Below are 45,736 nucleotides of genomic sequence, written 5' to 3' on the forward strand. Positions count from 1 at the left end.
CACCAAGATCTACACCTATTAAGTCGTCGACAGCGTCAGATGTGTACAAGAGACAGCCCCCGCCCCCTGAACTCCTGGAGTCAGCGCACCATGCTCGTCTTCATAGCGCGGCGGCTCTTCGTCTCGATCTGGGTGTTCCTCGCGTCCTCGGTCATCGTCTTCTTCCTCTCCACACAGGTCAGGGACCCGCTGGCGGAGGCCAGGGCGCTGCCCGACAGTGCCCGCGAGAACGCGATCGCCGAGATCACCGAGCGCATGAACCTGGACGACCCGATCCTCGTCCGCTACCTCAGCTGGTTGGGCGACGCCCTGACCGGCGACCTCGGCACCAACCGGCAGGGCCAGAGCGTCAACAGCATGCTGGAGACGGCCTTCTCGGCCACCCTGCAGCTGATCATCGGCGCCACCGTGCTCTCCATCGTGGTCGGCATCTCCATCGGCGTCATCTCGGCGCTCCGCCAGTACACGGCGCTCGACCAGACCGTCACCTTCGTCGCGTTCATCTGCTTCTCGTTGCCGCTCTTCTGGGTGGGCACGCTGCTCAAGCAGTTCCTCGCCATCGACTTCAACGACTGGCTGGCCGACCCCGAGATCTCCCCGCTCTTCATGGGCGGCATCTCCCTGCTCACCGGCTTGTTCTGCGGGTCCGTCGTGATCGGCGACCGCCGCACCCGACTCGTCGCCTTCGCCTCGAGCACCGCCGCCATGGCCGTGCTGCTCGCCGTGCTCTCGGCCACCGAGTGGTTCGCCGACCCGGGACTCGGGCCCGTCGTCGTGGCCATCACCGCCGTCGCCGGCGCCATCGGCTTCACCACCCTGGTGAGCGGCCTGGAGTGGCAACCGCCGCTGCGCGCGGCCCTGGTCGCGGCCGCCATCGGCATCGTCGCCTACTTCGCCCTCGACCCGGTGCTGGACGATCCACAGCTGGCGACGATCATCGGCCTCGCGCTGCTGACGGCCGCCGTCTGCTTCGGCATCGGCTGGTACCTGGGCGGCGACCTCTACCGCCGCAACGCCATCCCCGCGACCGTCCTCACCGGCCTCTTCACCGGCGCCGTCATCTTCACCGACCGGATGCTCCAGTCGTTCGCCGACTACAGCGAGTCGGTCGGCGGCCGCCCCGTCTCCACGGTGGGCTCCGAGACCCCCAACTACGAGGGCACCTTCTGGGAGAGCGGCCTCGACTCGTTCGGCCACCTGGCACTGCCCACCCTGGCGCTGGTGCTCATCTCCCTCGCCACCTACACCCGTTACACCCGGGCCAGCATGCTCGAGGTGATGAACCAGGACTACGTGCGCACCGGCCGCGCCAAGGGCCTGAGCGAGCGGGCCGTGGTCACCCGGCACGTGCTGCGCAACGGCCTGATCCCGATCACGACGCTGATCGCCTACGACATCGGCACCATCGTCGGCGGCGCCGTGGTCACCGAGCAGGTCTTCGGCTGGTCGGCGATGGGCAGCCTGCTGTTCACCGGCATCGAACAGGGCGACCCCATGCCGATCATGGCCTTCTTCGTGGTGTCAGGCGGCGCGATCGTGGTCTTCAACATGGTCGCGGACATCGCCTACGCCTTCCTCGACCCCCGCATCCGCCTGTCCTGAAGCCCTAAGGAGGGAAAGGCCATGACGCAGAACGCGCAGCCGGCCGGGGCGGCGAAGACCCCGGCGGCCCCCGCCGCGGCCAAGGACGCCGCGGCCCAGGGAATGTCCATCGTCGCCCGCTCCCAGGGCCAGTTGGTCAGGCGCCGGTTCTTCCGGCACCGCGGCGCCCTGGCGGGCATGATCCTGTTCTTCATCGTGGTGGCGATCGCCGTCACCTCGATCGGCGCCGGGCCGATCCCCGGCTGGTGGGACAAGGACCCCACGGCCACCGGCCAGGTGGTCGACGCGGGCCGGCCCACCCTGTCCGTGGTCCCCGAGTTCCTCGGCGGCGGCGGGCTCCGCCTGGGCGAACACCCCTTCGGCCAGGACAACATCGGCCGCGACTACTTCGCGCTCACCATGCGCGGCACCCAGATCTCGCTGGTGATCGCGCTGATCACCGGCCTGGTGGCCACCCTCGTCGGCACCCTGATCGGCGCCGTGGCCGGCTACTTCCGCGGCTGGGCCGAGTCGGTGCTGATGCGGATCACCGACGTGGTGATCGCCATCCCGACCTTGCTGATCGCGGGGCTGATCGGCGTCATCGTCGCCGGCCGGGGCATCGTCATCTTCGCGGTCTTCCTCGGCCTGTGCCTGTGGACGCAGATCGCCCGACTGGTGCGCGGCGAGGTGCTGTCGCTGCGTGAGAAGGAGTACGTGGAGGCGGCGCGCTCGGTCGGCACCCGCTCCCGGCGGATCATCTTCAAGCACATCCTGCCCAACACCATGGGCGTGATCATCGTCTCGGCGACGCTGATGATCGCCAGCGCGGTGCTCACCGAGACCGCGCTTTCCTTCCTGGGGCTCGGCGTGCAGGCGCCCGACACCTCGCTCGGCCGGCTGATCAGCGACTACCGCACGGCGCTGACCGTGCGCCCCTGGCTCTTCTACTGGCCGGGCGCCTTCATCATCGCCATCGCCCTGTCGATCAACTTCATCGGCGACGGCCTGCGCGACGCCTTCGACCCCCGACAGACCCGGGTGCGTGACTGATGTCTTCCCTTACCCCACCTGTGACCCCGTCCGAGCCCGCCGGACCACCGACCGAGGCCGCCGTGACCGAGGCGGCCGAGGAGGTCCACGCGGCCAGGACGCTGGCCGACTCGCGGCCGCCTTCGGACGAGGAGATCCTCACCGTCGAGAACCTGACGGTCGAGTTCCCGACCGACGACGGCGTGGTCCGGGCCGTGCGCGGCGTCAGCTACACCCTGCACGCCCGCGAGGTGCTGGGCATCGTGGGCGAGTCGGGCTCCGGCAAGTCGGTCTCGTCGATGGCCGTGATGGGCCTGCTGCCGAAGAACGCGCGGATCCGCGGCAGCATCCGCTACCGCGGCCAGGATCTGCTGACGCTGCGCCCCCAGGAGCAGCGCTCGCTGCGGGGCCGGAAGATCGCGATGATCTTCCAGGACCCGATGACCTCCCTCAACCCGGTCCGCACGGTCGGCGACCAGCTCGCCGAGGCCGTGCTCGCACACCACCTGGTGCCGCGCAAGCGGGCGCTCGCCCGGGCGAGGGAGATGCTCGACCTGGTCGGCATCCCGCAGGCCGACAAGCGGCTGCGGTCCTACCCGCACGAGTTCTCCGGCGGCATGCGGCAGCGCGTGATGATCGCGATGGCGATCATCAACGACCCGGACGTGATCATCGCGGACGAGCCCACCACGGCCCTCGACGTCACCGTTCAGGCGCAGATCCTGGAGAAGCTGCTCGAGGTCAAGGACGAGGTCAACGCGGCGATCCTGATGATCACCCACGACCTGGGCGTGATCGCGGGCATGGCGCACCGCACCCTGGTGATGTACGCCGGCAAGCCGGTGGAGATCGGCGAGACCGACCAGGTCTTCTACGAGCCCCGGATGCCGTACACCGCGGGCCTGCTCGGCTCCATCCCCTCCCTGGAGGGCGAGCGGGACTCCCGGCTGCGGCCGATCGGCGGCACCCCGCCCTCGCTGATCCACCTGCCGCCCGGCTGCCCGTTCTCGCCGCGCTGCCCGCTGGCGACGGACGAGTGCCTGGCGAGCGAGCCTGAGCTCGCCGCGGTGAGCGAGGGTCACTCGGCCGCCTGCCACCACAGCGACACCCTGGCCGAGGCCGAGGACGCCACCGCGTTCTTCCGCACGACCGGCCCCGAGGAGGCCTGATGTCCACGCTGACTCCCACCACGACGTCTCAGGAGCTGCTGAGGGTCACCGACCTGGTGGTCAACTTCCCGGTGCGCGGCGGCGGTCTTTTCCGCCGGGTCGTGGGCCAGGTGCAGGCGGTCAGCGGGGTGTCGTTCTCCGTCGCCGAGGGGGAGACCCTCGGCGTGGTGGGCGAGTCCGGCTGCGGCAAGTCCACCACGGGCCGGGCCGTGCTCCAGCTGATCAAGCCGACCTCCGGCTCGGTGACGTTCGACGGCCAGGAGATCACGGGCCTGTCGGGGGCCCAGCTTCGGGCGGTGCAGAAGAAGGCCGGCATGGTCTTCCAGGACCCGTACGCCTCGCTCAACCCCAGGCTGCCGGTGAACGACATCGTCGCCGAACCGCTGAAGGTGCAGGGCGTCTGGCGCGAGGGCGGCAAGGCCAGGGTGGCCGAGCTGCTGGAGCTCGTGGGCCTGAGCCCGGAGCACGGCAACCGCTACCCGCACGAGTTCTCCGGCGGCCAGCGGCAGCGCATCGGCATCGCCAGGGCGCTGGCGCTCGACCCCAAGCTGCTGGTGCTCGACGAGCCGGTCTCGGCGCTCGACGTGTCGGTGCAGGCGGGCGTGGTCAACCTGCTCGAGGACCTCCAGGACCGGCTCGGCGTGGCCTATGTCTTCATCGCCCACGACCTGTCGGTGGTCCGCCACATCTCGGACCGGGTCGCGGTGATGTACCTGGGCAAGGTCGTGGAGACCGGCACCAGGAAGGACGTCTACGAGCGGCCCAGCCACCCGTACACCCAGGCGCTGATGTCGGCCGCGCCGCTGGCCGACCCGCGGCGGGAGCGGGCCCGCCGGCGGACGGTGCTCACCGGGGACGTGCCCAGCCCGCTCTCCCCGCCGAGCGGATGCCGCTTCCGTACCCGCTGCTGGAAGGCCCAGGACATCTGCGCCACCGAGGAGCCCGCCCTCAAGGACCGTGGCACGGCCCATCCGGTGGCCTGCCACTTCCCCGAGGACGCGGCCAAGGCGGCCCCGGCGCCGGCGGCCTGACGGCGGGGTTCTCAGCCCACCCACCGGCCCTCCGGGGGCGGTGGGTGGGCGGAGCCCGTCAGGCGTCGTCGGCCAGCAGCTCGTCGATCCGCCGCACCTTCGACGTCAGGCCGTCGGTGACGCCGTCCCGCACGTCCGCCTTGAGGACCAGGCTGACGCGGCTCACGCCCCGCGCCCGCACCGCCTCGACGGCGGCCTTCACCACCGCCATCACCTCGTCCCACTCGCCCTCGATCGAGGTGAACATCGCGTCGGTCCGGTGCGGCAGCCCGCTCTCCCTGACCACCCGCACCGCCGCCGCGACGTCCTCCCCGACGTCCTCAGCCGAGCCGATCGGCGTCACCGAGAACGCGACGATCACGCGCCATCGCCTCCGGCGCCGCCCTCGTCCCCGTCGCCCTTGTCGTCGTCGCCGTCGTTCGACTCGGCGTCCTTCTCCAGGCCGAGCCGCTCGACCAGCCACCGGTCGAACTCGACCGAGGCCCGCACCCAGCTGACCAGGCTCGCCACGAAGTGGTCGAAGCCCACCCCGGCGCCGATCAGCATCTGCACCTCACCGATCAGCCGGACCGAGCCGTCGTCGTTGGTGTGCGTGTACACCTTGGGCCACAGCGTGGTGTGGTTCCACTCGTCGACGCTCTCCAGCAGCCGCGGCTTGTCGTCGATGGTGTGCGGCCGGTCGTAGAAGGTCCGCACCGACAGGATCCGCTGCTGCTTCTCGCCCCGGAAGAGGAAGTAGGTGCGGAAGTCCTTCCAGGGCGCCACCAGGTCGCCCTGCTTGTCCTCCACGTACTTCAGCTTCATCCGGTCGAGCAGTTGCTTGATCAGGTCCTGGTTCGGCATGATCGGCCCCGCCGGCTTGCGCGCCTGCTGCGGCTGGCCGCCGGACTGGTCGCCGGACTGGCGGCCGGGCTGGCCCCCGAAGTTCGGGATTGCGGACGGGTCGACAGACACGGGATAAGTCCCTTCATACGGTTTCGAGGGCCTTCCCATCCTCTCCCATCACTCCCGGGACATGGCAACCAGTCGTAGCCCACCGTCGAGATCAGCGTCCACCCGAACGGTGTCGCCGTCCCGCGCCTCGCCGGAGAGGATCTGCCGGGCCAGCGGATCCCCGATGGCCGTCTGGACCAGGCGCCGCAGCGGCCTGGCACCGTAGGCCGGGTCGTTGCCCTCGGTGGCCAGCCAACGCAGCGCCAGCTCGGTGACGTCCAGCGTGAGCCGCCGGTCGACGAGGCGCCGCTGCAGGGCGTCGACCTGCAGCTGGGCGATCCGCCCCAGCTCCTCGCCCGTCAGCGCGCTGAACACCACCAGGTCGTCGAGACGGTTCAGGAACTCGGGACGGAAGGCCGCCCGCACCGCCGCCAGGACCTCCTCCCGCTGCTCGGCCGGCTTGGCCAGGGGATCGATCAGGTGCTGGCTGCCGAGGTTGGAGGTGAGGATGAGGATGGTGTTGCGGAAGTCGACCGTGCGGCCCTGGCCGTCGGTCAGCCGCCCGTCGTCGAGCACCTGGAGCAGGATGTCGAATACCTCGTGGTGGGCCTTCTCCACCTCGTCGAGCAGCACCACCGTGTAGGGGCGGCGCCGCACCGCCTCCGTGAGCTGGCCGCCCTCCTCGTACCCCACGTAGCCGGGGGGCGCCCCGACCAGCCGGGCCACGGAGTGCTTCTCGCTGTACTCGCTCATGTCGATGCGGACCATGGCCCGCTTGTCGTCGAAGAGGAAGTCGGCCAGCGCCTTGGCCAGCTCCGTCTTGCCGACGCCCGTGGGACCGAGGAAGAGGAAGGAGCCGGTGGGCCGGTCCGGGTCGGCGATCCCGGCGCGACTGCGCCGCACCGCGTCCGACACGGCACGCACCGCCTCGGTCTGGCCGATCAGCCGGCGGCCGAGTTCCTCCTCCATCCGCAGCAGCTTCTCGGTCTCGCCCTCGAGCAGCCGGCCCGCAGGGATGCCGGTCCAGGCGGAGACGACGTCGGCGATGTCATCCGGCCCGACCTCCTCCTTGACCATGGTGGACCCGGCCGCCTCGGCCTCCGCCTCCGATGCGTCGGCCAGCTCCCGCTCGAGCGCCGGGATCTCGGCGTAGAGCAGCTTGGACGCGGTCTCGAAGTCCCCGTCCCGCTGGGCGCGCTCGGCCAGGCCACGCGTCTCGTCCAGCCGTTCCTTGAGCTCACCCACCCGGTTGAGGCTCTGCTTCTCCTTCTCCCAGCGGGCGGTCAGCCCACGCAGCTCCTCCTCGCGGTCCGCCAGCTCGCGCCTGATGCGCTCCAGGCGCTCCCTGGACGACACGTCGGACTCGCCGGCGAGCGCCATCTCCTCCATCTTCAGCCGGTCGACCGAGCGCTGGAGCTCGTCGATCTGGACCGGCGAGGAGTCGATCTCCATCCGCAGCCGCGACGCCGCCTCATCCACCAGGTCGATCGCCTTGTCCGGCAGGAAGCGCGAGGTGATGTACCGGTCGGAGAGGGCGGCCGCGGCGACCAGCGCGCCGTCGGCGATCTGCACCTTGTGGTGGGCCTCGTAGCGGCCCTTCAGCCCGCGCAGGATGGCGATGGTGTCCTCCACGCTGGGCTCGGCCACCAGCACCTGCTGGAAGCGCCGCTCGAGCGCCGCGTCCTTCTCGATGCGCTCGCGGTACTCGTCGAGCGTGGTGGCGCCGACCATCCGGAGCTCGCCGCGGGCCAGCATGGGCTTCAGCATGTTGCCCGCGTCCATCGCCGAGTCCGCGCCGGCGCCCGCGCCGACGACGGTGTGCAGCTCGTCGATGAAGGTGATGATCCGGCCGTCGCTCTCCCTGATCTCGCTGAGCACGGACTTCAGCCGCTCCTCGAACTCGCCCCGGTACTTGGCGCCGGCCACCATCGCGCCCAGGTCGAGCGAGACCAGCCGCTTGTTCTTCAGCGACTCGGGCACGTCCCCCTTGACGATGCGCTGGGCGAGGCCCTCGACCACGGCGGTCTTACCGACGCCCGGCTCGCCGATCAGGACCGGGTTGTTCTTGGTGCGGCGGGAGAGCACCTGCACCACGCGGCGGATCTCGTGGTCCCGGCCGATCACCGGGTCGAGCCGCCCCTCGCGGGCGGCCGCCGTGAAGTCGGTGCCGAACTTCTCCAGCGCCTTGTAGGTGCCCTCGGGGTCGGGGCTGGTGACCCGCTGCCCGCCGCGACCGCGCTGGAAGGCGGCGAGCAGCTTCTTGTCGGTGGCGCCCTGGCGGGTCAGCAGCTCGCCGGTCGCACCGCCGCGGGCCGCGAGGCCGATCAGCAGGTGCTCGGTGGAGATGAACTGGTCGCCCAGCTCCTTGGCCCGCTGGGCGGCGTCCGAGAGGACGGACAGCATCTCGCGGTTCGGCTGGGGCTTGGCGACGGACGAGCCCTGCACGCTCGGCAGCGCGCCGAGCAGCCGCTCGGCGCCGGAGCGAAGGGCCGCCTGGTCAGCGTCGACGGCGGCGAGCAGGTCCTGGATGTTCTCGTTGTCCTGCCCGGAGAGCAGGGCGAGCAGCAGATGAGCCGGCGTGATGTCCGGGTGCCCGTCGGCCAGCGCCCGATCGTTCGCGGCACTGATCGCGTCCCGGCTCCGATTGGTCAGCTCGGCGTTCACTTCCCGGCGCTCCTCCCTGTAGCTGCTATCAGCTGCGTGCGATAAGTTGAGTCTAGCTCACTCAAGTAGCGATACGCACACCCCTTCGCCTGTCCCCTTACGGGTGAAAAGGACCACCGTGGCTCCCGGCCCCGGCGGTCGCGCGAAACGCTGGCAGCCGGCAAGGAGAGGAGGCACCATGACGGTCATGGCCGCCCATGAGCAAGCGTCCGCGAAGCGGGCGGAGCGCGACGATCTCCTCCAGGCATTCCTGACCCTGCACACCCCGGACGGATACAGGGCCGAGCTCATCGAGGGGGAGATCGTCGTGAGCCCGCCGCCGTACGGCCACCACGAACACGTGATCGCTCGGATCATCCGTCAGATCCACAAGCACTCACGACAGGAAATGTTGTGCTCGGGGCACAAAGGGCTCGTCCTGCCCGGAATCGGCGGCCTCTTTCCTCCGAACCACGTCATTCCCGACCTCACGGTCGTCCCGGAGGAGCCGGGGGTGTTCAAGGGCGCACCGCCCTGGATGGAGGCCGAGGGCGTCGCCCTGGTCGTCGAGGTGACCAGCAGCAAGCCCGACCGAGACCGGATCGACAAACGTCGGGCGTACGCCCAGGCTGGTATCCCGCTCTATCTTCTGGTGGACCGCGACCAGGAGACCGTCACACTGTTCGGCAGGCCGGAGCGGGACGACTACGCGAAGGTCGTCCCCGCGGCCTTCGGCAGGAGCGTCCCCCTGCCCGACCCCTTCGGTTTCGAGCTCGACACCGGCGACTTCCTCTGACCGCCCGGCCCAGCCCTCTCCCTCGGTCTCAGTCGCCGGCGGCGGCGAACAGGCCCCGCGCCTCCTCGGGGAAGGGCCGGCCCACCACGCGCCCGTCGTCGCTGCCCACCGACATCACGGCGACCACCGTCCCCGACTGGCCGTCCGCCGCGAAGTCCTGGATCCACGGCCCGCCGCTCGAACCGGCGGTCAGGTCGCAGCCGTCGAGCACCAGACCGCCCACGTTGGGCTCCTGGGCCTCGTCGATCCCCAGCACGTCCGTGTCGCCCTCGCAGTACCGCAGCGACTCCCCGTCGTACGGCTCCGCCGCCGGATAGCCGAGCACCGCGACCCACCGCCCCTCGGTCACCGGCTCGAACACCAGCCGGTTGGCGCCGTGCGCCTCCTGCACCGTCCGGCCGTCCTTCTCCTCCAGGGTGAGGAACGCGTAGTCGTGCGGCAGCACCTCTACCGTCTCCCGGGTGACGTCCCAGCCGTCCGGCGTGTGCCAGGAGGCGATCCGCCAGCCGTCCTCCCGGTAGCTGTCCCGCCCGTGGTCGTACCCGGGCACGAACCAGGCGTCGCGCGGCGGCTCCGGACTCTCCCTGCTGCGTACGCAGTGCGCCGCGGTGGCGACCACGCTGCCGTTGGGCGCGTCCACGACGGCGCCCGAGCAGAGACCGAGCCGGCCGCCGCCCGCGTCCCAGATGATCTTTCCCACGGTGCCCACCGCGCCGCCGTCCCACGGCTCCGAGGCGACGGCGGGCGGCGCGAGGAGCCCGGCGATGGAGACCGCGGCGAGCGTCGGCAGCAGCGGAGATGTCATAGGCACACCCTGGGATCACGCACCGGGCATGTCCAGCCGCCGTCAGCCGATCGAGTGGTGGAACGGAGCCCGCGCCCACGGCAAAGATCGGGCAAAGCCACCACTCCGCCAGCGGTGTGGACCACTGCCGCGCCGCAGGCGGCACACCCGCCGCCCGGAAACCGCGTCCGGCCCATCCTCGCAGGCAACTTCCCTGTTTCTCGGGCGCATTGACGGCGCTTTCCGGTACCACGAGCATGCCCGTGCCCACTACCACCGGAGGCCGCCGTGCGAGGAAGAGCACCCCGAGCCCGCGCGATCGCCGTCGCCGCCACCGCGGCCACGGCCGTCGCCCTGCCGCTGCTGTTGACCGGCCCACCCGCCACCGCCGACTCCGACGACACCGCGCTGCAGGCCGCGTTCGCCGAGGCCGCCGACCGGTACGGCGTGCCGGAGAGCGTGCTGCTCGCCGTCTCCTACCTGGAGTCACGCTGGGACGGCCACGACGGGGCCGCCAGCGTCACCGGCGGCTACGGCCCCATGCACCTCACGGACGCGGCCACCGCGCTGGCCGAGTCCACCGCGCGCGGCCACCACGCCGAGGGGGCCGAGGACCCGCGCGGCGACGACTCCCGCCCCCTGCCGGCCGCCAACCGGGCCGACGCCGGCACCAACCCCGGCGCCCACGTCGAGGTCGACGCGGTCCAGGCCGCGGCACGCACCCTGCCGCACGCCGCCGAGCTCACCGGCACCCCCGCCGAGGAGCTGCGCACCAGCGAGGCCGCCAACGTCGCGGGCGGCGCCGCGCTGCTCGCCGACGCCCAACGCGCGCTCGGCGCACCGGCGAGCGACGACCCCGCCGACTGGTACGGCGCCGTCGCCGCCTACGCCGGCGCCGAGACCCGGGAGGCCGCCGAGGTCTTCGCCGACGACGTCTACGACGTGCTCGCCACGGGCGTCAGCCGCGTCACCGACAGCGGCCAGCGCGTGACCCTCGCACCCGTCACGGTCACCCCCGACACCGCCGTCGCCGACGCGCTCGGCCTGCCGAGCGGCGGCCGCGACCCCGAGGTGGAGTGCCCACGGACGGTCGCCTGCGACTGGATCCCCGCCCCCTACCAGGACCTGGGCGACGGCGACTACGGCAACCACGACATCGCCGACCGGCCCGACTCACAGGACGTCGACTACCTCGTCATCCACGACACCGAGGCCACCTGGGACACCACCCTGGACCTGGTGCAGGACCCCACGTACGTCTCCTGGCACTACAGCCTGCGCTCCTCCGACGGCCAGATCGCCCAGCACCTACGCACCAAGGACGTCGGCTGGCACGCCGGGAACTGGTATGTCAACGCCAAGTCGATCGGCCTCGAACACGAGGGCTTCCTCACCGACCCGGACGCCTGGTACACGGAGGCGATGTACCGCACCTCGGCCCGCCTGGTGCGCTACCTCGCCCGCGCGTACGACATCCCGCTCGACCGGCAGCACATCATCGGCCACGACAACGTCCAGGGCCCGACCAACGCCAACGTCGCCGGCATGCACACCGACCCCGGTCCCTACTGGGACTGGTCGCACTACTTCGAGCTCCTCGGCGCCCCCTTCCACGCCACGGCGGGCCCGCGCGGCGGCCTGGTGACCATCGCCCCCGACTACGACACCAACACCACCGGCTACGTCAACTGCGGCTCGCCGGGCCAGCAGTGCCAGCCGCACGGCTCGGGCGCCGTCCGGCTGCACACCGCACCCCGGCACGACGCGCCGCTGGTCCGCGACATCGCCACCCACCCGGGCGACGGCGAGTCGTCGACCGGCGTGAACGACGTGGGGGCGCGCGCCTCGGCCGGCCAGACCTTCGCGGTCGCCGACCGCTCGGGCGACTGGACGGCCATCTGGTACCTGGGGCAGGAGGCGTGGTTCCACAACCCGGCCGACGCGCCGACCGCCGTCAACGCCCGCGGCCTCGTCGTCACCGGCAGACCGGGCGCCACCACCATCCCGGTCTACGGCCGCGCCTATCCCGAGGCCGCCGCGTACCCGCCGGACGTTCCGGTCCAGTCCGTCGTGCCGCTCGCCTACGAGATCCCCGCCGACCAGGAGTACGCCGTGGGGCTGCGCACCGACAGCGAGTACTACCGGGCCGTCACCTTCGACCCGGCCGACCACCAGGTGGTGCGCGGCGAGGAGTACTACCAGATCCAACTCGGCCACCGGATCGGCTTCGTCCGCGCGACCGACGTCCGGCTCGGGTGGTCGGGGCGCTGACCAACCCCGCGTGCGGCGGGGCTCGTTACGATGTGAACGATGCCCCGCCGACCACTCGTCATCGCCGCCGTGGCCGCTGCCCTGCTGGCCGCGCTCATGATCACCGTAGCGGCCAGGAACGGCTCGCCCTTCGCCATCGACTCCAGGCTGCACGACTGGGCGGTCGACCACCGCACCCCCGCCTGGACCACCACCTTCAAGGCGATCACCAGGACCGGCAGCGGCCCCCCGGCCATGCTCCTGGGCGCGCTCGCCGGCGCGCTGGCCCTCCCACGCCGGTGGTGGCTGGGCGCGGTGGTCGGCCTCGGCACCCTGCTGCTCGGCATGCTGTTCCGCTGGCTCCTGGTCAACTGGCTCGGTCGACCCCGCCCCCCGATGGCCGACTGGCTCACCCACCCGGACAACCCGTCGATGCCCTCCGGCCACGCCGGCACCTCCGGCATGATCGCCATCGGCTTCGCCGTCGTGCTGTCGCGCCACGCCCCCCGCGCCGTCGCGTATGCCATCCCCGCCGTCTGGCTCGTACTGGTCGGCGCCAGCCGGATCTACCTCGGCGTGCACTGGGTGACCGACATCCTCGCGGGCTGGCTGTACGCCATCGCGTTCACCGCCCTGGTGCTCCCGCCGCTCGGCACCGCCCTGGCTAAGGTGCGCGGTTATGACCCGAACGAGCGAGAGCGACAGCCATAGCGACCGTGAACTGATCACCGCCCGAACGGGGTTGGCACTTCGCGAGACGCTGGACGGGCCCGGTGTCCGCTTCGAGATACGCCTCGACGACCGGCCCATAGGCCGCGTCGAGCTGCGCACCACCCCCACGTCCACGGGCGGCCCCTCCCGCCACACCATCACCTGCCGGCTCGATCCGGCCCACACCGGCCAGGGCTACGCCACGGCCGCCTGCTGGGCGGCGCTCGGCCACGCCCGGCGTGCCTTCGGCGCGCGGGAGGTGCACGCCGAGGTGCCGCACGGCGACCAGGCGGGCGCGGCCGTCGCCCTCCGCCTCGGCTTCCGCCACACCGCCGACACGGAGGCGCACGCCCTCTTCCAGCTCACGCTCACCGCCGCCACAGGTGGTGCACCGATCCCGCGCCCGACCGCCCGCGTCGTGCTGGTGGACGACGCCGGCCGCCTGCTCCTCTTCGCCACCCGCCGCGGCGGCACGGCCATCTGGTACACGACCGGCGGCGGGGTCCAGCCGGGTGAGACCCATGAGCAGGCGGCGCTGCGCGAACTCCGCGAGGAGACCGGCCTGACCGGGGTTGAACTCGGCCCCGAGATCTGGCGCGGCCGGCCCTGGTTCGCCGTCTTCGGCGGCGTGGCGCACGAGGTGCGGCAGCGCTACTACCTGGCGCGGGTGCCGTCCCACGTGGTCGACACCTCGGGGTTCGAGGAGTGGGAGCTGGCGGCCGTGACCGGCCACCGCTGGTGGACCGTCGACCAACTCGCCGCCACCCCGGACCTCCTGCGCCCGGCCGGCCTGCCGAAGCTCCTGGCCGACCTGCTCGCGGACGGGCCACCCGACCGGCCGATCACCGTGCCCGGCTGATCGGGGGCCGAACTGGCCGGATCGTTACCAACAACATTTGCCTTAAAGGGCATTTGAAGGCACGGACGCGACATTCTCACCTTGCCCGCCGTCGACAGACAGAGCAGGCTGCGTGCACTCCGACAGCACAACCGAAAACGGACTCTTCATGCGCAAGCTGACTCTGTTGGGAACAGTCACTGCCGCAGGCGCGCTGCTGATCGCCGGGGCGACTCCGGCCCTAGCCGCCGAGCACGAGGTGGGGCTGCACCAGAACCCCCCGATCACCGCAGACGACCCCGAGTTCGCCGGGCGCGAGGACTGCCCGACGATACCCGCTGACCAGGACGGATGGCACTTCGTCCTGCCCACGAACGACGCGACCTTCCTCGAACTGCGAGTGACCTTCGAGCAGGGGGGCGAGCAGGTCATCACCGACTTCGGCCCACCCAGCGACAAGCACGCCTATGTGGCGTCCGCCCCGGGCGACACCCTGATCGCGGCCAGCGCGACCGTCGAGGGCGGACCGGCCGACTTCCGCCTCTCCCACACCTGCCCGGCCACCGAGGCGTCCGACGCCCCGGAGGAGCAGGAACCGGCCACCGAGGAACCCGAAGAGCCCGGTGAGGAGGCGCCCGAAACTCAGACGCCCGCCACCGGCGCGGACGAGGGCGGTGCCGGGGAGGAGCCCTCGGCCGAGCCGATCCCGGCCACTGACGAGGATGCCGACCTGGCCGAGACCGGTTCGAACACCCCGGTCGTCGCCGCCTCCGCCGGCGCAGCGGTCCTCCTCGCCATCGGCGGCTACCTGGCCCTTCGCCGTCGGGGCCAGGCACATCGGAACTGACCACCGACCCATCACGATCCTGGCCCGTGGGGCCGCCCGTCGGGGCGACCTCACGGGTCCGCGACTACCGCCCGCGGTCGGGGCGCCAGACGACGATCGCCGAGGACTGCCTCACGTCCTGGTAGGGCACCAGATCACGCCGGTAGGAGGCGTGCACCTGTGCCTCCCGCTGACGCATCGCCACCGCGGCGCCCTCCACCGCCGCCTGCAGCTCGGCCACCTGTGCCTGGAGGGCCGCGACCTGCGTCTGCAGCTCGATGATCTGCTTGATCCCGGCGAGGTTGATGCCCTCATCCTGCGAGAGCCGCTGCACCTCCCGCAGCAGCTGGATGTCCCGCGCCGAGTACCGCCTGCCGCGGCCGGCGGTGCGGTCCGGCGAGACCAGGCCGAGGCGGTCGTACTGCCGGAGCGTCTGCGGGTGCAGCCCGGAGAGCTGAGCCGCGACGGAGATGACGTATACCGGCGTGTCCTCGGTCAGCTCGTAGGGGTTCCCGAATGAGTTACTGCTCTGTCCGTGCCGGCCGTCCATCTCTTACTCTCCCTTCGCGGCCTCGAACAGCCCTGCCCGAGGATCCTCGCCCTCCGCCGCCACGCGGTACTCCTCGAGGGCCTTGCGTGCCCTGTCTCCCAGGTCGCGGGGCACCGCGACCTCGATCGTCACCAGCAAATCGCCCCGGGTGCCGTCCTTGCGCACCGCACCCTTGCCACGCGCCCGCATGGTGCGGCCGGCCGGGGTGCCCGGTGGCAGCTTCAGGGTGACCGGTGGACCACCGAGCGTCGGCACCTTGATCTCACCACCCAGCGCGGCCTCCGAGAAGGTCACCGGCACAGTGATGGTGAGATTGTCACCCCGTCTACCGAACACCGGATGTTCGTCCACATGTACGACGACGTACAGGTCGCCGTTGGGCCCACCACGCTCGCCCGGCGCGCCCTTGCCGCGCAGCCGGATCCGCTGGCCGTCGTCCACGCCCGCCGGGATGCGGACCTGCATGGTGCGCGAGCTGGTGGCCCGCCCGCTGCCCCGGCAGACCGTGCACGGGTCCTGGGCGATCAGGCCCCGCCCCTTGCAGTCCACGCACGGGTCGGTGAGCGAGAAGCCACCCCCGCCGCCCCGGCTGATCTGGCCGGTGCCGACACAGGTCGGGCACACGCGCGGCGTGCCGTTCTTGTCGCCGGTGCCGGAACACGCCTTGCAGGCCGCGCTCGACGACATCCGCAGCGGCACCGTGGCTCCGGACACCGCCTCCGTGAAGCTGAGCGTCACCTCGGACTCGATGTCCTGGCCGCGGCGCGGGGCGGTGCGGGTCCCCGTGCCGCCCCGGTTGAACAGGCCGCCGAACACGTCGCCGATGCCGCCGCCGAACCCGCCGGCCGCCCGGCTCGGGCCGGCGCCGCCCTGGGGGCCGCCGAACAGGTCACCGAGGTCGAAGTTGAACTGGCCGCCCGCCCCGGGCCCCGGCCGGAAGCCGCCGTTGCCGAAGAGGGCGCGCGCCTCGTCGTACTCCTTGCGCCGCTTCGCGTCGCCGAGCACGTCATAGGCCTCGGAGACGTCCTTGAAGCGGTCCTCGGCGCGGGCGTCCCCCTTGTTGGCGTCCGGGTGGTTCTCCCGGGCCAGCTTGCGGTACGCCTTCTTGATCTCGGCCTCGGTGGCGTCCCGAGGAACGCCGAGGACCTTGTAGTAGTCCTTCTCGATGAAGTCCTTGGTGCTCATCCCCGGCGATCCTCCTTCCCCACCACCGCGGCGTCAGCCCTCGTCAGGGCCACCGCCGTTGTCCTTCTCGGGCGCACTCTCCTCCTGTTCGGCGGGCTTTCCCGGCTGCGGCTCGGCGACACCCACCCGGGCCGGGCGAATCGTCCGGTCGCCGATCCGGTACCCCGGCTGGAGGATCTGCACGCACGTGGTCTCCGTGACGTCGGGCGAGTAGCTGTGCATCAGGGCCTCGTGGATCATCGGGTCGAAGGGCTCACCCTCCTTGCCGAACTGGGCGAGGCCCATCTTCGCCGCCACCATCTCGAGCGACTCCGCGACGTGCTTGAAGCCGCCGACCAGCTCGCCGTGGTCCCGGGCGCGACCGATGTCGTCGAGCACCGGCAACAGCTCGGTGAGGAGATTGGCGACGGCCACCTCCTTAACGGCGATCCGGTCGCGCTCGACGCGCCGGCGGTAGTTCTGGAACTCCGCCTGGAGCCGCTGCAGGTCCTGAGTGCGCTCGTTCAGCGCCGAACGGGCCTGGTCGAGCTGGGCGGTCACCGCCACGTCCTGGAGATCGGCCGCCGGCGGCTCGGGGACAGCGTCCCCGGCCGCCGCGTCCGCCGCGGTCCCCTCCACGGGGGACTCGGCGGCGGACTCCGCCGGCAGATCCTGGTTCGCCGCCTCGGCGTCGGGGACCTCAGGCTCCTTGTCGAAGCCCTGCGGGTCCTGGGTCACGCCGCACCACCCTTCGGCTTGTCGTCGTCCACGATCTCGGCGTCGACGACGTCCTCGTCGGCACCCGAAGCTCCGGCCGCGCCGCCCGACGTCTCCCCACCAGCGGCGGCCTGGGACGCCTGGGCGTCGGCGTACATGGCCTGACCCAGCTTCTGGCTGGTGGCGGCCAGCTTCTCGGACGCCTCACGGATGGCCGCGGTGTCCTCGCCCTTCAGCTGCTCGGCCAGCTCGGCGATGGCGGTCTCGACCTCGGTCTTGACGTCGGCCGGGACCTTCTCCGCGTTCTCCTTGAGGAAGTTCTCGGTGGTGTACTTCAGCTGCTCGGCCTGGTTGCGCGTCTCGGCGGCCTCGCGGCGGCGCTTGTCCTCCTCCGCGTACTGCTCGGCGTCGCGCATCATCCGCTCGATGTCGTCCTTCGGCAGCGCTGAGCCGCCGGTGACGGTCATCCGCTGCTCCTTGCCGGTGCCGAGGTCCTTGGCGGAGACGTGCATGATGCCGTTGGCGTCGATGTCGAAGGTGACCTCGATCTGCGGAATCCCGCGCGGCGCCGGCGGCAGGCCGGTCAGCTCGAACATGCCGAGCTTCTTGTTGTAGGCCGCGATCTCGCGCTCGCCCTGGTAGACCTGGATCTGCACCGACGGCTGGTTGTCCTCGGCCGTGGTGAAGATCTCGGAGCGCTTGGTCGGGATCGTGGTGTTGCGCTCGATCAGCTTGGTCATGATGCCGCCCTTGGTCTCGATGCCGAGGGACAGCGGGGTGACGTCCAGCAGCAGGACGTCCTTGACCTCGCCCTTGAGTACACCCGCCTGGAGGCTGGCGCCGATGGCCACGACCTCGTCCGGGTTGACGCCCTTGTTGGCCTCCTTGCCGCCGGTGAGCTCACGCACCAGCTCGGCGACGGCGGGCATCCGGGTCGAGCCACCGACCAGCACCACGTGGTCGATCTCGGAGAGCTGGATGCCGGCGTCCTTGATCACGTTGTGGAACGGGGTCTTGCAGCGCTCCAGCAGGTCGGAGGTCAGCTGCTGGAACTGCGCCCTGGTGAGCTTCTCGTCCATGTGCAGCGGGCCCTCGGCGGAGGCCGTGATGTAGGGCAGGTTGATCGTGGTCTCGGTGGAGGAGGAGAGCTCGATCTTCGCCTTCTCCGCGGACTCGCGCAGCCGCTGCAGGGCCATCTTGTCCTTGGAGAGGTCGACGCCGTGCGCGTTGGCGAACTGACGGACCAGGTGGTCCACGATGCGCTGGTCCCAGTCGTCACCACCGAGGTGGTTGTCACCGTTGGTGGCCTTGACCTCGACCACGCCGTCGCCGATCTCGAGCAGCGAGACGTCGAAGGTGCCGCCACCGAGGTCGAAGACGAGGATGGTCTGGTCGTCCTTCTCCAGGCCGTAGGCCAGGGCGGCCGCGGTCGGCTCGTTCACGATCCGCAGCACGTTCAGACCGGCGATCTCGCCGGCCTCCTTGGTGGCCTGGCGCTCGTGGTCGTTGAAGTACGCCGGGACGGTGATCACCGCGTCGGTGACCTTCTCGCCCAGGTACGCCTCGGCGTCCCGCTTGAGCTTCTGCAGGATGAAGGCGCTGATCTGCTGCGGGTTGAAGTCCTTGCCGTCCAGGCCGATCTTCCAGTCGGTGCCCATGTGGCGCTTGACCGACCGGATCGTCCGGTCCACGTTGGTGACGGCCTGACGCTTGGCGACCTCGCCGACAAGCACCTCGCCGTTCTTCGCGAAGGCCACAACGGACGGCGTGGTCCTGGCGCCCTCGGCGTTGGTGATGACGGTGGGCTCACCGCCCTCGAGAACACTGACGACGGAGTTCGTCGTACCCAGGTCGATGCCGACCGCACGTGCCATTTCGGTTTCCTCCGGCTGCTAACTGATCTGTCTTGGCATTGAGCGTAGCTGACTCAAGACTGCCTCAGCCACCACCGGGAGTCAAATGACCTGAGCGGAAGCGACTCAACTCTTGTTGCGTTCGACGACTCAATCAATTACTCTGCGTGACTATGAACGTTGTTCAGACCCCCTTCGGTAGCCAGATCCGCATCGACATCCGCGTCCAGGCCAGCGTCAGCGTGTGGCTCGGCGTTCAGGCTGAGGGACAGGAGCGCCACGTCGTCCCTGATCTCCCGGGCGAAGGCCGTCAGGTCCCGCCAGACGAAGTCCACGACGTCGCCGGGCGCCAGCGCACCGTCCGCCCCGAGGCGGGCGGCGAGCCGGTCGACCAACGGGTAGAAAGCGCCGTCGGCCCCCCGGGCCTCCGTCACCCCGTCCGTGTAGCCGAGCAGCACGTCGCCCCTCGCGAGATCGGTCGCGGCCGGCCGGGGAGCTCCCCCACCCGGCAGTCCGAGCCCGAGCGGCGGGCCCGGCTGGGAGCCGAGCTCCCGCACCCGCCAGCCCCTGAGCAGCAGCAGCGGAGGATGCCCACAGCTCACAAGACGCACCATCGCCCCGCCAGGAGGAAACTCGAGCAGAAGCGCCGTGGCGAACAGCTCCGTCCGGTCGCCCGCGTCCAGTCTGAGCCGCCGGTCGAGGCGCGCCGCCAGGCCCTCGAGCCCCGCCTCGTCGAGCGCCGCCTCCCGAAAGGTGCCGAGGACCGAGGCCACCGTGCCCACCGCCGCGACGCCGTGCCCCTGCACGTCACCGACCAGCGCCCGCACCCCGAACGGCCCCGCCCGCACGTCGTAGAGGTCGCCGCCGACCAGCGCGCCACGCTGCGCCGCCCGGTAGAGAGCGGCGCAGCGCACCGGTCCGACGCGCTCGGGAAGCGGCGGAAGCACCGCCCGCTGCGCGGCCTCGGCCACGCTGCGGAACACCACGAGGTCGCGCGTGTACCGCGCCCGGAACCACGCGACCAGCACGCTGGACGCGCCGATCGCCGCTACCGCCGCCAGGTCGCCGCCCGAGACGTGGCCGGGGCGCGTGACGGGAAGCGCGAGCAGCACGAGCACCGCCGCGCCGAGCACCGCGGTCAGTCCGGGCCCGTAGATCAGCCCGGTCAGCGGCGGAAGCGCGGAAAGCAGGTAGCCGAACTGCGGGGAGCGGGGCTCGGCCAGTTGGGCGACCGCCGTCCCGATCAACAGCGCCGCCGGCAGCAGGCGCAGCCAGCGCGGCAGCACCTGGGCGGGCTCGGCGCCGGGCAGCGGACCAGGAAGCGGAGGGGTCACGGCACCGGCCGCCCGACCGCCGGGCGCGGCGCCCGCTCAGCCATGTCCGGTGCTCCGCAGCCGGGCGGCCTCCGCGCGGATCTCGGGAAGCCTGGCGTACAGCACGTCACCCGGGCAGTGGGTCTGGACGATGTCCCGGTGGCCGGAGACCACGTCGAGTTCGGCCGGGTCGCCGGCCGGCACCCGGCTGTCGTCGTTGGTGGAGACCAGGCGCACCCGGCCACGCGGGTCAGTGCCCGGCCGCAGCTTCCAGGCGGCGATCTTGGCGATCGCCGAGACCAGCTCCACCGGCACGCTGCCCTCGGTGCCGAAGTCGCCGAGCGCCGCGACGCCGACGCTGTCCGCGTTGAACCCGGTGGTGTGCGCGCCCTGCACGAAGCGGTCGGCTCCGCCGCCCCTGCCCTCGTAGATGGTGCCGCAGCGGTCGACCACGAAGTTGTAGCCGATGTCGTCCCAGCCCTTCCACAGCACATGGTCCTGCTGCATGCCGCGGAGCATCTCCGGCACGTCCTCGCAGTCGTAGTCGTCCGGGTGGTTGGTGTGGTGGACGAAGACGGCCCGGGCCGCGCCCGTGTACGTCACGGGCTCGGTGCGCAGCTTCTCGTCGGCGCCCCAGTCCTCGCGGGTGACGACGTCAGGGGCGGCCGTGGGCCGCTCGACGGGCGGCAGCGGGCGCTCGGCGGCCGGCGGCGGCGGGGCCTGGCCGGTGAGAGGCGGGGTGTCCCAGGTCACCAGGCTGGCGATGGGCAGGACGGTGGCTGCCCACAGGGCGATCCGGCGAACCCACATGCGCACTCCCGAGGTCACGCCCTCAGGGCAGGATCTTGACAGCGCTCGACCAGTTGAGGCCGAGTCGCTCCTGGGCCGCCATGTGCAGGAACTGAAAAGCCTCCAGTTCCCGGGCGCGGCGTAGCGGCCCCACGTCCAACGGCCGCAGTCCGCCGGAGGCGGCCAGCTCGGCCACGCTTCGCTTGGCGTCCTCGTCGTCGCCCGCGATCAGCACGTCCAGGGGTTGTCCGGCGACCTGGCCGGACAGCAGGGTGGCGGCGAAGGTGGTGTTGAAGGCCTTCACCACCGGGGCGCCAGGTGCGGCCTCGGCGGCTATCTGCTCGGCGGCCGAGGTGCCCGCCGGCACCGCGAGGGAGTCGAAGGTGGAGAAGTCGACCGGGTTGCAGATGTCGACGATGACGGATCCGGTCAGCGCCGTGCCGTAGTCGGCCACCACCTCCCGCCCGGCCGGGTAGGGCACCGCGAGCACCACCAGGTCGGCGTCCTCGACCGCGATGGCATCGGACTGGCGGACGTCGCCGTCGCCGCCGGGGGCCGCGCGGCGCAGCTCCTCGGCCAGGGCCGCCGCCTGCTCCGCCGAGCGGCCGACCAGCCGCACGGTGTGGCCGCCGGCCAGTGCCCGGGTCGCTATGCCCCGGGCCATGTTGCCCGGGCCGATAATCGCGATGATCACCTCTCCATGCCAGCACGCGCCCCGGGAGCGCGCATCTCGGCCGGCGGGCGGCACGAGGCCTCGGCGGCCCGCCGCGAGTGCTCAGGCGCGCTCGGGCAGCGGCCGGTCGGCGCGCAGGTCGGCGAAGACGTCGTCGGCGGCCGGGTGGTCGAGCGTCAGCCGGTTGGGGCGCTGTGGGTGTGGCACGGTGGGCACGGTGTGGAAGGTGATGCCGCCGTCCGGCACGGCCCGGAGATCGGCGACCAGGTCGGCCAGGGCATCGAGCGAGTCGAGCCCGGGGTCCGCGGTGATCGACGAGGTCACGGCGGCGAGCAACGGGTAGAGCCGCGCGGGGTTGGTGAGTGTTCCCTGCGTCGTCACCTTCTGGTAGACGCGCCCCAGGAAGTCCTGCTGGCGCAGGAGGCGGTTGAGGTCGCTGCCGTCGCCGACGAAGACGCGGGCCCTGACGTAGGCGAGCGCCTGTTCGCCGTCGAGTCGGTGCAGGCCGGCGCTCAGGTCGTGGCCCACGTTGGGGTCGTGCTCGTCCTCGGCGAGCTCCACCTCCACCCCGCCCACGGCGTCCACGATGTCGGCGAAGCCCTCGAAGCCCACGACGATGTGGTGGTCGACGCGGACGTCGGTCAGTTGCTCGAACGTGCGGATGGTGCAGGCCGCCCCGCCGAACTGGAACGCCCAGTTGAACTGCGCGTGCCGCGGCTCGCTCCTGTCGCCGTCCGGGGTGCGGCAGCCGGGGATATCCACGACGAGGTCGCGCGGCACGTTCAGGGCCTCGGCGCGCTCGCCGTCGCCGGAGAGGTGGAGCAGCAGCACGGTGTCGGAGCGCGCGTTGCCGGTGCCCGAGCCCCAGTCCTCCCCGATCACCAGGATGTTCCTGGCCTCTCCGGTGCCCGCGTCGGGCCGTTCCGCGGCGTGCGCCTCGAGTTCGCGGGTCGCGGCATGGTCCGTGCGGATGTTGCCCTCCAGCTTCTGGAAGGCCCACAGGGCGGTGCCGGCGACGATCGCCAGCAGCACGCCGAAGGCGAGCAGCAACCACCACAGCACCCCGTGACCGCGTGACGTGTGTACTGGCAAACGACAGCCACCCTTCCGGTGTGCGCTCGATGTCGGTCCATCGTGCGCGCATCGGAAGGGCTTTGAAGGCTTTTGAGATTATTTGTCCGCGACTTCCCTCGATCGGACGTCCACCGCCCGGTCGACGGGTCCCACGGCCTGCGGGACGGGGGCCGGCCGGCGCCCGGATATGAGCAGGGCCGGCAGCGCCGCGGCGGCCATCGCCACGATGCCCCAGACGTAGGTGTGCTGGTAGGCGCCCGCCAGTGCCGCCGGATCGCCGGCGGCGGGGGCTTCGGCCAGCCGCCCGGCGAGCACCATCGAGATCATGGCCGGACCGATGGAGCCGGCCACCTGCGAGGTGATGTTGAGCAGGGTGGAGGCCGCCGGCGCGTCCGCCGCTCCGATGGCCCTGGTGGCCGCGGCGATGTTCGGCATCATCACCATGCCCACCCCCGCCCCCATGACGGCGAGCGCGATGCCCAACCGGAGGTAGGAGGCGCCGGGCTCGGCCTGGGCGGCGAAGGCGGCGAGTCCGGTCGCCGCCAGGAGGATCCCCGGCAGGACGATGAGCCGCGGCGGCACGCGGTCCACCAACCGGCCCGCCACCTGCATCATCGTCCCGGCGGCGAGCCCGGCGGGCGCGTACAGCAGCCCGGAGGCCAACACGGAGGTCTCGCGCACCTCCTGGTAGTACATGGGCGCCAGCAGCATCGACCCGAAGTAGCCGGTGACGAACAGCAGCATCGTCATCGCACCGACGGCCAGCGGGCGGCGCCGCAGTAGCCGCAGGTCGATCAGCGGGTCGGCGACGGTCAGCGAGCGCGCCACGAACCCGACCACCAGCACGGCTCCCGCCAGCGCGGGAAGCAGCGAGGCCGGGCTGCCGAGCCCGGACGAGCCCTCGCTGGCCCGGGTCAGCCCATAGATGACCGCGGCGAGCCCGGGCGAGAGCATCAGCAGCCCCAGCACGTCGAGCCGGCGCCCCGGCTGTGGCACGTCCTGTGGGAACACCCGGTGGGCCAGCGCCACGGTGAGCAGCCCGACCGGCAGGTTGATCAGGAACATCCAGCGCCAGGAGACCTCGTCCACGAGCCAGCCGCCGAGCACGGGGCCGGCGACCGGGCCCACCAGGATGGGGAGCCCGAGCAGCGACATCATCGCGCCCTGCTTCCCCTCCCTGGCGGCGGCCTGCATGATCACGGCCATGCCCACCGGCATCACCATGCCGCCGCCCAGGCCCTGGAGCACCCGGAAGGCGATCAGTGACTCCGCGTTCCAGGCCAGCCCGGCGAGGGCCGAGCCAAGGGTGAACACGCTCATGGCCAGCATGTAGAGGCGCCTGCTGCCGAAGCGCCCCATGGCCCAGGCGGTGGCCGGGATGACCGCGGCCAGCGCCAGGGTGTAGCCGGAGGCCACCCACTGGATCGTGGTCAGCGGCACGTCGAACTCGCGGACCAGCGGGTTCAGGGCGACGTTGACGATGGTGGTGTCCAGCACGGTCGTCAGCGCGCCGAGCACGATGACGCCGGCGACGGCGCGGGCGCTCATGAGGCGTATGGGTGTGCCGCCCGGGCATCACGCAGCGCGTGGCCCCACCAGGCGAGTTGGTCGAGCATCGTCTTGGCCGCGCGCTCGCACGCCTCGGTCTCCACGGGCCGGCCGGCGGCGTCGAACCGCTCCCAGGCGTTCTGGAAACTCACGGTGTCCCGGATGGTGACAGTGTGCAGTTCGGCGAAGACGCCCCGCAGGTGTTCGACGGCCCGCAGTCCGCCCGAGAAGGCGCCGTACGAGACGAAGGCGACGGGCTTCGCCTGCCACTCCCGGCGGTGCCAGTCGATCATGTTCTTGAGCGCGGCCGGGTAGCTGTGGTTGTACTCGGGGGTGACCACCACGAAGGCATCGGCCGCCTCCAGCCGAGGCGCCAGCGGTCCCGGCGTCGGGTCGGCGCCGTATCCGCCCATGTCCCAAGGCAGTTCCGCGTCCGCCACATCCACGACGTCCACCGCCATGTCGATTCGTCGTCCCACCTGGTCCGCGGCCCACGCCACGACGGCCGGGCCAAACCTGCCGGCTCTGGCGCTGCCGCCGATCACCGCGACGGCCAGCTCATGCCGTTCCTGCCCCATCGCCCTGTCCCCTGTCTCGAGTACTTCCGTCTTCCGGGGACGTGCCGTCCCCGTGTGGGACCCAGGCTGGTACCTCAAGGTAACTTGAAGTCAAGTGGCGGCCCGCCGACCGCCGACGACCTGGCCCGGCGGCCGCGCTCGATCGACTGGTCAGGTGAAGTTACCGTCCAGTAGGATTTCGCTGGGCTATCTTGCTAGCCCCTGCCGGCCAGGCAGCCAGCCGGGTCGCGAACCCGCCTCCGTCCGCACGCCCGAGGAGCCGCCGCCATGCAACTCGTCGCGATCGTCGTCTCGCTGGTGCTCACCGCGGTCGCCGTCGCACTGTTCGGCCGGGCCGCCGTGGAGATCGTCCGCCGTCTCCGCCTCGGCCAACCCGTGCCGAAGGGACAGCGCACCGACGCCCCCGGCCAGCGCACCCTGACCCTGGCCCGCGAGTTCCTGGGCCACACCCGGATGAACCGCTGGGCCCCCGTCGGCGTCGCGCACTGGTTCGTAGCCATCGGCTTCCTCACCCTCGGCCTGACCATCGTCCAGGCCTTCGGCCAGCTCTTCCAGGCCGACTGGACGCTCCCCGTGCTCGGGGGCATCGTCCCCTACGAGATGTACATCGAGTTCATCGCGCTGGCGACGACCCTCGGCATCGCCACCCTGATCGTCATCCGCCAGCTCAGCCTCCCCTCCCGGGCCGGCCGGAAGTCCCGATTCGCCGGATCCACGGCCTGGCAGGCCTACTTCGTCGAGTACGTCATCCTCACCATCGGCGTCTGCATCCTGCTGCTCCGCGGCCTGGAGGGCGCCCTGCACCACGTCGACGGCTACCGGCCGGCGTACTTCGTCACCTACCCCCTGGTCGCCGCCTTCGACGGCCTGTCCACGGCCGCCCTGCAGAACCTCGTCTACCTCGTCGCCCTGGTCAAGCTCGGCACCACCATGACCTGGGCCATCACCGTCGCCCTCAACACCAGCATGGGCGTGGCCTGGCACCGCTTCCTCGCCTTCCCCAACATCTGGTTCAAGCGCGAGGCCGACGGCTCGACCGCGCTCGGCCCGCTCCAGCCCATGACCTCGGGCGGCAGGCCGATCGACTTCGAGACCGTCTTCGACGAAGAGGGCGGCGAGGACACGCAGTTCGGCGTCTCCAAGATCGAGCACTTCTCCTGGAAGGGCCTGCTCGACTTCTCCACCTGCACCGAGTGCGGCCGCTGCCAGTCCCAGTGCCCCGCCTGGAACACCGGCAAGCCGCTCTCCCCCAAGCTCCTGATCATGTCCCTGCGGGACCACGCGCACGCCACCGCCCCCTACCTCCTCGCCGGCGAGAGCAACGAGACCACCGACCGCCCGCTGGTCGCCCCCGCCGCCGAGAGCGGCGTGATCGACCCCGACGTCCTGTGGTCCTGCACCACCTGCGGGGCCTGCGTCGAGCAGTGCCCCGTCGACATCGAGCACGTCGACCACATCGTCGACATGCGCCGCTATCAGGTCATGATCGAGTCCTCGTTCCCCAGCGAGGCCGGCACCATGCTGAAGAACCTCGAACGCAAGGGCAACCCCTGGGGCCTGGCCAAGAAGAAGCGCCTGGAGTGGACGCGCGAGGTCGACTTCCCGGTCCCCGTCGTCGGCCAGGACGTCGAGGACCTCACGGACATCGACTACCTCTACTGGGTCGGCTGCGCCGGCGCCCTCGAGGACCGCGCCAAGAAGACCACCAAGGCCTTCGCCGAACTCCTCCACATCGCGGGCGTCTCGTTCGCCATCATGGGCGGCGACGAGTCCTGCACCGGCGACTCCGCCCGCCGCCTGGGCAACGAGTTCCTCTTCCAGCAGCTCGGCCAGCAGAACGTGGAGACACTCAACGCCGCCGCCGCCAAGAAGATCGTCACCACCTGCCCACACTGCTTCAACACCATCGCCAACGAGTACCCCCAGCTCGGCGGCCACTTCGAGGTCATCCACCACACCCAGCTGCTCCAGCACCTCGTCGACACCGGCAAGCTGATCCCCGTCACCCCCGTCGAGGGTCTGATCACCTACCACGACCCCTGCTACCTCGGCCGCCACAACAAGGTGTACACCCCGCCGCGCGAGATCATCGGCCGCGTCCCGGGACTGCGCAACGAGGAGATGCACCGCCACAAGGAGCGCGGCTTCTGCTGCGGCGCCGGCGGCGCCCGCATGTGGATGGAGGAGCGCATCGGCAAGCGCATCAACGACGAGCGCGTCGACGAGGCGCTCGCGCTCAACCCCGACATCATCTCCACGGCCTGCCCGTTCTGCCTCGTCATGCTCACCGACTCGGTCAACGGCAAGCAGGCCGCCGCCGCGAGCGCCATCAAGGACGACCTCCGCGTCGTCGACGTCGCCCAGCTCCTGCTCGAGTCCGTCCGCGAGCCGGACGACGGCGACAGCCAGGCCCGGACGACGGCACCCGAACCGGCTCCGGAACCGGCCGGATAGCGCCCTTGTCGCGCCCGATCGGGCATGCCATGATCGCCGCGACCGGGCGGAGGGCGGGTTGCCGGAGGAGTCGAACGGGTCTGGGGAACGTCCGTCCGCGCTCGCGGCGCTGGGCGAGGCCCATCTCGGCCCCTCCGGCGCATTCCGGGTGCCGGGAAGCGGTACGTTCGTACTCGTGGCCGGTTTCAGAGACGATCGCGACGATCAGCAGCCCCCGTACGGACACCCCCCATACGGGCAGCACCCCACCTACCCGCAGCCCACCCCGGGGGGCTATCCGCCGGGCTACGGCTCGCCCGATCCCTACGCGGCACAGCCCCACGCCGGCCAGGACGACCACACCCCGGCCGGGAACGCGCCCCCGCCCGGACCACCGCTCCCCTGGAAGCAACTGCTCGTCGGCGTGATCTTCCGGCCCAGCTCCACCTTCTGGCGCATGCGGGACTACCCGATCTGGGCGCCGGCGCTGGTCGTCACCTTCCTCTACGGCCTGCTCGCCGTCTTCGGCCTGGACAGCGCCCGTGAGTCCGTCCTCGACTCGACGGCCTCCACGCTGGCGCCCTACCTGCTGATCACCGGCGTGGTCATGGTGCTCGGCGCCCTGCTGCTCGGCACGGTCACCCACAACCTGGCGCGACAGTTCGGAGGCAACGGCATCTGGGCCCCCACGGCCGGCCTCGCCATGCTGGTCATGACGCTGTCCGACGTGCCGCGGCTCGCCCTCGCCCTCTTCCTCGGCGGTGCCAACCCCGTTGTCCAGCTGGTCGGTTGGGCCACCTGGCTCTTCGCCGGCCTGCTGTTCACCATGATGGTCAGCCGATCCCACGAGATCCCCTGGCCACGCGCGCTGGCCGCCTCGGCGATCCAGCTGCTCGCCGTCCTGATGCTGGTCAAGTTGGGCACCCTCTAGCCACCCTGTAGCCTCGGGGCGTGCTGCTGTCAGACAAGGACATCCGGACGCAAATCGACTCCGGACGGGTACGGATCGAGCCATACGACCCGGTGATGGTCCAGCCGTCGAGCATCGACGTACGGCTGGACCGCTACTTCCGGGTCTTCGAGAACCACCGCTACCCGCACATCGACCCGGCCACCGAACAGCCCGATCTGACCCGCATGATCGAGCCCCCCGGCGACGAGCCCTTCATCCTCCACCCCGGGGAGTTCGTCCTCGCCTCGACCTACGAGGTGATCACCCTCCCCGACGACATCGCCTCCCGCCTCGAGGGCAAGAGCTCCCTGGGCCGCCTGGGACTCCTCACCCACTCCACGGCCGGCTTCATCGACCCCGGCTTCTCCGGCCACGTCACGCTCGAGCTCTCCAACGTGGCCACCCTCCCCATCAAGCTGTGGCCGGGCATGAAGATCGGCCAACTCTGCTTGTTCCGCCTGACCTCCCCGGCCGAGCACCCCTACGGCTCGGCCGAGGTCGGCTCCCGCTACCAGGGCCAGCGCGGCCCTACGCCGTCCCGCTCCTACCTGAACTTCCACCGAACGCGGACGTGACGCCCCCCACCGGCACCGCACTCCGCAACCGCGCACACCGTGGACACCGCAACAACCGCCCGGGCCCGATCCGCTCACTCCCCAACTGCTGCAAGGGGAACCGCGACGTACTGAACACGTGCCCCTCGGCACAGCGAACAACGGTGACGCTCTCGAAGGCTGCCTGCAACGCTTCCCTCTCCCTGCTTCGGATGACGACCGCCACCCTAGGGGAAGACACCGACACCACCCCCGCAGCCACTCCGGCGTACCCCACCGCCCCCCACATGCGGTAAGCTGACCCCGGCGAGCAGCCCTCACGGCTGCTCCCGGCGGGCGTAGTTTAATGGTAGAACATGAGCTTCCCAAGCTCAGAGCGCGAGTTCGATTCTCGTCGCCCGCTCCAGTAGGTAAGGCCCAGGTCAGGGACATGGTCCCTGACCTGGGCCTTTCGTGGTCGACCTTCTTTTGCCTGTGTGCCTGCTGCCTGCGGAGGTGGCTCAACGTTCCGCGCCGGTTCCGTTCCAGCCTAGGGTTCGTCGCTCAGCCACTGCCGCAGCGCGGCTGCTTTCCCTGGCCGCCCCAGGAGAATGTACGCCCGCTCCCACACCACCGGATCGGCCAGTGGCAGCCCTCTCCAGGACCCGGTCACCCGCGCAGGCAACGACACGACCTCGTCCGCAGACCGTAAAGCGAACCCCACCAGCAGGTCGATTGAGTGGTCCCCACCGTCGACGACCAACCGGCGCCGTGTCGCGTACAGTCGGCCGCCGCCGGTCGCATCTGAGAACAGGAACCCGTCTTCGTCCAATGCCTCGCGTACCGCGTCCTCCGGGGAGTCAACAGTCAGATCCCAGTCATGAGCGGTCTCGGCGAGCCCTAGCGCTACAAGTAGCCCTGACCCCCCGAGTGCTGGCTCCATACCGCGCACCCGCAAACTCCGGACAATGCGCCTCACGACGTCGGTGGGTGGGGTTCGCATGGAAGCAGCGTACCCAGTGGCGCAGGTGTCTACTGCGGTGTTAGCGGCGACAGAGCGGCGCTCTGACGAACTGGCGCGAGCGTGCGTGCATGTCCCGGAGGATGCCAAGGCAGAACTTGTCCCACGACATCCCACCCGGTGCCCGATCCGTGCCCGTCAGGTCGGTCAACCAAGGCCAACATCGGGTGCGATGACGAACCCAAGGGCTCGCCCTGGCACCCGTCTTACCTGGTCAAGCTCATAAGTGTGCAGGTTGCTGCGGTGATTCCCAAGCTCAGAGCGCGAGTTCGATTCTCGTCGCCCGCACCAGAGGGAACCCCGGGTCAGCGGCCTGGGGTTTACTTGTTGCCTGGTCCAATTTCAGGGTTTACACGCCCTCCGCGCGCCCGGTCGAGGCAAAGCGGGTACCCAGGGATGCCACGGGCCACTTCAGCCAACTCGGCCCTCAAGCTTCTCGAATAGCGAGAGTCATTTCCTGTGACCCGTGTCACTGACGTACGTGATGTCTGCGAAGTCGCTCATACAAAGCAGCAGTTCACGGTGGAGCGTGCGCCCCCTCGCTAGCGGCTCCCCGAACCCACCTCCTTCGCCCGGTCCGCGGCGCGGGGACGCGCACGGCCCCGACTACGTCATGGCGTCGCGAACCATGGCGGTGTCGACGAACTGCTCGAAGCGGACGATCAGGCCGCCGCGGACCACGAAGTGGTGGGCGACGCGCACGTCGATCGGCTTTCCGGTGGCCTTGTTGGTCGCGGTGTAGCGGGCGAGGACGACGACGTTCTCGCCCTCGGCGACATAGGTGTCGTCGTGCGCGGTCCAGCCGTCCCACTCCCTGCCCAGCTGCTCCATGACGTGGGAGGTGACCCCGTCGGGAGTGCGGTACGTGCCGGCGAGAGGGAAGCCTGCCATCTCCTTCCACTCCACGTCCGGGGCGAGGGTGGCGCGCAGGGCCTCCAGGTCGCCGGCCGCGGAGGCCAGGTACTGGCGGCGGACCACGTCGGCCGGTGCCGTGGAGGTCGCGAAGTCGGCGTGCTCATACGTCATGGCACTCAGCCCCACGTCATCTCGCCCTTGGCGACCTTCGCCCCGAGCTTGGCGGCGATGAGCATGCCGTTGTCGGGATAGCGCCTGACGAGCGCCTCGGTCAGCGTCGCGCCGTCGGGCGCCTTGCCAAGCTCCTCCTCAAAGGCGACGAGGTAGTCGCGGGTGGCGGTGATGGCTGAGGCGTCGGCCGCCGAGCCGGGCAGACGGTGGCCGGGGACGACCAGCTCCGGCTGAAGGGAGGCCATCTCGTCCAGCAGTTCGATCCAGACGGAGCGGTGCTCGGGGGTGGGGGTGTCGGCGACCCAGACGTGCTCCTGCTGGAAGAGCAGGACACCGCCGAGGAGGGCGCGGTACTCGGCCTGCCACAGGTAGTGGCGGTCGGGCAGGCCGGCCGGGCCGCCCTTGAGCTCGAAACGGTGCCCCTCCAAGGTGAGGTCGCCGGTCAGCGGGGTGAGGTCGATCAGGCGGGTGGGCAGGTTCGGGCCGAGGGCCGCCCAGGCCTTGAGCTTGCCTTCGTAGGAGTGCTGGATGTGCTCGATGACGATCGGGGTGGCGACGAAGGTGGCGTCGGGGAAGGCGTCGGCGAGGACCTCGGCGCCGAAGTAGAAGTCGGGGTCGCCGTGGCTGACGAAGACGGTGGTCAGCTTCTTGCCGGAGTCGAGGATCTCGGCGGCGAGGCGGTGGCCGTCGGCGCGGGTGAAGGCGGCGTCGACCAGCAGGGCCTCCTGCTCACCGGTGACGAGCGTGGCGGTCTTGTTCTTGCTGCCGGTCGGGAAGTCGAGGTCGAGGACCTTGAAGGAGAGGGTGCTCATGCGGGGCCTCCTGGGGATGGAATTCAGTGGGTGGGGGCGGTGTTCAGGGCGGCCAGTCGCCGGTCGATCTCGTCGGCGGTGGCGTGGCCACGGGCCAGGGGGACGACCCGGTCGCCGTCGACGGCGAGCAGGGTGGGGAAGCCGGTGACGCCGAGCTCGGCGGAGCGGCGGAAGTCGTCCGCTGCCGCGTGGTGCGCCTCGGGCGCGTCGAAGGCGGCGACGACGGCGTCGGCGTCCAGCCCGGCCTCTTCGGCGACCCTCCGGTGGGTCCCCGGGTCGGAGAGGCTGAGGCCGTCGACGTAGAAGGCCCGCTGGAGTGCGCCAGCCAGTTCCGCCGCGCGGTCGGGGGCCTCCCGGCGCAGGGCTGCGACGCCGCGTGCGGCGGCCTCGGAGTCCATGACGAACGCCCCGTCGGCGATCAGCCGCTCGTAGCCCTCGCCGAACTCGGCGCCGGTCAGCTCGGCGATCTTGGCGTTGGCACCCTGGACGTAGCCGAACTCGCGGATCGGCACCCGGCGTGGCCCGGTGAACAGACCGCCGGAGACCACCTCGACCGGCAGCGCGGGATGACGGGAGACGGTCTCGCGCAGAGTTCCGGAGAACCCGTGCGACCAGCCGCAGTAGGCATCGAAGACGTAGACGAGCTTCATTCGAAGGTCCCAGCAAAGGTGTGGCGCCCGCCGGATGCGAGCAGTTCGCCTGACGAAACAGTAACTGATAAGTCAGATATTCCCGCGACACCCCATCGGTGTGACGACAGCCACACCAGCGAACCCGATGTCAGCGCGTCAGGGAAACGCAGGGCCGCGGCCCGGAGGGCCGTTCATGGCAGGCGGGGCAGTTCGTCCCGGGCGGAGTGGCTCAGGATCCGCAGATCCTCGGCGAACCGTTCCCGGTTCTCGGGTGGCAGCGGCGCCAGGAAGTAACGCCGGATGTTCTCCACGTGCACCCGGGACGCCCGCACCGCGGTCTCTTCCCCCAACCGGGTCAGCCGTACCAGTCGCCCACGCCTGTCACCGGGGTCCTCGGCGCGCTCCACCAGCCCGGCCGCCTCCATCCGGTCCACCAGACGCGTGGCCCCGCCTGTGGTCAGCACCTGCTCCTGGGCGATGGCCCGCATCGGCAGCCCGGAGCCACCCGCCCGCCCGAGGATGAGCAGCACCTCGAACATCAGATGGCTGATGCCGCACTCCAGCTCCAGCGACCGCCCGAGGATGTACTCCAGCCGGTTCGCCGCCCCCTGCAACCGCCCGAACGCCAGTACCAGCGCATGGTCCGCAGCCTCCTTCGGCGACGAGATCTCCGTCGGCTCTTCCACGTTGTTCCCCCCACCCGGCTGGTCCTCCGCACCATGCATCCACTGATCATGCCTCGTGCGACCCTGGGCGCTCACCTCGTCGGAACACGTCAGTCACGGGCTGCCAGAACACACCGCCCAGGCGCACAGGCAGGCAGGGAAACGGACGATCGATTCCGACCCGTCCGCGTCCTGGTCGACATGAGTCACGGGATCCCCGATGTACCGCCGCGCCCGCACGGGCTCCGCTCCGGCCGAAAGCTGGCGCCTGCGACAGGCCTCCCGCCCCGGCTGCAGGGACCTTCCGCCTCCCGTGGGCGTCAAAAACGGCCGCGAGGCACCCGTGCCCCATCGGTGCCCTTCAGAGCGGTCAGCACCAGTCCCCAGCGGTGCGATCAGGGCTTCGCGAGTGCGTCAACGGGGCAGCCGTTTCCGCGGGTCAGAGGCGATTTGATGGCGCTGGCACCGGTGGTGCCCAAGCTCAGAGCGCGAGTTCGATTCTCGTCGCCCGCTCCAACGGTTAAGGCCCAGGTCAGGGACATGATCCCCAGCCTGGGCCGTTGTGTTGTCCGGGCCGGATCAGCCCTCGCGTGCCCGTTCCGGGCCCGATCCGGTGGGGAACCCTGGTCATCCGCGGGCTCGGCAGGCGGGCCGACGGCACCGGCCGAGGGCCTATCAGGGGTCGGTCACGGAGGTTTCGGCGATCACCTCGCCGTTCGCGTCGTAGGCGATGACCCGGAAATCAAGAGCGAAGTCCGGGTGATGGCTGACGTCGAGATAGTAGACGCCCCAGCCCGACTCCCCTGCCAGCGTGACCACGGTGGCCGGATACGTGACGCCCTGCCCCTCGGGCGCGACCACGATCCGCGATGGCGTCCCATCCAGCCGCCAGGCGCCCTCGACCAGCAGGACCGCGCCGGCGTCTTCGCGGTAGCCGGCGCTGATGCTGTCGGGGTTGATGTTGTTGCCGGGGTAGTGCTTGGCGGCCTCGATGTCCTCGTCGAAGTACTCCGGGGAGGAGACCACGTAGTTCTGGTCGCCCTCGGGCAGCAGCCCCATCACAACGTCGTCGTTGATCACGATCCGCTCGTAGGGCCGAACCTCCACCGGCGCGACGCCGTCGTCGCCGTGAGGGAACGCCGCATCGCGCGTGGCCGCGGGCGGCGCGGTTCCATCGGGCCCGCCGGACCCCGCGTCGGTCGGTAGCCACACCAGCCCGGCCGCCAGCACCGCCGCCAGCACGCCCGCCGTTCCCGCGCCCGCCGCCGCCACCCGGCGCCGGAACCGGAGTGCGCGGCCCCGGCGGATCATCTCCTCCACCGGCGCCGGCACGGCCGCCGCCGCCTCCGCTGCCCGGCGCAGTTCCTCAACGAGCTCTGGCCCGTTCTTCCACTCCGACACGGATCCTCACCTCCTGTCCTGTCTCCGGCGCGCGCAGGTCCCGGACCGCCGGGTCGGCGCGCAGTTTCTCCAGTCCACGCGCCGACCGACTGCGCACCGTTCCCACCCGGATGCCGAGCAGCGAGGCGACCTCGGTCTCGGTCCGGTCCTCGACGTAACGCAGCACGACGGCGGCGCGCTGCCGCGGCGGGAGTCGTTGCAGCGCGGCCGTCAGCACGTCCCGGGCGAGGACGTGGTCGACCCGGTCTCGGACGGTCTGGTCCGGGAACCGGGAGGTCAGCCACTCGGGCAACCGCAGCCCACGGATCCGGTCGCGATTGGCGTTGATCAGGATCCGCCACACGTAGGCGTCCGGATCGGTCGCCTGCGTCACGCGGGCCCATCGCGCGTACGCCTTGACCAGCGCCAACTGCGCCAGGTCCTCCGCGTCGTGGTGGTGGCCGGTCAGCAGGTACGCGGTCCGCAGCAGCCGGGGCCACCGGCTGACCGCGAAGGTCCTGAAGTCGGCATCGTGGGCTTCGGGTGCACGAGTCATGGGAATCGTCGGATGTCTCGTCAGAGGTCTAGGGAGACCTCGAACTCGCTGAACACCTCGCCGTCCGCGTCGGTCGCGGTGATGGTGTACGTGTCGACGCCGTCAATCTCCCACCGGGCGGGGTCGAAGTAGAAGGTGCCCCAGCCGTCCTCGTTCTTCAGCGCCACCGGCTGCGCCCCGTAGCCCCAGTCCTGGCCCTCCGGGGTGACCGCGATGAACGGCACGCCCTCGTCCAGCCGCCAGACGCCCTCGATCAGGGTGATCTCGCCGTCCTCGCCGTAGATGCCGGCACCGACGCTGTTGGGGCGGATGCCGCTGCCGGGGTAGTGCTTGGCGGCCTCGATGTCCTCGTCGAAGTACTCGGGGGAGGAGACCACGTAGTTCTGGTCACCCTCGGGCAGCAGCCCCATCACGAAGTCGTCATTGATCACCACTCGCTCGTAGGGCCGAACCTCGATCAGGTCCATCCCGCCGGCCTGGGCTCCCTGCGGGAGGAGCACCACTATCGCGGCGGCAGCGGCGCCGCTGAACAGGGCGCGCTTGAGAGTCGGTTGTCCGGTCATGAACCCTCCAAGGGGTATCTCGTTGGTCGTTCATGACTCAGACGCCGGCCGTCGGCCGAATCTATCCATCGTCCCCGTCAACATCTCTCCACCGTCCCGGTCAGCGCAGGCCGGGCGGCCGCAGCGAGCCCCCCACAGACGTGCAGGCATGTTGGCAGTTCTCGTCGCCGACTCCTACGACGAAGGCCCAGGTCGGGGCCACGATCCCTACCTGGGCATCGCCTGTCTCCGGGCGTGGTGCTGACGAGAGCGCAGGTCCAGGGCGCCAACGGTCCGCGCCGGGTGCCGACGACGTGGTGACAGGGATCAGCGTCCCGCCAGTTCCTCGACGATCGGAGCGAACGTCTCCATGTCGTCGAGGAGGAAAGAACTGATGCCGAGGCGTTCACGCAGGTCGATGAACTTCTGTGTCAGTTCCTTGACGGAGCCGATGAACACGTGCGGGGACTCCATGATCTCCTCGACGGTGAGCTCGACGCCGGTGCGCTCGCGGAGTTGGTCGGCTCGTCTGCGGGCCTCGGCCTTGGCGTCGTTGGTGAGGACCATGGGGCCGCCGGTCGGGTAGCTGTTCAGCTCGAGTTCGGGGAAGCGGTCGCCGGCCGCCTCGCGGATCCAGCCGATCTTCTCCTCGGTGGCCGCGACCGTGATGCTCGGTGCGTCGAGGGTCGGCAGGCCCTTCTCGTCCCTCCGGAGCCGGGGGGCCAGGCCGATGATCTGTGCCTCCCTGGCGGCCAGCGTCAGCAGTCGCCTGCCTCCGCCGCCGATGAAGATCGGTGGGTGCGGGCGCTGGACCGGCTTGGGCTGCGCGTCGTAGTCGGTGATGGTGTAGTGCTCGCCGTCGAGGGAGAACCTCTCGTCGCCGAAGCAGCCCTTGAAGACCCGGATCGCCTCGGTGAGTTTGGCGACCCGGGTGCCGACGGGCTCGAAGGGGATGCCGATCGCGTCGTGCTCCGGCCTGTTCCAGCCGGCGCCGAGGCCGATCTCCAGGCGTCCGCCGGAGAGCCGGTCGACGGTCGCGAGCTCCTGGGCCAGGACCGCGGGGTGCCGAAGGTTGTTGTTGAACACGAAGGTGCCGACCCGGAGCCTCTCGGTCGCGGCGGCCGCGGCGGTGAGGAGGGGGACCGGCGCGTACTGGGCCAGGAGGTGGTCCGGGGCCATCAGGGCGCTGTAGCCGATCGACTCCGCGCGACGCGCGAAGGCGGCCAGGCTTGGGCCATCGGGCAGTTCGTCGACCGCGGTGAGGAAGCGAAAGGGACGCATCGCGTCATCGTGCCGAAGTCGCGCGGCGAGCACCAGGGGGAACGTGGTCGTCGGGGCGGAGCAGGAGGTGGAGGCCGGGTGCTCCGGCGAGGACGGTCATGGTGAGCACCGAGGTCGCGAGGCCGGCGTGGGTGAGGAGGGGGGCGGCCAGCGCCGCGCCGAGCGGCGGGGTGCCCTGCATCAGGGTGCGCAGCGCGGCGAACGAACGGGCGTGCAGTTCGGGTGGGATGCGGCGCATCCGCAGGGACTGGGCCCACACGGTCATCGGCGCGCTCAGCAGGCCGACTCCAAAGAACGCGGCGGCCACCACCGGGGGCCGGGCGACGTCGAGCACCGGTAGCACGGACAGGGCGGCGCCGACCTGGCACAGGCCGATCCGCCGCACCGACGCCCGGCCCAGGTGGCCGCCGCCCGCCAGTGCCGCGCCGGTGAACTCGCCCGCCGCCATGGCCGCGACCAGCAGGCCGAGCGAGGCGGCGCCGCCGGTCAGTTCGTGCTTCACCAGCCATGGCCCGACGACCAGCAGCAGCATGCCCTCGGCCACGTTGAACAACATGAACGCGAGCGTGGTGGTCACGATGACCCGGTCGCGGCCGACGGTCCTCAGGGGCTGTCCTGCCGTGCCGTCCGTGGGGCGCGAGCGCCGGGGCGGCAGTGGCGTCCTGAGGGTCGCCGCCGCGCCCGCGAGGACGAGGTAGGTGAGGGCGTCGATGAGCAGCACGGTGGGGGCGCCGACGGTTCCGACGAGGATCCCGGCGGCGGCAGGGCCGACGACGGTGGCCACGCTGAAGCTCAGCGACTCCAGCGCGTTCGCCCCGTCGAGGTCCGGCTCATCGACGAGTTGGGGGATCGCGGCGGGGAACGCCGCGAGCGGCACCATCTTGAGCAGCCCGTAGACGCCCGCCACGACGAACGGCAGGGTGGTCGGCACCTCTCCCAGGGCGGCGGCGAGCGGTACGGAGGCCACGCACGCCGCCCGGAAGAGGCTGTCGCCGATCAGCAGGGCGCGCTTGTCCAGGCGGTCGAGCAGCGGTCCCACGGCCAGCCCGCCCAGGACGACGGGCGCGGTGAAGCACACGCCGAGCAGACCGAGCTGTGCCGTGCCGCCGCGGTCGATGACCAGCCAGGACAGGGCCAGGAACGTCATGCCGTCGCCGAGCGTCGACACCGAGGTGCCGAGCCAGAGCCGTCCGAACCCGCCCGACCGCAGGACCCGCGCGTAGACCCTCATCGGACCCCGTGCCCCTCTCCGACCAGGTGCGTGACGGCGTAGGAGCGCCACGGGCGCCAGCGGCCGGCGCGTTCCTCGAGTGCGGTCGGTGGTGCGGCGCCGCGGAGGGCCGGGTCCTCGAAGCTGAAGGCGTCGGGGTCCCCGAGCGCGTGCCTCCTGACGCGCTGTGCGGTCCAGGGGCTGACGCCGGGCAGGGCCGCGAGTCTGGCCGTGGTCTCGTCCCGGTCGGCGTCGCGGTCCAGGGAGATGTCGCCGTGGGCCACCGCGCGGGCCAGCCCCCGGATGGCGGCGGTGAGGGCGGGGCCGCCGAGGACGGCGTCCGTCAGCGCGGGCGCCGTCGGGAACAGGGCGGCCGGCTCCCCGTCCGGTGCGGCGACGGTCTCGCCGTACCTTTGGACCAGTCGCCGGCACAGCTGCCGGGCCTCCGGGGGCGGCGCGTGCTGCTCGGTGAGCGCGCGGACCGCGAGTTCGAACCCGTCGACGCAGCCGAGTACGCGCACCCCCGGGGTGGCCAGGACCAGCGGGCCGATGAGGGGGTCCGCGCCCAGCACCTGGGCGATGGCGGCCGGATCGGCGTCCAGGTCGAGCAGGTCACGGCAGCGCCGCACGGCCGCCGTGACGTCGCGCAGGTCCTCGAGCCACAGGCGGAGCGTGACGTGCTGACGAGGGGCCCGCAGGTCGAGCTCCGACCATCCGGTGCCACGCGGAAGGCGCAGCGTGCGGCGGTACCGCGCGTGGTCCGCCCGCTCGATCCCGGGGACGGCGCGGGCGCGCAGCCAGGCGAGCAGCGAGGCGGCGGCCAACGGCGGGCGGTAGCGGAGCCGCAGCACCAGCGGCCCGGCGGGGCGCGCCGGGCCGGGTTGGCCGCGCACCGTGCGCAGTTGGCTCGGCGCGCAGCCGAACGCGGCCCGCATCCCGTCGTTGAACTGACGGATGCTCGAGTACCCGGCGGCGAACGCCACGTCGGCCATGGGCAGCGCGCTGGACTCGATGAGCAGGCGGGCGACCTGGCTCCTGCGGTTCACGGCGAGCGCGAGCGGTCCGGCCCCGACCTCCGCGACCAACTGCCGGTGCAGGTGCCGCTCGCTGACCGCGAGTCGCCGTGCCACGCCGGCCACGCCCACCTCGTCGACGGCCCCGCCGGCGATCAGCCGCAGCGCGCGGGCCACCAGGTCGCCGCGGACGTTCCAGTCGCGCGATGACGGGGCGGCGTCGGGGCGGCAGCGACGGCAGGCCCGGAAGCCGGCCGCCTCGGCCGCCGCCGGGACGCGGAAGAAGCGGACGTTCTCCGGCTTCGGGGTGCGCGAGCCGCACACCGGGCGGCAGTAGACGCCGGTCGTCGCGACGGCGACGTAGAAGTTCCCGTCGAACCGCGCGTCACGGCTGGCCATGGCCCGGTAGCAGGTATCGAAGTCGAGCACCCGTGCATTGTCACGGCGGTTCCAGGGGGCGGTCTGGCGGTGATCGGACCGGGAGATGCGCCGGGAGACGCCCGTCGAGCCGGGCCGCCAGGACCGCTCGGCGGCCACGCGCCGAACTGTGGACTGGGGTCTCACATGCCGGACGACGGGTTTTCCTGGGCCTTTCTTTCGGCTACTTTGCCGTTCAGGTCAAGAGTGCCAGCGCGAAGTCCCGGCTAGCTGGCCGGCAACCCTCCAGCACGGTGGGGTGCCCCCGGGAAGAGGACCCGGCTGCGGTGCTGCGGCAAGCGTGCTCTCCCTGAGCTCTCGCCATGCGAGAACTCCGTCTTGTTTCCTGGACGTCTTCGAGCTGTTTGCCTCGTGCCCCGGCCGCCAGTGAGCAGGCTTGACGAGGCGGAGTTCATGAGCACCACGCACCAGGACGACATCGGGCGGCTGGCCGGGTTGGGGGAGCGGATCGAGGCGGCGCGGGCCGTCAAGCCGTTGGTGGGGCGGCGGGCCCAGGAGGCCGGGGAGGCGCTGTTCGGTGAGGAGGTGCCGGTGCGGCGGGGGTTGGCCGCGTTGGCCGCGCGGTGGCACGGGGCCGAGGAGTTGGTACGTGAGCACGCGGGGCGCGGTGGTGACGCGGCGCTGTGGGGCGACGAGCCGCCGGAGGACCCCGCGCTGCGGGCGGCGGTGGCGCATGTCGATCTGATCACCGTGTCGCCGGCGTTGGCCACCCGCGCGGATCTGGAGCGGCTGGTCGAGGCGGGGTGGTCGACGGACGAGGTCGTGGCGATCTCCCAGGTCGCGGCGTTCACCGCGTTCCAGGCGCGGGCCGTGCGGGGGCTCCGGCTGGTCGAGGGCCGTGGGACGGCCGGGGCGGCGCCGCCGGCGCGGGAGAGGCCGGGGCGTGGGCGGGTCAAGAGCACCGCGCGGGCGGCGTCCAACGGGCGTGCCCGGCCGGTGGAGTACACCAGGGAGTTGCTGTCCTGGACGGCGTGGGTGGAGCCGGTGCCGACCGAGGAGCTCACGGAGGAGCAGGAGGCGTCGTTCCGGGGCAAGACCAACGGCGAGTACTTCCGGTTGCTGGCCAGGCTGCCCCGGGTCCTGGCGGCCCGCACCGCGCTGGACGCCGCGATCTTCGCCACGACCGAGGGACTGCCGCGCGCCGAGCGTGAGTTGGCCGCCGCCGCGACCAGCAAGGTGACCGACTGCGTGTACTGCGCCTCGGTGCACGCCAGGAAGTCCGCCCAGATGTCCAGGCGACCGGCGGACGTGGACCGGCTGCTCGGGGTCTCGTTGGCGCGGGACACCGACTGGCTGCCCCTGGCCACCACCCCGCTGGCCGAGGGCCAGGACCCCCGCTGGGCCGCGATCGTCGAGTTCGCCGCGGCGCTCGCCACCACCCCGGTCAGCGCCACCACCGCGCACGTGGACCGGCTGCGCGCCGAGGGGCTCACCGACGTCGAGTTGACCGACCTGGTGCTGGCCACGGCCTTCTTCGCCTGGGCGAACCGGCTGATGCTCAGCCTCGGCGACCCCTACTGGCCCTGACCCCACCGAAGCAACAGAACGGAACCGTCATGAGACAACGCCTGTCCGCCCTGGCCGCCGCGACCGCTGTCGCACTGTTCGCCGGCGCCTGCGGCACCGTCACCACCGAGGGCGAAACGGAGGAGGCCGGTGGCGCCGAACGCCAGGGGGCGCTCACCGTCGTGGACGACGCCGGCCGCACCGTGGAGCTCGACGGGCCGGCCGAGCGTGCCGTGGTGCTGAACAGCTACGGCAACGAGTTCGCCCAGGCCATCGGCGCGGGCGACCGGGTCGTGGGCTACGACCGCGTCTCGCAGACCCGGCTTCCCTACCTGGACATCCCCGACGACGAGGTGATCAGCGAGGACCTCCAGGAGATCAACTACGAGGCGGTCGTCGAACTCGACCCCGACGTGTTCATCGTGCCCCGCAACGGGGCCTGGCAGGAGGCCAGCGAGCAGCTCGAGCCCTTCGGCATCCCCGTGGTCGTGGCCACCGCCTGGGACTTCGACGTGTTCCACGAGACCATCGACCTGCTGGGCGAGGTGTTCGGCGAGCCCGAGGGGGCGGAGCGGGTCTCCGGCTTCTACGACGAGATCTTCGGACTGATCGAGGAGCGGGTGGCCGGCACCGAACCGGTGCGCGTGTACTGGGAGACCGAGCAGCCCTACCTCACCGGCCTGCCGGGCTCCGGCTTCGACCAGATCATCGTGGCCGCCGGCGGCGAGAACATCTTCGGCGACCTGGACACCGGCGGGGACGAGCAGGCCGAGACCACGGTGGACCCCGCGTCGATCCTGGAGCGCGACCCGGAGGTCGTGGTCCACGAGTTCGGGCCCTCCGCCGAGCCCACGGGCCAGGGGCGGTTCGACACGCTGAGCGGGGAACTGTTCGGCCGGGCCGGCTGGCGGGACCTCTCGGCGGCCCGCGACGACCGCGTCTTCGTGACCAACGGCTGGGCCACCAGCGGCCTGTCCAAGGCGCTCGGGGCGCTCTACCTGGCGAGCTGGCTGCACCCGGAGGAGTTCGCCGACGTCGATCCCGGCGACTATCTGGCGCGGTGGGCCGAGGAGTTCCAGGGGCTGGGCACGGAGTTCCCGGGCGAGGACGCGTACGTCCAGAGGGTGAGCTGACGCGAGATGTCCATCTCAACCAGTGGACAGACGGAGCAGGCGGGGCAGCCGGAACGGACGGTCAAGGCCCGCCCCGCCCGCCGCCCCTGGACGGGCCGCCCCGCGGTGCTGTGGGGCGGGACGGTGCTGTCCTTCCTCGTCATCGCCTGGTGCGTCACGGCCGGGACTGCCGACGCGGACCTGCTCGACGTGTGGCGCGCGGTGCGCCTCCGCGTCTTCGGCGGCGTGCTGGAGCGGGACTTCGCCCAGACGTACTCCGTCATCATCAACCTGCGGCTGCCCCGGGTGCTGCTCGCCTTCGTGGCCGGCGCCGCGCTGTCGATGGCGGGTGTGGTGATGCAGGGCCTGCTGCGCAACCCGCTGGTCAGCCCGTTCACGCTGGGCGTCTCGCCGGCCGCGGCCTTCGGCGCCGCGCTGGCGATCCTCCTCACCGGCGGGTCCGCCGGCTCGGGGTCCTGGCTGGTCATCGGCAGCGCGCTTGGCACCGCGCTGGCCGTCTCGGCGCTGGTACTCGGGCTCGCGTCCGCCAAGGCGATGTCCGCCGCCACCCTGCTCCTGCTGGGCATCGCGCTCACCCAGCTCTTCGAGGCGATGACCGCCGCCCTCCAGTTCGTCGCCGACGAGAACACCCTCCAGGCGATCGTGCGGTGGACCTTCGGCTCGGTCAACGACGCCGACTGGCACGACGTCCTGGTGGTCGGGGCCTGCGTGCTGGCCGCCCTGCCGCTGCTGCTCTGGTTCAGCCGCGACCTCAACGCCATCGCGTTCGCCGGCGACGACGCGGCCAAGAGCCTCGGCGTGAACGTGACGGCGGTGCGGGTGGGGCTCATCGTGGTCTCCGTGGTGCTGGCCGCGGTCGTGGTGTCCTTCTGCGGCGTGATCGGCTTCGTCGGCCTGGTGGGTCCGCACATCGCCCGCCTGGCCATCGGCGCCGACCACCGCTACCTGCTGCCGTTCTCCTTCCTCACCGGTGGCCTGCTGCTGGTGGTCGCGGACACCGTGGGGCGTACCGTGCTGGCGCCTTCGGTGATTCCCGTCGGCATCGTCGTCGCCTTCATCGGCGCCCCGGTGTTCATCAACCTCATCCTGACCAGGAGGGCCGCACAGTGAGTCTCGAAGTCGCGTCGGTCCGGTTCGCCTACCGGCGTGCCCCGGTCCTCGAGGGCGTCGACCTGCGGGTGGCGGAGGGCGGTTTCTGCGCCCTGCTCGGCCCGAACGGTTCCGGCAAGTCGACCCTAACCAAGATCATCGCCAGGGTGCTCCCCCCGGCCGGCGGCACCGTCTCCTTCGGCGGCCGGGACCTGCTGGCCGTCTCCCGCCGCGAGCACGCCCGCGTGGTCGCCTACGTCCCGCAGTCGGGGGCGACGCCGTTCGAGCAGACCGTGCGGGAGGCCGTGCTGCTCGGCCGCACCCCGCACATCGGGCTGCGCCCCACCCGGCGGGACTGGGAGATCGTGGACACCGCGATCGACCGGCTCGGCCTGACCGAGCTGACCGACCGCCCGCTGTCCCAGCTCTCCGGCGGCCAGGCGCAGCGGGTGCTCATCGCGCGCGCCCTGGCGCAGCAGCCCCGGGTGCTGCTGCTCGACGAGCCCACCTCCGCGCTCGACCTGCGCTACCAGATCGAGACGCTACAGATCGTCCGCTCGGTGACCAGGGACGAGGGCGTCACCGCGCTGATCGCCATTCACGACCTCAACCACGCGGCGCACTTCTGCGACCAGGCGGTCCTGCTGGACGGCGGTCGGGTCGTCGCCGACGGGCCGCCGGCCGAGTCGTTCGACGCGGCCGTGCTCAGCCGGGTGTACGGGCTCGACGTGCGGGTCTCCCGGGGCGCGGACGGCGTGGAGGTGCGGCCCGCCGCGCTGGAACCGGCCGTGGGCGCCCAGGTCATGGCCGCGCCGAAGGAGCCGGCGTGACAGCCGCCGCCTTCGACGCGGTCGTGGTGGGGGGCGGGCCCCGCGCGGTCGCCGTCGTGGAGCGGCTGACGGCCCGACATCCGGCCGGCGCGCCGCCGGTGCGGGTGGCCGTGGTGGACCGGGTGGAGGTCGGCGCCGGCGCCACCTGGCGCACGGACCAGTCCCCGCTGCTGCTCAACAACACCTACAGCGCCCACACCACCATCTACACCGACGACTCCACGCCGATGACAGGACCGGTGACGCCCGGCCCCGACCTGATCACGTGGGCGCGCGAGAGCAGCCCGCCGCCGGACCGTCCCGCGTGGGTGGCCGAGGAGGCGGCCGAGTTGCGTCCGTGGTCGTATCCGAGCCGCCGGATCCAGGGGGTCTACTACCGGGAGCAGTTGGCCCGGGCCGAGGCCGCGGGGCGGGTGGCGGTCACGCGGGTGGTCGGCACGGCGGTGGACCTGGTGCGGGCCCCGGAGGGGACCCGCACCGTCCGGCTGGCCGACGGCCGCGGGCTGACGGGCCGCGTCGTGGTGCTGGCCCAGGGGATGGTCCAGGCGAAGCGCTCGCCGCGGGTGCGGTCCCTGGTGGCGGCCGCTGAGCGGCACGGCCTGGTCTACATCGAGCCCGGCATGCCGGCGGAACGCGACTGGGACCTGGTGCCGGCCGGCGAGACCGTGCTGGTGGCCGGCCTCGGCGCGAACTTCTTCGACGTGGTCGCGCTGCTCACCGAGGGGCGCGGCGGCGGCTTCGAGCCGGCCGGGGACCCGGCGCGGCCGGCCCGGCTGCGCTATCTGCGAAGCGGCCGCGAGCCGCGCCTGGTGGCGGGCTCGCGGCGCGGCCTGCCTTACCGGTCGAAGGCGACCTACCCGACGGGCTTCCCGCCCCGCTACGAGCCCCGGTTCGCCACCCGCGACTGGTTCGAGCGGGTGGCCGCCGTGCCCGGGCAGGACTTCCGCCGTGACGTGTGGCCGCAGCTCGCCAGGGAGTTCGCCTGGGCCCATCTCGCCACGCTGCTCACGCACCGCCCGGACGCGCTGGTGCCAGGTGCGGCCGAGGAGGAGTTGCTCGACCGGCTGCGGTCGGCGGAGCGTGCCGAGGAGGTGGACGACGTCGTCGCGGGGGCGGTGGCCGCCCGCTGGGCGCTGTCCGTGGAGCGGCTCGACCGGCCGCCCGCGCCGGGTCCGGTGAGCGGGGAGACCTGGCGGCGGTGGGTGCGCGAGTACGTCGACGACGAGCTGGACGCGATGCACGCCCCCCTCACCCACCCGCGCAACACCGTCAACCGCGCCATGGCGGCGGTACGCGGCCCGGTGCGGAGGCTGGTGACGCGCGGCGCCCTGGACGGCGGCAGTGTGGCGCGGGATGTCGACGGCTGGTTCACCGCGCTCGGACTCGCCCTGGCGTCCGGGCCGCCGCCGCACCGCACCGCCCGGGTGCTCGCCCTGATCGACGCCGGGGTGCTCGAACTGCTCGGCGAGGACGCCTCGGTGACGTACGAGGACGGCGCGTTCGTCGGCCGGTCGGCGGTGCGGCGGGAGGCGCCGGTGCGGGCCCGGGCGTTCGTGGAGACCCGCATGTCCAAGGGGATCGTCACCCACACCGACGATCCCCTGCTGGACGCGCTGCTGCGCCGGGGCCGGGCGCGGCTGCACCACTGGCCGAGCGAGCAGGGCCCGCCCGTGTCCAGCGGCACCCTGGACGTGACCCCGGACGGCTTCCACCTGTTGGGCGCCGACGGCGTCGCCGACGAGCGGGTGATCGTGCTGGGGATCCCGGCTGAGGGGGTGCAGCCAGGCTCGGCGATCGGCGCCACCCCGGGGACCCCGTCGCCGCTGCTGGC

General features: G+C 71.6%; 42 protein-coding genes, 1 tRNA gene and 1 riboswitch. Of the genes, 18 read left to right on the top strand and 25 right to left on the bottom strand.

Annotation, left to right across the window (positions count from 1 at the left end; translation table 11 throughout):
* Positions 1–90: 90 nt before the first annotated feature.
* From E1265_RS04035 to E1265_RS04050, 4 genes are read left to right on the top strand one after another with little or no spacing between them, the layout of a single operon-like run.
* Positions 91–1,602, top strand: coding sequence for an ABC transporter permease (locus tag E1265_RS04035; RefSeq protein ID WP_132928807.1), 1,512 nt, complete (start codon positions 91–93; stop codon positions 1,600–1,602).
* Between the two features lie 21 nt (positions 1,603–1,623).
* Positions 1,624–2,634 carry an ABC transporter permease gene (locus E1265_RS04040; protein ID WP_132928808.1) on the top strand — a complete coding sequence of 337 codons (1,011 nt, stop codon included), beginning with the start codon at positions 1,624–1,626 and terminating at the stop codon, positions 2,632–2,634.
* A 20-nt stretch (positions 2,635–2,654) separates the two neighbouring features.
* Entirely contained in the window at positions 2,655–3,782 is a 1,128-nt protein-coding gene (locus E1265_RS04045; protein ID WP_243740519.1) for an ABC transporter ATP-binding protein, read from the top strand.
* Positions 3,782–4,813 (top strand): dipeptide ABC transporter ATP-binding protein, encoded by a 1,032-nt coding sequence (locus E1265_RS04050; RefSeq protein WP_132928810.1) that lies wholly within the window; start codon positions 3,782–3,784, stop codon positions 4,811–4,813. Before E1265_RS04045 ends, E1265_RS04050 begins: the two co-directional genes overlap by 1 nt.
* 58 nt (positions 4,814–4,871) lie before the next feature.
* Here the strand turns inward: E1265_RS04050 and E1265_RS04055 are convergent, their stop codons facing one another.
* Genes E1265_RS04055 through clpB form a run of 3 tightly spaced genes read right to left on the bottom strand, consistent with a single transcriptional unit; the run spans position 4,872 to position 8,410 of the window.
* Complete coding sequence (locus E1265_RS04055) at positions 4,872–5,174, bottom strand: MTH1187 family thiamine-binding protein (RefSeq protein WP_132928811.1); 303 nt, start codon at positions 5,172–5,174, stop codon at positions 4,872–4,874.
* Positions 5,171–5,767, bottom strand: coding sequence for a YbjN domain-containing protein (locus E1265_RS04060; protein ID WP_132928812.1), 597 nt, complete (start codon positions 5,765–5,767; stop codon positions 5,171–5,173). Before E1265_RS04060 ends, E1265_RS04055 begins: the two co-directional genes overlap by 4 nt.
* 48 nt (positions 5,768–5,815) lie before the next feature.
* Entirely contained in the window at positions 5,816–8,410 is a 2,595-nt protein-coding gene (clpB, locus tag E1265_RS04065) for an ATP-dependent chaperone ClpB (protein ID WP_132928813.1), read from the bottom strand.
* A 178-nt stretch (positions 8,411–8,588) separates the two neighbouring features.
* Here clpB and E1265_RS04070 point away from each other — a divergent pair, with 178 nt between their 5' ends.
* The gene (locus E1265_RS04070) at positions 8,589–9,185 is read left to right on the top strand and encodes a Uma2 family endonuclease (protein ID WP_132928814.1); all 597 of its coding nucleotides are present in this window, start codon (positions 8,589–8,591) and stop codon (positions 9,183–9,185) included.
* A 28-nt stretch (positions 9,186–9,213) separates the two neighbouring features.
* Here E1265_RS04070 and E1265_RS04075 read toward each other — a convergent pair whose 3' ends face one another.
* Positions 9,214–9,990, bottom strand: coding sequence for a trypsin-like peptidase domain-containing protein (locus E1265_RS04075; RefSeq protein ID WP_132928815.1), 777 nt, complete (start codon positions 9,988–9,990; stop codon positions 9,214–9,216).
* A 333-nt stretch (positions 9,991–10,323) separates the two neighbouring features.
* Between E1265_RS04075 and E1265_RS04080 the strand changes: the two genes are divergently transcribed.
* From E1265_RS04080 to E1265_RS04095, 4 genes are all read left to right on the top strand, one after another.
* Positions 10,324–12,240, top strand: coding sequence for a peptidoglycan recognition family protein (locus E1265_RS04080; RefSeq protein ID WP_243740522.1), 1,917 nt, complete (start codon positions 10,324–10,326; stop codon positions 12,238–12,240).
* Positions 12,241–12,279: 39 nt separating this feature from the next.
* Complete coding sequence (locus E1265_RS04085; RefSeq protein ID WP_132928816.1) at positions 12,280–12,930, top strand: phosphatase PAP2 family protein; 651 nt, start codon at positions 12,280–12,282, stop codon at positions 12,928–12,930.
* Positions 12,899–13,789, top strand: a complete 891-nt coding sequence (locus tag E1265_RS04090; protein ID WP_132928817.1) for a GNAT family N-acetyltransferase — start codon at positions 12,899–12,901, stop codon at positions 13,787–13,789. The genes E1265_RS04085 and E1265_RS04090 overlap by 32 nt, the downstream gene beginning before the upstream one ends.
* A gap of 148 nt (positions 13,790–13,937) precedes the next feature.
* Entirely contained in the window at positions 13,938–14,615 is a 678-nt protein-coding gene (locus E1265_RS04095) for an LPXTG cell wall anchor domain-containing protein (protein ID WP_132928818.1), read from the top strand.
* 64 nt (positions 14,616–14,679) lie between these two features.
* Here E1265_RS04095 and E1265_RS04100 read toward each other — a convergent pair whose 3' ends face one another.
* The 10 genes from E1265_RS04100 to E1265_RS04145 form a co-directional block, all read right to left on the bottom strand.
* The gene (locus E1265_RS04100; protein WP_132928819.1) at positions 14,680–15,144 is read right to left on the bottom strand and encodes a helix-turn-helix domain-containing protein; all 465 of its coding nucleotides are present in this window, start codon (positions 15,142–15,144) and stop codon (positions 14,680–14,682) included.
* Between the two features lie 3 nt (positions 15,145–15,147).
* Entirely contained in the window at positions 15,148–16,329 is a 1,182-nt protein-coding gene (gene dnaJ / locus E1265_RS04105) for a molecular chaperone DnaJ (protein ID WP_132928820.1), read from the bottom strand.
* Positions 16,330–16,362: 33 nt separating this feature from the next.
* Positions 16,363–17,046, bottom strand: a complete 684-nt coding sequence (grpE, locus tag E1265_RS04110; RefSeq protein ID WP_132928821.1) for a nucleotide exchange factor GrpE — start codon at positions 17,044–17,046, stop codon at positions 16,363–16,365.
* Positions 17,043–18,899 carry a molecular chaperone DnaK gene (gene dnaK, locus E1265_RS04115; RefSeq protein WP_132928822.1) on the bottom strand — a complete coding sequence of 619 codons (1,857 nt, stop codon included), beginning with the start codon at positions 18,897–18,899 and terminating at the stop codon, positions 17,043–17,045. Before dnaK ends, grpE begins: the two co-directional genes overlap by 4 nt.
* A 137-nt stretch (positions 18,900–19,036) precedes the next feature.
* Positions 19,037–20,212, bottom strand: a complete 1,176-nt coding sequence (locus E1265_RS04120; protein WP_243740520.1) for a PP2C family protein-serine/threonine phosphatase — start codon at positions 20,210–20,212, stop codon at positions 19,037–19,039.
* A gap of 36 nt (positions 20,213–20,248) precedes the next feature.
* Entirely contained in the window at positions 20,249–21,001 is a 753-nt protein-coding gene (locus tag E1265_RS04125) for a peptidoglycan recognition protein (protein WP_132928823.1), read from the bottom strand.
* 22 nt (positions 21,002–21,023) lie between these two features.
* Complete coding sequence (locus tag E1265_RS04130; protein WP_132928824.1) at positions 21,024–21,674, bottom strand: NAD(P)-binding domain-containing protein; 651 nt, start codon at positions 21,672–21,674, stop codon at positions 21,024–21,026.
* Between the two features lie 81 nt (positions 21,675–21,755).
* Positions 21,756–22,745, bottom strand: coding sequence for an LCP family protein (locus E1265_RS04135; RefSeq protein ID WP_132928825.1), 990 nt, complete (start codon positions 22,743–22,745; stop codon positions 21,756–21,758).
* 78 nt (positions 22,746–22,823) lie between these two features.
* On the bottom strand, positions 22,824–24,275 hold the full coding sequence (locus tag E1265_RS04140) for a DHA2 family efflux MFS transporter permease subunit (RefSeq protein ID WP_132928826.1): 1,452 nt from the start codon (positions 24,273–24,275) through the stop codon (positions 22,824–22,826).
* Complete coding sequence (locus E1265_RS04145; protein ID WP_132928827.1) at positions 24,272–24,853, bottom strand: NAD(P)H-dependent oxidoreductase; 582 nt, start codon at positions 24,851–24,853, stop codon at positions 24,272–24,274. Before E1265_RS04145 ends, E1265_RS04140 begins: the two co-directional genes overlap by 4 nt.
* Positions 24,854–25,120: 267 nt before the next feature.
* Here E1265_RS04145 and E1265_RS04150 point away from each other — a divergent pair, with 267 nt between their 5' ends.
* From E1265_RS04150 to dcd, 3 genes are all read left to right on the top strand, one after another.
* On the top strand, positions 25,121–27,307 hold the full coding sequence (locus E1265_RS04150) for a (Fe-S)-binding protein (RefSeq protein WP_132928828.1): 2,187 nt from the start codon (positions 25,121–25,123) through the stop codon (positions 27,305–27,307).
* Positions 27,308–27,482: 175 nt separating this feature from the next.
* On the top strand, positions 27,483–28,217 hold the full coding sequence (locus E1265_RS04155) for a YIP1 family protein (RefSeq protein ID WP_243740521.1): 735 nt from the start codon (positions 27,483–27,485) through the stop codon (positions 28,215–28,217).
* A gap of 20 nt (positions 28,218–28,237) precedes the next feature.
* Positions 28,238–28,813: a dCTP deaminase gene (gene dcd / locus E1265_RS04160; RefSeq protein ID WP_132928829.1), complete on the top strand. Its 576-nt coding sequence runs from the start codon at positions 28,238–28,240 to the stop codon at positions 28,811–28,813.
* Here dcd and E1265_RS38600 read toward each other — a convergent pair.
* Positions 28,767–28,982: a hypothetical protein gene (locus E1265_RS38600; RefSeq protein WP_132928847.1), complete on the bottom strand. Its 216-nt coding sequence runs from the start codon at positions 28,980–28,982 to the stop codon at positions 28,767–28,769. The genes dcd and E1265_RS38600 overlap by 47 nt on opposite strands.
* 142 nt (positions 28,983–29,124) lie before the next feature.
* Here E1265_RS38600 and E1265_RS04170 point away from each other — a divergent pair.
* Positions 29,125–29,198: transfer RNA gene (locus E1265_RS04170), tRNA-Gly, on the top strand.
* 1,200 nt (positions 29,199–30,398) lie between these two features.
* On the opposite strand, the gene E1265_RS04175 is transcribed toward E1265_RS04170, so the two are convergent.
* From E1265_RS04175 to E1265_RS04220, 10 genes are all read right to left on the bottom strand, one after another.
* Positions 30,399–30,818, bottom strand: coding sequence for a nuclear transport factor 2 family protein (locus E1265_RS04175; RefSeq protein WP_132928830.1), 420 nt, complete (start codon positions 30,816–30,818; stop codon positions 30,399–30,401).
* A gap of 5 nt (positions 30,819–30,823) precedes the next feature.
* Positions 30,824–31,630: an MBL fold metallo-hydrolase gene (locus tag E1265_RS04180; protein ID WP_132928831.1), complete on the bottom strand. Its 807-nt coding sequence runs from the start codon at positions 31,628–31,630 to the stop codon at positions 30,824–30,826.
* A 23-nt stretch (positions 31,631–31,653) separates the two neighbouring features.
* Positions 31,654–32,280 carry a DsbA family protein gene (locus tag E1265_RS04185; protein WP_132928832.1) on the bottom strand — a complete coding sequence of 209 codons (627 nt, stop codon included), beginning with the start codon at positions 32,278–32,280 and terminating at the stop codon, positions 31,654–31,656.
* 173 nt (positions 32,281–32,453) lie between these two features.
* Positions 32,454–32,987 (bottom strand): MarR family transcriptional regulator, encoded by a 534-nt coding sequence (locus E1265_RS04190; RefSeq protein ID WP_132928833.1) that lies wholly within the window; start codon positions 32,985–32,987, stop codon positions 32,454–32,456.
* 615 nt (positions 32,988–33,602) lie between these two features.
* A complete protein-coding gene (locus tag E1265_RS04195) occupies positions 33,603–34,328 on the bottom strand; it encodes a hypothetical protein (protein WP_132928834.1) in 726 nt (241 codons plus the stop codon).
* The gene (locus tag E1265_RS04200) at positions 34,294–34,863 is read right to left on the bottom strand and encodes a SigE family RNA polymerase sigma factor (protein ID WP_132928835.1); all 570 of its coding nucleotides are present in this window, start codon (positions 34,861–34,863) and stop codon (positions 34,294–34,296) included. The genes E1265_RS04195 and E1265_RS04200 overlap by 35 nt, the downstream gene beginning before the upstream one ends.
* A gap of 20 nt (positions 34,864–34,883) precedes the next feature.
* Positions 34,884–35,426: a hypothetical protein gene (locus E1265_RS04205; protein ID WP_132928836.1), complete on the bottom strand. Its 543-nt coding sequence runs from the start codon at positions 35,424–35,426 to the stop codon at positions 34,884–34,886.
* Positions 35,427–35,732: 306 nt separating this feature from the next.
* Entirely contained in the window at positions 35,733–36,686 is a 954-nt protein-coding gene (locus tag E1265_RS04210) for a TIGR03621 family F420-dependent LLM class oxidoreductase (RefSeq protein WP_132928837.1), read from the bottom strand.
* Positions 36,687–36,690: 4 nt separating this feature from the next.
* Complete coding sequence (locus E1265_RS04215) at positions 36,691–37,917, bottom strand: MFS transporter (protein WP_132928838.1); 1,227 nt, start codon at positions 37,915–37,917, stop codon at positions 36,691–36,693.
* Entirely contained in the window at positions 37,914–39,338 is a 1,425-nt protein-coding gene (locus E1265_RS04220) for an AlkA N-terminal domain-containing protein (RefSeq protein WP_347877151.1), read from the bottom strand. The genes E1265_RS04215 and E1265_RS04220 overlap by 4 nt, the downstream gene beginning before the upstream one ends.
* A gap of 187 nt (positions 39,339–39,525) precedes the next feature.
* A riboswitch (SAM riboswitch) is annotated at positions 39,526–39,634 on the top strand.
* A gap of 106 nt (positions 39,635–39,740) precedes the next feature.
* Here E1265_RS04220 and E1265_RS04225 point away from each other — a divergent pair.
* The 5 genes from E1265_RS04225 to E1265_RS04245 all read left to right on the top strand — a co-directional run.
* Entirely contained in the window at positions 39,741–40,874 is a 1,134-nt protein-coding gene (locus E1265_RS04225) for a peroxidase-related enzyme (protein WP_132928839.1), read from the top strand.
* A 29-nt stretch (positions 40,875–40,903) separates the two neighbouring features.
* Positions 40,904–41,986 carry an ABC transporter substrate-binding protein gene (locus E1265_RS04230; protein ID WP_132928840.1) on the top strand — a complete coding sequence of 361 codons (1,083 nt, stop codon included), beginning with the start codon at positions 40,904–40,906 and terminating at the stop codon, positions 41,984–41,986.
* A 6-nt stretch (positions 41,987–41,992) separates the two neighbouring features.
* Entirely contained in the window at positions 41,993–43,096 is a 1,104-nt protein-coding gene (locus tag E1265_RS04235) for an iron ABC transporter permease (RefSeq protein WP_132928841.1), read from the top strand.
* Positions 43,093–43,905 (top strand): ABC transporter ATP-binding protein, encoded by an 813-nt coding sequence (locus E1265_RS04240; protein ID WP_132928842.1) that lies wholly within the window; start codon positions 43,093–43,095, stop codon positions 43,903–43,905. Before E1265_RS04235 ends, E1265_RS04240 begins: the two co-directional genes overlap by 4 nt.
* A partial coding sequence (locus E1265_RS04245) for an FAD/NAD(P)-binding protein (protein WP_132928843.1) occupies positions 43,902–45,736 on the top strand: 1,835 nt, incomplete at its 3' end. The genes E1265_RS04240 and E1265_RS04245, both read left to right, overlap by 4 nt.

This window comes from Streptomyces sp. 8K308, from assembly GCF_004348315.1.
In the GTDB taxonomy this organism is placed as follows: domain Bacteria; phylum Actinomycetota; class Actinomycetes; order Streptomycetales; family Streptomycetaceae; genus Streptomyces.

Bases quoted from the DNA above. Each gene is read 5' to 3' on its own strand.
- E1265_RS04035 (WP_132928807.1), top strand. From the start codon at position 91: ATGCTCGTCTTCATAGCGCGGCGGCTCTTCGTCTCGATCTGGGTGTTC.
- E1265_RS04040 (WP_132928808.1), top strand. From the start codon at position 1,624: ATGACGCAGAACGCGCAGCCGGCCGGGGCGGCGAAGACCCCGGCGGCC.
- E1265_RS04050 (WP_132928810.1), top strand. From the start codon at position 3,782: ATGTCCACGCTGACTCCCACCACGACGTCTCAGGAGCTGCTGAGGGTC.
- E1265_RS04070 (WP_132928814.1), top strand. From the start codon at position 8,589: ATGACGGTCATGGCCGCCCATGAGCAAGCGTCCGCGAAGCGGGCGGAG.
- E1265_RS04075 (WP_132928815.1), bottom strand. From the start codon at position 9,990: ATGACATCTCCGCTGCTGCCGACGCTCGCCGCGGTCTCCATCGCCGGG.
- E1265_RS04085 (WP_132928816.1), top strand. From the start codon at position 12,280: ATGCCCCGCCGACCACTCGTCATCGCCGCCGTGGCCGCTGCCCTGCTG.
- E1265_RS04090 (WP_132928817.1), top strand. From the start codon at position 12,899: ATGACCCGAACGAGCGAGAGCGACAGCCATAGCGACCGTGAACTGATC.
- E1265_RS04095 (WP_132928818.1), top strand. From the start codon at position 13,938: ATGCGCAAGCTGACTCTGTTGGGAACAGTCACTGCCGCAGGCGCGCTG.
- E1265_RS04100 (WP_132928819.1), bottom strand. From the start codon at position 15,144: ATGGACGGCCGGCACGGACAGAGCAGTAACTCATTCGGGAACCCCTAC.
- dnaJ (WP_132928820.1), bottom strand. From the start codon at position 16,329: ATGAGCACCAAGGACTTCATCGAGAAGGACTACTACAAGGTCCTCGGC.
- dnaK (WP_132928822.1), bottom strand. From the start codon at position 18,899: ATGGCACGTGCGGTCGGCATCGACCTGGGTACGACGAACTCCGTCGTC.
- E1265_RS04125 (WP_132928823.1), bottom strand. From the start codon at position 21,001: ATGTGGGTTCGCCGGATCGCCCTGTGGGCAGCCACCGTCCTGCCCATC.
- E1265_RS04140 (WP_132928826.1), bottom strand. From the start codon at position 24,275: ATGAGCGCCCGCGCCGTCGCCGGCGTCATCGTGCTCGGCGCGCTGACG.
- E1265_RS04145 (WP_132928827.1), bottom strand. From the start codon at position 24,853: ATGGGGCAGGAACGGCATGAGCTGGCCGTCGCGGTGATCGGCGGCAGC.
- E1265_RS04150 (WP_132928828.1), top strand. From the start codon at position 25,121: ATGCAACTCGTCGCGATCGTCGTCTCGCTGGTGCTCACCGCGGTCGCC.
- E1265_RS04175 (WP_132928830.1), bottom strand. From the start codon at position 30,818: ATGACGTATGAGCACGCCGACTTCGCGACCTCCACGGCACCGGCCGAC.
- E1265_RS04180 (WP_132928831.1), bottom strand. From the start codon at position 31,630: ATGAGCACCCTCTCCTTCAAGGTCCTCGACCTCGACTTCCCGACCGGC.
- E1265_RS04185 (WP_132928832.1), bottom strand. From the start codon at position 32,280: ATGAAGCTCGTCTACGTCTTCGATGCCTACTGCGGCTGGTCGCACGGG.
- E1265_RS04190 (WP_132928833.1), bottom strand. From the start codon at position 32,987: ATGCATGGTGCGGAGGACCAGCCGGGTGGGGGGAACAACGTGGAAGAG.
- E1265_RS04200 (WP_132928835.1), bottom strand. From the start codon at position 34,863: ATGACTCGTGCACCCGAAGCCCACGATGCCGACTTCAGGACCTTCGCG.
- E1265_RS04205 (WP_132928836.1), bottom strand. From the start codon at position 35,426: ATGACCGGACAACCGACTCTCAAGCGCGCCCTGTTCAGCGGCGCCGCT.
- E1265_RS04210 (WP_132928837.1), bottom strand. From the start codon at position 36,686: ATGCGTCCCTTTCGCTTCCTCACCGCGGTCGACGAACTGCCCGATGGC.
- E1265_RS04215 (WP_132928838.1), bottom strand. From the start codon at position 37,917: ATGAGGGTCTACGCGCGGGTCCTGCGGTCGGGCGGGTTCGGACGGCTC.
- E1265_RS04225 (WP_132928839.1), top strand. From the start codon at position 39,741: ATGAGCACCACGCACCAGGACGACATCGGGCGGCTGGCCGGGTTGGGG.
- E1265_RS04230 (WP_132928840.1), top strand. From the start codon at position 40,904: ATGAGACAACGCCTGTCCGCCCTGGCCGCCGCGACCGCTGTCGCACTG.
- E1265_RS04235 (WP_132928841.1), top strand. From the start codon at position 41,993: ATGTCCATCTCAACCAGTGGACAGACGGAGCAGGCGGGGCAGCCGGAA.